This window comes from Rhizobium leguminosarum bv. viciae (assembly GCF_012276115.1).
GTDB classification, from domain to species: Bacteria; Pseudomonadota; Alphaproteobacteria; order Rhizobiales; family Rhizobiaceae; genus Rhizobium; species Rhizobium leguminosarum_T.
In genome coordinates, this window is sequence record NZ_WIEU01000001.1 from 341123 (window position 1) to 398793 (window position 57671).

The following is a 57671-nucleotide window of genomic DNA, read 5'->3' on the forward strand; positions in this document are numbered from 1 at the left end:
ACTTGCCGCATTCCAGGAAATCCATGAGCGGAAGCATCGCCATCATGATCGCGCGGCCCTTGTCGAAGTTCTTTTCGAGGACGCAGGCTTCGTAGAGGGCGACATGTTCGCGCGGGAGGAAATTGGAGCCGGCGCAGACCCAGCTCTTTGCTCCCCATGCGAAGAATTCGAGCGCCTGGTCGTCCCAGCCGCAGGACAGCGCGATGTGCGGAAATTTCCGGGCGAGCAGGTGAAGATTGCCCATGTCGCCGGAGCTTTCCTTGATGGCGATCACGTTCTTCGACTTGCCGAGGCGGGAGAAATACTCCTCGCCCATCATCACGCCCATGCGGGCCGGATAGTTGTAGAGCATGATCGGCAGGTTCGCCGCGCGGTCGACGGTCAGGGCGTGGACCGCATTCTCGCGTTCGGTCGGCAGTGCGTATGGCGGCGACGACACCAGGATCGCGTCCGCGCCGATTTCCTTCGCCGCCTTTGCGTATTCGACCGAATCTTCGGTCCGCGTGGCGCCGGTTCCGATAATGAGCGGCAGTCGCGTACCGATCACGTCTTTCGCATAGGCCGCGAGCTCGAAACGCTCCTGGCTGCTCTGGGCGTAGTATTCACCCGTCGAGCCGCCGACGATGATGCCGTGGACGCCCGCTTCGATCAGCGACTCGAGCACGGCGGCAAATCCAGCCCGATCGATCTGGCCATTTTGATCGAGCGGCGTCACCGCCGGCGTATAGATCCCCTCAAACTTCACGACGATTTCTCCAATAGTGGCGTGGCGGAGCTGCCGAGGAAGGCGTCCGCCTTGAGGCCTTGCGGGGCGATGAACATTTCCATGTTCTCGCGGGACAATTCCCAGTGTTCGAAGACGAGGTCGACGACGGCATTCTCGTCGTGAGCGCCGAGTGCGGCGATGAAGCCGTCATGATGGCCGGTAGCCACCTGAAGCCGCCGCTTCATGTCCTCGTTCCTCGGCCGGAAGAAGGTGTGGCCGATGCGCGCGTGATCGATGAGCAGCCGACCCAGGCTCGGCTGCAGATAGACGTTGCCCGACATCTCGCCGAAAATTTCGTGAAAGCGGTTGTTCTCGAGAACCATCGCCAGAGGGTCCATGTTCTCGCTGGCGGCGCGGAACCGCTCCTGGGTCTGCGTCAGGTCTGAAAGCTGAGCAGGCTTGAAGTTCTGCACGGCGAGACGGCCGATCGCCGCGTAGATCATCGGCGCAACGAGAAAGAAATTCCGCAGAGTGGAATGGTTCATCGGGATGACCCGCGCGCCCCTGTTCTCACGGATGTCGATATAACCCTCGCCGGCAAGGCGACGAAATATGTCGCGGACCGGAGTTCGGGAGAGGCCGTATTTTTCGCTCAGACTGGCCTCGTCCAGATCGGCGTCCGGATCCAACTCCATCGTCAGAATCTGGCGCTTCAGGTCTTCGTAGAGATTGCTCTTGGGTGTCTTTGCCATCGTCGCTCTCCGCCGCTCGTTGCACTGTGCCGTGAAGATGGCACGCCTTTTCAAAGGAGTCAAATATTGTGTACTTTACGTACACAATTAGTATTCATGAAATACACAACGACCGATGGCATATCGAGCACCTTTTCAAAGCGCTGCCCCGGCGCTCTGCGGCGGCGCCATCGCGGAGTTCCAAGCGGATTATCGTGGCAGGTCGGTGAGGGTTTCTCTGCAGTCGAGGTTGATACAGTGCGCATCGACGTTGACCATCAGGCTTCGCAAGCCCGGCCGCCGGCAAACCAGCGGTGTGCGGCCATCACGGAATATCTCGATATCCAGATAGCGGCGGTTTGTCGGGGAGCGCCGACCTGGCGCCCCCCCAAGTCGATCACGCGGCCAGGACGCCGCTCTTCTTCGCCATCCAGGTTGCGATGTAGTCCATAAGGCCGGGGTTCAGGCAGTCGTAGGGCTCGAGGCCCGATGCCTTCAGCTGCGCTCTGACGGCGTCCATCTTTGCAGGCGCGAACCCGCTTTCGATGATCGACGACACGAAGGCTGCAAAGCCCGGCTTCGCCCAGCCGCTTTCCTGAAAGCGTTCCGGATGGACGAACGACAATCCCTGGAACGGATGTTCGCGCACGACCGGCCCATACATATGAACGCCGCACTCCTTGCAGGCGTGTCGCTGGATCAAGGCTGTGGAATCGACGACGGCGAGCTTGTCGTTATTCTCCAGCACCTCGACGCTTTCGGTCGGAGCGACGGCCACGACCGAAAAGACTGCGCCGTCTGGCTTCCAGCACTTGGTGCAGCCGCAGGCGTGATTGTGGGCGATATCGCTCTTGATCCTGACCTTCACGGGGTTGCTTGCGCATTTGCAGACGAGCGTCCCGCCTGCGAAAGCAGCGTCAGTCGCCCGAAAGCCTGAATCCACTGCCGGATGTATGGCTATGCTGGTCATGGGTTTCTCCTCCCCTTCTGGGCCGTTTGCGATATGCCCGGCCAAGCTCTGCAATCAGTCTCCCAATCTCCGCGCGTGCCAGCGCAGATGGTCTTCCATGAAAGTCGAAATGAAGAAGTAGGAGTGGCCGTAGCCTTCCTGCATGCGAAGCCGCAGGCTGATGCCGGCCGCCTCGCAGGCTTGCCTGAGCTCTTCGGGGCGCAATCCATCCTCCAGGAAGCTATCCGCCGTCCCTTGATCGACGAGGAATTCCGGAAACCGGTGCCCGTCTTCGATCAGCGAGCAGGCATCATATGCCCGCCAGCGCGCTTCATCCGCTCCAAGGTATTTCCGGAATGCCGGCTTTGACCAGCCGGAGACCGAGGGATGGCTGATCGGCGCGAAGGCCGAGCAGCTGCCGAAGCGTCCGGGGTTCTTGAGCGCGATCGTGATCGCACCGTGGCCCCCCATCGAGTGACCGAAGATGCCCTGTCGCGTCATGTCGACCGGAAACTCGGCTTCGATAAGATTCGGCAATTCATCGACGACGTAGCTGTACATCCGATAGTTCTGCGCGAACGGCGGCTCGGTGGCGTCGACATAGAAGCCGGCGCCTTTTCCGAACTGCCAATTATCAGGTTCGTCCGGGACGGCCTCGCCCCGCGGACTGGTGTCGGGGCAGACGACGATCATGCCGAGCTCTGCGGCAAGACGCCGATACTCGCCCTTTTCCATGACGTTGGCATGGGTGCAGGTCAGACCGGAAAGGTACCATAGAACCGGCAGCTTCCGTGCTTTGGCCTGCGGCGGCAGGAATATCGCAAAGGTCATGTCGCAGTCGCAGGCGTCCGAGCGGTGGACGTAAACGCCCTGGGTGCCGCCATGAGAATTTTCGGTCGAGATCGTCTTCATGGCTCAGTACACGACCACGCCGCGGATGCTTTCGCCCTTGTGCATCAGCTCGAAGCCCTTGTTGATGTCTTCGAGCGGCATGGTGTGGGTGATCATCGGATCGATCTGGATCTTGCCCTGCATGTACCAGTCAACAATCTTCGGCACGTCGGTGCGGCCGCGCGCGCCGCCAAACGCCGTGCCCATCCAGTTGCGGCCGGTAACCAGCTGGAACGGACGGGTGGAGATTTCTTGGCCGGCGCCGGCAACGCCGATGATAATGGACTTGCCCCAGCCGCGATGGGAAGATTCCAACGCCTGGCGCATCACCTTGGTGTTGCCGGTGCAGTCGAACGTGTAGTCGGCGCCGCCGATCAGGTCGCCGTGGCGCTTGGTCAAGTTGACGAGATAGGGCACGATATCGTCGCCGACTTCCTTCGGATTGACAAAATGGGTCATGCCGAACTTTTCGCCCCAGGCCTTGCGGTCAGGGTTGATGTCGACGCCGATGATCATGTCGGCACCGGCAAGACGCAGGCCCTGCAGAACGTTGAGACCGATGCCGCCGAGACCGAAGACGATGGCCGTGGCGCCGATCTCGACCTTGGCGGTGTTGATGACGGCGCCGATGCCGGTCGTGACACCGCAGCCGATATAGCAGATCTTGTCGAAGGGCGCGTCGGGATTGACCTTGGCAAGGGCGATCTCCGGCAGCACGGTGAAGTTCGAAAAGGTCGAGCAACCCATATAGTGATGGATCTTGTCCTTGCCGATCGAGAAGCGCGAGGTGCCGTCCGGCATCACGCCCTGGCCCTGGGTCGCGCGGATCGAGGTGCAGAGATTGGTCTTGCGCGAGGTGCAGGAATAGCATTCGCGGCATTCCGGGGTGTAGAGCGGAATGACGTGGTCGCCCTTCTTCACCGAAGTGACGCCGGGGCCGACATCAACGACGATGCCGGCGCCCTCATGGCCGAGGATCGCCGGGAAGAGGCCTTCCGGGTCGGCGCCCGACAAAGTGAAATCATCGGTGTGGCAGATGCCCGTCGCCTTGACCTCCACCAGCACTTCGCCGGCCCGCGGCCCCTCCAGCTGCACGGTCATCACTTCGAGCGGTTTTCCTGCCTGAACGGCAACGGCGGCGCGAACGTCCATTTTGATATCCTTCCTCTTAAACTGAATTCTGATGCTGCATATTCCGATCGACCGGCTCTCGCCGATCTGCTTCGCTGCGTTCCCGCCGAGACTTCAAGCTCTCGCCTTCGGGCTTTTGTTCATCTCGGGCCCATTGTCGCCAAGGACCCCATCACGTCTCCCGCTCAACCTGGCACCAGACCGCAAGCAGCGGCCGGGCTGTGCATCTTATCGCGAAGGATTGCCCGGCGTCGTTTGCAAAGACCGTCCCGATACCGGCAGAGAACCACTCGGAATCGCCGAGGCGGATTTCGCCCGGCGAAAGCAGAATGAAGGCGCGGGGCTGCGTCTGAACATGATCGGGGAATCTTGTGTAGCGATCCATGTAGATCACGCCGACCCTGAGATCGGCGCGTTCCTCCATGCCGCCGGGACCGACCAAGACCGCGTGGGAGTGCGTATTGCCAAAATTCAGGCTTGCGAACGGACCGGAGCGGCCGCGTCTCCAGAGCAGCTTATCGGCGAGACTCTGGAACTGGCCGGCAATCGCTTCGTATTTCCGTCCCGATTTTGCAAGATGGCCGATGGCTTCATCCAGCCCTTCGGGCGCGCCGGGAAGAGGCCCGCCCTCCGGACGCACCTTGCCGGTCTTGAGCAGCCTCTGGAGAACCTTGCCCGCGACGAAGCTGGCGACGGCAGGAGCCTCCGCCGACAGCATCAGCCCGCCGACATCGTTGAGGAATTCCTGCAGCGGCCGAGAGCGCCTCTCCCTGCCGATGTCGTGCAGCCGTATGTATGCCGGCTTCTCGTCATCGTTGAGGAGAAGGTCGGCACCAGGTTTGATTGGACGTCCCACGACGCGCGCCACGTTCGGTCTCCCCCGCTAGAGCGCCTTTTGCAATTCCGGCAGGGCGTCGAAGAGATCGGCAACCAATCCGTAGTCGGCGACCTGGAAGATCGGCGCCTCCTCGTCCTTGTTGATGGCAACGATGACCTTCGAATCCTTCATGCCGGCCAGATGCTGGATGGCGCCTGATATGCCGCAGGCAATGTAGAGCTGCGGCGCCACCACCTTGCCGGTCTGGCCGACCTGCCAGTCGTTCGGCGCATAACCGGCGTCGACGGCGGCACGGGATGCACCGACGGCAGCGCCGAGCTTGTCGGCAAGCGGCAGGATGACTTCCCTGAATTTTTCCGCAGAGCCGAGTGCCCGGCCGCCGGAGATGATGATCTTCGCCGATGTCAGCTCCGGACGATCGGAGGCCGACAGCGCGTCCCTGACGAAGGTCGAAAGCCCCGGATCGGAAACCGCCGGGATTGCCTCGATCGTTGCCGAACCACCCTCCGGTGCAGAGGCAAAGGATGCGGTGCGCACGGTGATGACCTTCTTGGCATCGCTCGCCTGCACCGTCTGGATGGCATTGCCGGCATAGATCGGCCGCTTGAAGGTGTCGGACGAGATCACCTCGATGATCTCCGAGACCTGGGCGACATCGAGAAGGGCTGCGACCCGCGGCAGCACGTTCTTGCCGACCGAGGTGGCGGCAGACAGGATCGTGTCGTAGCTGCCTGCCAGCGAGACAATCAGGTCGGCCAGCGGCTCGGCCAGATTGTTGGCGAGTTCGTCGCTTTCGGCCAGCAGCACCTTGGAGACGCCGGCAAGTTTGGCCGCTTGTTCGGCAGCGGGCTTGGCAGCCTTGCCGGCAACCAGCACATGCACGTCGCTTGCCTGTTCCTTGGCGATCTTGGCTGCCGCCGTCAGCGCCTTGGCGGTCTGATCGGACAGGCTGGCATTGTCGTGGTCAGCCAGAAGAAGAATGGTCATGATGATGGCTCCTGTTCCAACTGATTACAGCACGCCGGCTTCGTTTTTGAGCTTGTCGATCAGTTCGGCGACCGACTTGACTTTGACGCCGGCCTTGCGGCCGGACGGCTCCTCGGTCTTCAAGACCTTGAGGCGTGGCGTCGTGTCAACGCCAAAGTCGCCGGGCGTTTTCTTGTCGAGCGGCTTCTTCTTCGCCTTCATGATGTTCGGCAACGAGGCATAACGCGGTTCGTTCAAGCGCAGATCCGTGGTGACAACAGCCGGCAGCTTGATCTCGATCGTCTGCAGGCCGCCATCGACTTCGCGGGTGACGGTCGCTTTGCCATCACCGATCTCGATCTTCGAGGCGAAGGTCGCCTGGGCAACTCCCATCAATGCCGCCAGCATCTGGCCGGTCTGGTTGCTGTCGTCATCAATCGCCTGCTTGCCAACGATGATCAGCCCCGGCTGTTCGGCATCAGCGACAGCCTTCAAGATCTTGGCGACGGTCAGCGGCTCGATCTGATCGTCGGTCTCGACCAGGATTGCCCGATCGGCGCCCATCGCAAGGGCGGTCCGCAGCGTCTCCTCGGCCTTGGCAGGACCGATCGAAACGACCACCACTTCCTCGGCCTTGCCGGCCTCCTTCAGCCGCAGCGCCTCTTCCACCGAGATCTCGTCGAACGGGTTCATCGACATCTTCACATTGGCAAGCTCGACACCCGAACCATCCGGCTTCACCCGGATCTTCACGTTGTAGTCGACAACCCGTTTGACTGGGACGAGAATTTTCATGGGCAACCCCCCTTTATATTTTTAAACTGCTGGCCGTTCGGCAAGCAATGCCCAGAAGGCGAAGAGCGGCGTGTCGAGCGACCTCATGGCATGTCTGATGCCAGGGACATTGTAGAACGATCCACCGATACCTGGCGAAAACCAGTCCCCTTCCCCCTGCTGGAACTCTCCCTCGGACATTACGAGGTAGACCTCCTCTGGCGCATGAACGTGGTCGGGATAGCGCACCTGAGGCGCCATCAACGTCACGCCGATCCACAGGTCGCTCCGCTCCTCCAATCCTCCCGGGCCGATGATCATCGCATTGGCATGCCCATCGACAAAATTGTCGCTGGCCGTGTGGTCATACTTGGTGCGCCGACGCCATTCAAGCATTGGCTCGATGCCTTTGAACCCGTCGATCAATCGCGTCAGCGAAGGATAGGACGTATCGATCGAGAGCGCTACATCAAGCTGAGCGCACACGGGCAATCGGCTTCCCTCTCCCGCACGCGCGGCTCCCGGGCACTCCAGCGCGGCAAAAATCTGACGGATCGAGCGGCGGGCTTCCGGGGCCTTGGCGAACTGGTCGAAAGCCACGAAAGCCGCATCCACGAAAATCTGCAGGCTTTCATTGCGTAAACTCATGTCATCACCTCCGGAGACGATCGGCCGGCAAGCGGCCGCTCTTGCGATCAGATATCTTTCGCGATGCGCAGCCCATCATAGACGGCGGCATGCGTGTTGCGCGCGGCGACCGCATCCCCGATCCGGAACAGCTGAAACTTGCCGTCGGGATTGCGAATGACGGACTGGGGTTCTCCGGAAAGAAGCTGGTCATGCGACATCTCGCCGAGATTGCTCGAGCTGGGCTTCAGCTCGAAATAGAGCTCATCGAGCGGAATGGTCCCATGATTGACGACGATCTGGTCGAAGCTGTGCTGCCTGGCAATCCCGCCGTAATCGCTGCCGACATGGGCGACGAGCTGGTTGCCGCTCTTCTCGACGGCTTCGAGACGATAGGTGACGGTGAAGGTCACGTCATGCTTCTGCAGAGACCGCATGTAAGGCACCAGGTTCATGGCCATGACCTCCGGCGCGAAGGACCGGTCCGGCGTCATGATCTCGACCTTGGCGCCTGCCTGGGCGAGAAACTCGGCTGCCTGAAGACCGGCATGGTCGCCGGCATCGTCGAAGATCAGCACGTTGGTTCCAGGCTTCACGTCGCCGGAGATGATGTCCCATGACGAGACCACCAGCTCGTTGCCGCTCGCGAGAACCTCGGTATGCGGCAACCCGCCGGTCGCGATGATGACGACATCGGGGTTCTCGGCCGCGATGGTATCGGCTTCCGCCCAAGTGTTGAAATGGAAGGTGACGTCGTATTTTTCGCACTGGCTCATGCGCCAGTCGATGATGCTGATCATTTCCCTGCGGCGCTCGCTCTGGGCGGTGAGCCGGATCTGACCGCCGGGATTGTTCGCCGCTTCGAAAACGACGACCTGGTGGCCGCGTTCTCCGGCGACGCGCGCCGCTTCCAGACCGGCCGGGCCGGCGCCGACGATGACGACCTTTTTCTTGGCCTCAGCCTTCGCCACGATATGCGGCATGGTCAGTTCGCGGCCGGTGGCGGCATTGTGGATACAGAAGGCGGCCCCGCCCTGGTAGATGCGATCGAGACAGTAATTGGCGCCGACGCAGGGACGAATATCGTCTTCCCGCTTTTCGATGATCTTGCGGACGATGTGCGGGTCGGTCATGTGGGCGCGTGTCATGCCGACCATGTCGACCTTGCCGGAGGCGATCGCGTGGCGCGCGGTGGCAACGTCAGGGATTTTCGCCGCATGGAAGGTCGGGAAATTGGTAGCGGCGCGAATTTCGCCGGCGAAATCGAGATGCGGCGAATTCGCCATGCCCTGGATCGGGATCACGTCGGTCAGACCCGCATCGGTATCGATGTGACCGCGGATCACGTTCAGGTAATCGATCAGGCCGCTTGCCTTCAGACGCTTGGAGATTTCGATGCCGTCGCCCTTACCGGTGCCGCCGGGAAGACATTCGTCTGCGGTATAGCGCACGCCCAGAATGAAGTCGTTCCCCACCCTTTGCCGGATCGCTTTGAAGACATCGAAGCAGAAGCGCAAACGGTTGTCGAGCGAGCCGCCATAGGGACCGTCGAGCTCGTTGGTGAGCGGAGACGTGAACTGATCGATCAGGTGACCGTAGGCTTCCAGCTCGACGCCGTCCATGCCACCTGCCTTCATGCGCTCGGCAGCGTCGGCGAAATCCTTGATGATGCGCTCGATGTCCCAATCTTCCATCTTCTTCGGGAAGGACCGGTGGGAAGCCTCGCGATGATGCGACGGCGCCACGACCGGCAGCCAGTCGCCCTTGTCCCAGCGCGTGCGCCGGCCGAGATGCGTGAGCTGGATCATGATCGCCGCACCCTCTTCATGCACGGCGTCGGTCATTTCCCTGATCCAGGGTACGATCTCGTCCTTATAGGCGAGCAGGTTGTTGAAGACCGGCGGGCTGTCTCTGGAAACCGCGGCCGAGCCCGCCGTCATCGTCAAGGCCACGCCGCCCTTTGCCCGCTCCACCGTATAGGCACGGTACCTCTCCTTCGGCATGCCGTCTTCCGGATAGGCCGGCTCGTGGGAAGTCACGATGATACGGTTGCGCAGCGTCAGATGCTTGAGCTGGTAGGGCTGAAGAAGGGGATCGTTCGACATGGGCCGTGGTTCCGGATTAAAAACGTCAGAGGAGACGCTAAGCACAATGTACATATGTGTCAACATTGAAAACAACTGGGTCGTTGATTTCGACACTGATGTACATTTTTCTTGTGCGCAGCTTGATAATTTGATAGGAGATAGCCCATGGATCAGGCTTTGAACGACACTGGTTGGCGCGGATCACAGGAGGGATGGCTGGAAGCAGCTTACCACTCCCTGCTGGATTCCGGCGTGGATTCGGTGAAAATTCTGCCGCTGGCAAAGAAGCTCAACCTCTCTCGCACGAGCTTTTACTGGTTCTTCAAGGACCGGGAGGAACTGCTGGCCGGGCTCGTGGCGCGCTGGCGCGATAAAAACACCGGCAACATCATCAAGCAGTCCGAAGCCTACGCGGAATCGCTTGCCGAGGCGATGCTCAACGTCTTCGACTGCTGGCTCAACAATGATCTGTTCGACGCCAGGTTCGAATTCGCCGTGCGCAGCTGGGCGCTGCAGTCCGACGAGATTCTCGCCGAGGTCCGGCAAGCCGATCAGCTCCGGCTTGATGCGCTCAAGCGGATGTTTATCCGGTTCGGGCTACCAGAAGCGACATCAGATGTCCGAGCGCGAACAACTTACCTCGTGCAGATCGGATATATCTCCATGCAAGCCAAGGAGGAACTCGCCGTCCGCATGAAACGGATTCCCGAATATATCGCGATCTACACCGGCGAAGTGCCGCAGCAGAGGGAGCTCGATCGCTTCTTCTCGCGGCATGGCTACAGGCCGGGTTAGGGAAGGCCGGGATGAGCGTTTCCTTGAGGATCGGCATCATTGGCGGCGGCGGTTGGCTGGGCGGAGCAATTGCCTGCTCGATCCTTGATGCCGGCCTGGTCGAACCTCGAAATCTCTCCCTCTCCTATCGCAGCGAGCAGCCGCGCCGTTTCCCGAATTCTTTTTTGACCACCGACAATCAGGCGCTTGCAAACCGCTCGGACGTGATCCTTCTCTCCGTCCGTCCCGATGACTGGCATGCTCTTGATGTCGATGCCGGCGGCAAGCTGGTCATCTCGGTCATGGCGGGCATCCGTCTGGACGCACTTTCCGAGCGCCACAACACCGGCCGCGTTGTCCGCGCTTTGCCCAATGCCGCTGCCGAAGTGGCCAAGTCCTATACGCCGTGGATCGGCGCGAGCAATTTGACCGAAGACGACCGGGCGCTTGTCCGCGCGATTTTTCAGGCATGCGGATCTGAGGACGAGGTCGCAAGGGAAAGCGACATCGATTACCTCACGGGTCTTTCCGGGTCCGGACCGGCATTCCCGGCGCTGCTCGCCGCCGCCATGATGAGCGACGCCGTCGCAAATGGCCTGCCGGCGGAGATTGCGAGCCGCGCCGTCAACACGGTGATCACAGGCGCCGGCCGCCTGCTGGAGCGCCGCGACGAATGTCCCGATGAGGTTGTTCAAACCTTTGTCGGCTATCGCGGCACCACTGCGGCAGCCATCGAAGGCATGCGCGCGGCCGGGTTCGACGCTTCGGTTGCGGAGGGGCTGTCGGCGGCATTCAAGAAATCGGTGAGTATGGGAGACGCTTCCTGACAACCGTTGGAGCGGGTCCTGCGGCGCCCCGCTCGGCAAAATCGGCCGCTAAACAGAGGGAACGAGAATGAAAAAACTATTCGCATCGACATGTCTGACGTTCGGCCTGATCGGCGGGGCGTCTTTCGCCAGCGCCGCCGAATGCGGCACTGTCACCATCGCCAGCATGAACTGGCAGAGTGCAGAGGTTCTCTCCAACCTCGACAAGTTCATCCTGAACGAAGGTTATGGCTGTGAAGCCGAAATCACCGTCGGCGACACCGTCCCGACGATCACCTCGATGGCCGAAAAGGGCCAGCCGGATATCGCGCCGGAAGCCTGGATCGACCTGCTTCCCGATGTCGTCAAGAAGGGAACGGAAGAAGGCCGGATCGTCCAGGTCGGCTCTCCCCTGCCCGATGGCGGCGTGCAGGGCTGGTGGATTCCCAAATATCTGGCCGATGCCCATCCCGATATCAAGACCATCGGCGACGTGCTGAAACATCCGGAACTCTTCCCCGCTCCCGAGGATCCGAAGAAGGGCGCGATCTACAACGGACCGCAGGGCTGGGGCGGCACCGTCGTGACCACGCAGCTCTACAAGGCCTTCGAAGCCGACAAGGCCGGCTTCACCCTCGTCGATACCGGCTCGGCTGCCGGCCTCGATGGTTCGATCTCCAAGGCCTACGAACGCAAGGAAGGCTGGGCCGGCTACTACTGGGCGCCGACCGCTCTGCTCGGCAAGTATGAGATGGTCAAGCTGGAAGCCGGCGTGCCGAACGACGCCGCCGAATGGAAGCGCTGCAATACCGTTGCCGATTGCCCTGATCCGAAGCCGAATGCATGGCCGGTCGACAAGATCGTCACCCTCGTTGCAAAGCCTTTCTCGGAAAAGGTCGGTCCTGAAGTCATGGACTACCTGACGAAGCGCTCCTGGAGCAACGAAACGGTCAACAAGCTCATGGCCTGGATGACCGACAACCAGGCGACCGGCGAGGACGGTGCCAAGCACTTCCTCAAAGAAAACAAGGACCTCTGGACGAAGTGGGTCTCGCCTGAGGCAGCTACGAAGATCGAAGCTGCTCTTTAACACTGACTGCTGCGGTGCGCGTAAAAGCGCACCGCCTCTCGCTGCCGATGAAATCAAAAAGACTGCCGCGGCTCTGTGAAGAAAAAGGGGAACCGAATGGAATGGTTTTATAAATTCCCGCATATGGATGACGACGCCCTTCGCAATCTGAAGAAGGCGATCGATGACGGTTTTCGTACATTTACCCGCAGCTATGGCGACGCGATCGAAAACCTCTTCTCCCCGCTGCAGCATTTCCTGATCGCCGCCGACCGCTTCATGACGCAGACCCCGTGGCCGATCATTACGGCAATCATCCTTGTCATCGCATGGTTTGCGAGCCGCAGCCTGAAGATCGTCTTCGGCTGTCTCGTCACACTGCTGCTGATCGGCTATTTCGACATGTGGGACGATACGATGCGGACGGTCTCGATGATCTTCGTCTGTACCGTGCTCTCCATTGCCATCGGCATTCCGATGGGGATATTGATGGCGCGTTCCGACCGGCTGCAGCGCGTTATCAATCCGATCCTCGACGTCATGCAGACCATGCCGAGCTTCGTCTATCTGATCCCGGTCGTCATGCTTCTCGGCATCGGCAAGGTACCGGGATTGATCGCCGTCGTCATCTACGCCATCCCGCCGATGATAAGGCTGACCGATCTCGGCATCCGCCTGGTCGACAAGGACGTGCTCGAGGCAGCCGATGCGTTCGGAACGTCGAGCTCGCAGAAGCTGTTCAAGGTTCAGCTGCCGCTGGCGCTTCCCACCATCATGGCCGGTATCAACCAGACCATCATGATGGCGCTCGCCATGGTAGTCGTCGCTTCGATGATCGGCGTCCAGGGTCTTGGCCAGCCGGTTCTGAAAGCCATCGCCAACCAGTACTTCACCCTGGGCATTTTCAACGGCCTTGCCATCGTCGGCATCGCCATCATCTTCGACCGGGTCAGCCAGGCGTATGGCAAGCGGCTCCAGAAGCATCGGGAGATCGTCCATGGCTGATCAACGTTTCGGCGGCATCAAGATCCGCCACCTCTACAAGATCTTCGGTCCCAATCCTGCCGCTCATGTCGATGCCGTCCAGAAGGGACTGTCGAAGACCGAGCTCAACGAAAAGCACGGCCACGTGCTCGGCCTGAAAGATATCAATGTCGAGATACCCTCGGGCCGCATCCAGGTCATCATGGGCCTTTCGGGTTCGGGCAAGTCGACGCTCATCCGCCACATCAACCGTCTGATCGATCCGACATCAGGGGAAGTGCTTGTCGACGGCGTCGATGTGGTGAAAATGAACGAGACCGAATTGCGGACGTTTCGCCGGCACCAGACGGCAATGGTGTTTCAGAAGTTCGCGCTTCTGCCGCACCGGAATGTTCTCGACAATACTATCTTCGGCCGCGAAGTGCAGGGCATGGAGCGCTCGAAAGCCGTCGACGTCGCCATGGGCTGGCTGGAGCGGGTAGGCCTGAAGGGCTTCGAGAGCAAATATCCCAACCAGCTCTCGGGCGGCATGCAGCAGCGCGTCGGGCTGGCACGCGCCCTCTCGAACGATGCGCCGGTTCTGCTGATGGATGAGGCCTATTCGGCGCTCGACCCTTTGATCCGCACGGATATGCAGACGGTCCTTCTCGACATTCAGAAGGAGATTAAGAAGACCATCGTCTTCATCACCCACGATCTCGATGAAGCGCTTCGGCTGGGCGACCAGATTGCGATCCTGCGCGATGGCGAAGTCATCCAGCAGGGCACCAGCCAGGACATCGTTCTGCGTCCGGCCGACGCCTACATCGCCAACTTCGTCAAGGAGGTCAATCGAGGCCGGGTCATCCAGGTCGACGCCGTGATGACACCCCTGCATTCCGGTGCGGCGCCAGGCGGATTGACAATTGCATCAGGCACGACCGTCGAAGACGCCGTCCGGATCCTGGCATCGGCGGCGCACGATGATGCCAGGGTGGTTTCACCATCCGGGGAAGCATTGGGGCTTGTCACCTTCCGCCAGCTCGCGGGCGCAATGGTGAACTCGCAGGAGGTGGCCCCCCGGCGCGACAGCGCCCTCTCGGTCGCACTTTGAAGCTGCACGTGCGTCCGTTTTCGAAGCGATCCGTCGCTTGTGCCTTCAGTGAGAAATCACTGCTCAGCTCAAAGAACCGAACGCATCGCGCGCGGCGGCATCATGCCGGCGTCCGATCGTTCGTGCCCAATGAGAAACTAAAGATCTCTATCCACTTCGCGCAGTTCATTGCGCGCAACAGGCGGCTTCGGCGACGCTGGTCGATATACATTTTGCGCAAGGTCAGTCCAGACTGCGTCACGAAAAGCCGGTTGGCCGACAATATCGGGACCCGACAATTGCTCCATAGCTAAGGAACAGTAAGATGAAACCCGACCAAGACCATGATGGTTTGCGGTCCCAAAGCCAAGCCCGTCCATCCCATCACCCCCAACAGGATGGAAGGGATCGTACATACGCACTCCATCCCGTGCGTATGCCTGCACGCCTATCGCCTGCCGAGGGCCCTCTTTAAGCGGTCCACTAAGAACCTTCGGCAGGCGACTGCGCGGCTCTCGAATGGGGCGTTCCCTATAAACTTCAGATGATGCGCGTCTCAGCAGATCGCCGCGGCTGAACCTGTGGCGTGGCGGATACAGCTGTAAAATCAATCCCTTAGCGTAGTCGTTTGATCAGCGGGGTTATCACCATAACCGGCAGCGTGACGTCTTGCCTATTCCGGCGGGTTCTGTCAGCTCATGTCGTCTGGGCGACAAATTTGCGCTGGATGGGAACGATCGATAATGCATTCAACGGGTTGATCTTTTCGACGCCCGCCACGCCCGAATTCGGCCTGCATCGGCTGCCGAAAGCCGCTGATATCGATGCCGATGCCGATGCCAAGCGGAAATCCACGTGCTCGGCGGCAAGCCGCTTCACTATAAATTATAATCATCTAATATACAGGCAAGCTCCGCTCATCCAGACCATCTGCTGGCCTTGATGAAGCCCTGCGGCGGAGGATGCATGACGACTGACAAGACTGGCAGAGTGCACCAATCCGGCACCCGCGCGGATCGCCATCAGGCTGGCATCTCAGAGCGGCCAAGAAGGGCATGTCGAAACAGCCACATCGAACAATGGGAGCAGCATGACTGAAAATAGCCCTGCGCCATTTTCATTTCGATTTAGTGGTTCGTCCTTCGACAACATGGTCGAAACGCTGGGCGGCGCTTTTGGCGCATTTGATGCCGAGCCCGTCGGCCGCGCCCAGGACTTCCATTGGGGATTGGATTTCTCCGTCTGTGACAAGGCCGTCCTGCTCACGGGTTATCACGAGGCGGAGTTTCAGTTCAATATCGAGCCGACCGTCGATACGTCGGAGTATCTGTCGATCGTCGTGCCGCGCAGCGGCGGCATGGGGGTCACCTATGGGTCGCGCATCGCCGAGGCCGGGCAAGGAAAATTGCTTCTCTATAACAATTTCGAGCCTGACAGCGTCATCATGCATGGGCAATCGAACGTCATCGACGAATTGCTGATCAACTGGCCTGTCATCCTCCAGACGATCGGCCAGACTTTCGAGATGCCGTTCAGCGGCTCTCTCGACCTGCTGCCGGAACTGGATCTGTCCAAGCCGGAAGGTCGGCTGATCGGCAACCTCACGGAAACGATCATCTTGGGCATGCGCAACGATGGGCCCTTGCTGCAGTCGCCGATCGCCATGGCGCATATGACGCAGGCGCTGGCCGATCTGGTCGTGCGCCTGGTGCCGCACCGGCTGTCGCATTTCCTGGAGAATGGCCCCGCCCTGATCGCCCCCCGGCACGTCCGCAGGGCGATCGAATTCATGCATGCCAATATCGATCAGCCGATCACCATGTTGAAGGTGGCCGAAGCGGCCAGCGTATCCAGCCGGGCGCTCGAAACCGGTTTTCGTGCATTCAGGGGAACCTCTCCCGCCGCCTATCTGCTGACGCTTCGGCTGCGCGCCGCGCGCCAGGATCTGCTCGATCCCGAGAGCAAGGAGACCATGAAGGCCATCTGCCTCAAATGGGGCTTCTTTCATTTCGGCCGGTTTTCCGCAGTCTATAAAACCACATACGGAGAATACCCCTCCGACACCAGGAAGCGCGTAATCCGTCGATAGCGGCCGTGGCTTGCGGCGCGGGGGTGTTTACGTCTCGTCCCTCGGCGGCAATGTGTAATGCACTCTCATCGTCCTCGGATCCCGCTTCACGATCTGCATGAGCCCTTCGCGTTCCGCCAGGACGTTGAGTTCCCTGAGCACGAGAGAATGCGCGATCCCCAGCTTCCGCGCAAAGGCGCGGCTGTCACGCGCAATCCCCAGCTCCGCGGCGACAAGCAGACCGGCCTGTATGGATGTCAGCCCGACATCCTTGCCTTGCGCCGCAGCGACGAGGGCAAGAAAACGATCGGCGTCGGACGCCTCTTCGCTCACGCGGCTTTTCGCCGGCGGAAGGACACCATGATGGATTTCGAGGTCGGCGTATCGCTTTCCCTGCCGGCGCTGCCAAGCGGCACGAGCACGTTCAGTTCGGGGTAGTAGCCCGCTATGCTTCCTCGCGGAATATCATAGGGCACAAAGCGGAAATTCTCAGCGATACGCTGGATACCGTCCTCATGCTCGCCGACCACGTCGACCCGGTCACCGGCCTTAGCATTCATCGCCTCCAGGTCGGCTGGATGAATGAAGATGACCTGCCGTTCCCCATAGACGCCACGGTATCGGTCATCGAGACCGTAAACCGTCGTATTATATTGATCGTGCGACCGGAACGTTTGCAGGGCGAAACGCCCCTCGCCCTTTCGCGCCCGCTGATGCACCGTCTCCTCCGGAAGCGCTTCGCAAGAAAATGACGCCTTGCCAGCCGGCGTATCCCACTCCCTGTGGGCGGCCGTATTGCGCAGGTGGAAACCGCGCGGTTTGCGCAGGCGCGTATTGTAGTTTTCGAAGCCTGGAATGGTCGCCTCGATATGATCGCGGATGCGGTCGTGGTCGCCGGCAAGCTCTGCCCAATCGACCACGGCGGAGCCGACCGTCGCCTGTGCAATGCCGGCAATGATGGCGACTTCCGAGAGGAGATGCGGCGAAGCCGGGCGATTGATGCCGGCGGAACCATGCACCATGCTCATCGAATCCTCGACGCTCACGAGCTGGGACTTGCCCGCCGCGTTCAGATCCATCTCGGTGCGTCCGAGGCACGGCAGGATGAAGGCCGTCTCGCCGGGCATGAGATGCGAATGATTGGGTTTGGTGGCGATATGCACCGTCAGTTTCAGCCGCCGAAGCGCCTTTTCAACGAGTGCGCTGTCGGGCGTGGCGCGGGCGAAATTGCCGCCAAGCCCGATGAAGGCCTCAGCCGAGCCGTCGAGCATTGCTCCGATCGCGGCAAGGACATTGTGGCCGTGTTCGCGGGGAACGGTGAAGCGGAAATGCTTCTCCAGCGCATCGAGGAAATTGTCTGCCGGCTTTTCGTTGATGCCGACGGTGCGGTCACCCTGCACGTTGGAATGGCCGCGAACCGGGCAAAGGCCGGCGCCCGGCCGGCCGATATTGCCGCGCAGGAACATGAAGTTGGCAATCTCGCGGATCGTCGCCACCGAATGCAGATGCTGGGTCACGCCCATCGCCCAGGTGCAGATGACCCGCTCGGCATTGATATAGACATCGGCCGCCCGTTCGATCTCCTGCCGGCTCAGTCCCGACTGGTCCTCGATGTCAGCCCAGTTCGTCGCCTCGACCGCTGCCCGGTATTCTGCAAAACCCGCGCAATGTTCGGCGAGAAATGCATGGTCGAGAACGGCGGGCAGACCGGCGGCGACCGCTGCTTCTTCCGCGGCCAGCACGGCCTTCGCCATCCCGCGCACCGCGGCCATGTCGCCGCCGAGTTGTGGCTGCAGATAGAGGCTCGCGATATCGGTCGAACCACCGCGCAGCATCTCGACCTTGTCCTGGGGGTCGGAGAAGCGCTCCAGGCCGCGTTCGCGGATGGGATTGAAAACGATGACGCGCGCGCCGCGGATCGCCGCCCGGCGCAAGTCGCCAAGCATCCTCGGATGGTTGGTGCCGGGGTTCTGTCCGATCACGAAGATCGCGTCGGCCTCTTCGAAATCCTCCAGCAGCACGGTACCCTTGCCGACACCGATCGCCTGACGCATGGCGATGCCGCTCGCCTCGTGGCACATGTTGGAGCAGTCGGGAAAATTATTGGTGCCGTAGACGCGCACGAACAGCTGGTACAGGAAGGCGGCCTCGTTGCTCGCCCGGCCCGACGTGTAGAATTCCGCCCGGTTGGGATTATCGAGGCCTGTCAGAATGCTGCCGATCTCGGCAAAGGCATCCTCCCACGCGACCGGCAGGTAACGGTCGCTCGCCGCATCGTAGCGCATCGGGTGGGTGAGGCGGCCATTGAGTTCCAGTTCATAGTCCGTCAGCCGGCGAAGCTGCGATACAGTCTTTTCCGCGAAGAAGGCGGGCGTGGCCCGCTTCTCCGTTGCCTCCCAGGCAACAGCTTTCACGCCGTTCTCGCAGAACTCGAACGACGATCCGTGCTCCGGGTCGCCCCAGGCGCAGCCCGGGCAATCGAACCCATCAGGCTGGTTCGCCTTCAGCATCGTCCGCGCCCCTGAAATGGGCATGCCGCTTTGAAGCAACCGCTTCCCACAACTCTTCAAAGCGCCCCAGCCGCCGGCTGCCGCCGATTTTTTACCAATGAATTTTGTGTCCATGCGCCCTTATTGTCGAAGCGGGGAAAACATCAAGGGCGCACGAGCGATGGCTCGATAGGAAAAACCTATCAAGGATCTATCCAACGTCCTTCATGGCATGGCGTTCCTCAGGCGAATGCGCCAGGATGCGATTGCGGCCTTGCGTCTTGGCGTCGTAGAGCGCGGCATCGGCCTCGGTCAGCAGGCGGCTCGGGTTGATCCTCAGGGTGGCTCCCGTTGCGCAGGATATGCCGATGCTGGCCGTCACCCGTCCGAATTCGCTGCCGGAGTGAACGATATTTTCCTGGCTGAGGAGACGTGCGAATTGCTCGGCAACGATCATCGCCCCTTTCGCACTGGTTGCGGGCAGCAGAACGACGAATTCTTCTCCGCCGTAGCGTGCGACGATATCTGCCGGGCGGCTTACGGACTGGCGCAGACACCTGCTGACGACACGCAGGCATTGGTCTCCGGCGGGATGACCATAGGTGTCGTTATAGGCCTTGAAGCGGTCGATATCGACCATCAGAAGGCTGAACGGCGTGTTTTTCCTGGCGCTTCCTGCGGTCTCACGTGCGAAAGCTTCGTCGAAGGCCCGGCGATTGACCATGCCGGTGAGCCCATCTGTCTCGGCGAGGTTCTTCAGCTGTTCCGCCGAAAGCCTGAGCGCGATTTCCGCCTGCTTCGTCGCTGTGATGTCTGAGACAACGGCCATCGCCGTGCCGTCTTCCGCTAGCCTTGTCCGGATGCTGCGCCAATCGCCATTGTGAAGCTGAACCTCTTCGTCCTTGTTGCTATGCAACGTAGCGGCGGTGGCCTTGATCCACTCTTCACGGTCATTTTGCGGGATACCGGTGCGCTCGCCCGTTTCGGCGACGCGGCGAAGGATGTCGCTGATATGCGCACCAACCACGCGGGCGTCCCCGGATAACGGAAAGGCGGTGCGATACTGGTCGTTGCAAAAAACGAGAAAACCCTTGCTGTCATACATGGCGATGCCATCGGACATGCCGGCCATCGCATGCGACAGCAGGTTCTTGCTCTTGCGCAATTCCCGCTCCAGAGCAGTCCGCTCCGTCACGTCACGCGTGACGCCGGCAAGGCCGATCACCCGCCCCTGCCTATCCTTCAGCGGCACCTTGGAGGCGAGCAGGTATCTGTCTTCGATACGCTCGACGGAGTCGATCAGGGGCACCCCGGTGTCCATGACCTGCTGTTCGAGATAATAAAATTCTTCGGCGCGCGGCCGCGATATAAGATTGAAATCCGACAATCCGGTCATCTCCGCCGTGGTTCTGAAACGAAAAAGGCGGATCATATTTTCATTGACGGTGATGAACCGGCTGTTTCTGTCCTTCACATAGAGATAGTCGGGCGACTGCGAAAACGCGGTCACCAAGATGCTCCGCTCCAGCTCCCATTGCTGCGTCTTCAACAGAACGAAACCACACAGCGCCGTCGCCAGGCAATTCAATACCGTCATCGGCAGACCGATGATGGCCAATACGCGGGCGTGCACCAGGGTGGGAAGCACCGCCATCAATACGATAAGTGCGGCGCCGAGCGCGAGGCTCAGCAGCGCAACGTCCATAAGCTCGGGAGATCTCTTCCGGATCCAGACATTGGCAGCCAGGCCGATCCCGGTCGCGACGGCAATTGCGATCAGACCATCGATCATGGCCGTGCCGCCGACAGCAAAGCGGAAGGCCATTGCCAGCGACGCCGCAAAGGCCGCAGCGATCGGTCCGCCAAACATGCCCGCCAAAGCAAGCGGCGAAAAGCGCATGTCGATATAGATGCCGGGATTGACTTCGACGGCCAGCAATATGGACCCGACAGAGGCACCGCCGGCTATGAGTCCGAAGGCGATTTTTTCCTGTATGACCGAACGACTCTGAAATTGGATCGAGAAATGCGCCCAGAGCGAAATCGCCAGGCACACGAATGACAGGTTGCCACCGAATTGCGTCCAGATGCCATTCACTGCGTTGGATCCACCTTCCAATACGTCATCCGAACCAATCATAGGGCAATACTGGTTTGGGCTTCGTTAAACTAAAGACCCACCAGGGCATATTCTTTCGCAGATGCGTCGCCAGGCCGACCGGCAGCAATGCGACGACAGGAAAGCGGCGTCCGCCACAAGGACGAGGTCGGGGGCGTATGTAACAACGGCATCCTCTGTGTCAGGACGCACAGCCCAATGACGCAATATAGCGTTATCGGAATAAGTCTGCGCAATCGGGTCACTCGTTGCGAGCAGCCATCCCATGCCGTCAGCAGCCGGCTGCCGACGGCATCGTCCGCCACTTCTCTTCTATTTGCAGATCGCCGCCGCCAAGAAGCCGCGCATCGCCTCGCCATAAGGCGGCCGCATCATGTATTCCGCTTCCACCATCCTGCTCTGGTGATAGACGGCGCGCGGGTGCGAGAAGGCGAGGAAGCCGAACTTGCCGTGATAGGCGCCCATGCCCGAATGGCCGACGCCGCCGAAGGGCAGGCCTTCCGCCGTGACGTGGCTCATGCAGTCGTTGACCGTCACCCCGCCGGAGGTCGTATTGTCGAGGACGAGGGCCTCCTCCTGCTGATCCTGGCTGAAATAATAGAGTGCGAGCGGGCGCGGCCTGGCATTGATGCGATCGATGACGTCGGCAATATCGCGATAGGGAAGGACCGGCAGCACGGGTCCGAAGATTTCCTCCTGCAACACGCGCATGTCTTCCGTGGGATCGAGGATCAGGGTCGGAGGCATGCGGTGGGCCGATTGCTGGGAGAAATTCTCTGCCGCCGGGTTGATCTCGACGACACGGGCACCCTTGGCCCTGGCATCGTCGATCAAGCCCTGGATGCGGGCGAGATGGCGGGCATTGACGATCGAGGTGTAGTCAGGATTTTCCTTCAGCGCCGGATACATAGCGCCGACCGCCGCGACCGCGTGTCCGGCGAAGGCCTCGACGCTTTCCTCGGGCACATAGACATGGTCCGGCGCCAGGCAGATCTGGCCGGCGTTCAGCGTCTTGACGGTCATGACGCGGCGCGCCGCGTCTGCGAGGTCGGCCGAGCGGCCGACGATGACGGGCGACTTGCCGCCGAGCTCAAGCGTCAGCGGCGTCAGGTTTTCCGCCGCCGCGCGCATGACGTGATGGGCGATTGCGGTTCCGCCGGTGAAGATCAGATGGTCGAAGGCAAGTGATGTAAAGGCCGTGCCCGTGGCCGGTCCGCCCTGAACGACGGCGATTTCCGTTTCGTCGAAAGCGCCGGCAATGAGTTTCGCCATCAAGGCGGCCGAGGCTGGCGTCACCTCCGACGGCTTGATCATGGCGCGGTTGCCGGCGGCGAGAATGCCGGCAAGCGGCGCAAGGGCGAGCTGATAAGGGAAATTCCACGGGCTCAGGATTCCGACAATCCCCTTCGGCTGATAGACCACTTCGGCCACCGCGTCCGGGAACAATGCCTCGTGCTGCTCGGGCTTCAGCCATTCGGCAAGATGGGCCTTGGCATATTTGAGCGAACCGACGCAGGTAAAGACGTCGAGAAGCAGGCTCGCCTCGACGCTGCGGCTGCCGAAATCCTCCGACAGGGCAGCGGCAATCGCATCCTTATGGTCGACGAGAAGGGCGATGACGCGGTCGATGCGATCGATGCGGGTGTCGATGCTCGGCGGCCCTTCCCTGAGGAAAGACGCCCTTTGCCGGCCAAGCAGCGCCTTCATGACATCAGGGCTGGTATCGGTGGCGATTGGGGTGACGGTGTTCATTGTTTCCTCCCTTGAACGGTGTCAGACGGCCGGCTGACGCACGACCGGTTTCAGCACGATGCCCTTCTCGGAATCCTCCACCGCCTGGTTGATGTCGGCGAAATCATAGAAGGTGATGAGCCTGTCGAAGGGGAAGCGGCCCTGCCGATGGAGATCGATGAGCAACGGGATCAGCACGTCGGGATTGGAATCGCCCTCGACGATGCCGCGGATCCGACGCCCGCCGGACAGGATATGGGTGAGGTCGAGCGTCAGCGTCGCGCCATGGGGAGAGGCCCCGACGATGCCGCAGGTGCCGCGCGGCGCCAGCACGCGCACGCACTGGTCGATGACGGCGGGCACGCCGGAGGCATCTATCGAATAATCGACGCCGGCGCCAGTCAGCGCCATGATCGCGGCAACCGCGTCGCTTGCCTTGCCGTTGACGATGTCGGTCGCGCCGAGTTCCGCCGCAAGCGCCAGCCGCGTCTCGTTGACATCGACGGCGATGATCCGTGAAGCACCGACGATCCGCGCCGCCATCACGGCAGCAAGACCGACGGAGCCCATGCCGAAAACCGCGAGCACTTTTCCCGGTTCGACCTTCAGCGCGTTCATGACCGCGCCGGCGCCGGTCTGGATGCCGCAGGCAAGCGGCCCGAGCAGCGCCAGATCCGCATCCTCAGGCACTTTCACGATATTGCGCTCATGGCACAGCGCGTGGCTGGCGAAGGAGGATTGGCCGAAAATATTGCCGTGAACCCGCTCTCCCTCGCATGAGAGCCCGCTCGAACCATCGGCGCGCGCACCGAAGAAATTGCGCGGGAAGAATTCGTGGCAATAGGTCTCCTCGTGGTCGTTGCAGCTCGGGCAATGACCGCAGGAATTGAAGGTCATGACCACTTGATCGCCGGGCCTGACCTTGGCAACGCCCGGTCCGACACGCTCGACGATGCCGGCACCTTCATGACCGAGCACGACCGGCTGCGGCACCGGCAAGTGCTGGTCACGCATGACGATGTCGGTGTGGCAAACCCCTGTTGCCACGACGCGAACAAGGATTTCACCCTCGCGCGGCTCCTCCAGATCGAGCCTTTCCAGCGAAAACGGCATATGCGGCGCACGCGCCACCGCGGCATGGATCTTCATTGCTTTCCTCCTCCCGATGATCGGCTCGCGACGGCCCGGCGAGACGGGCCCGTCCTCAGCGGCCGCGCTTGTAGGCGCCGAGCCCCGGCTGATAGGTCTTGTCGTCGAGGAATTGCTTCAGCCCCTCGTCGCGCCCCTTGGTCTTGTCGAGAAACAGCATCTGTTCCAGCTTGGCGTAGATGTAATCGTCGGCGAGATCCCAGGGCAGGTCGCGCACGCGCTTGTAGGTGTCCTTGGCTGCCTTCAGCGTCACCGGGTTCTTTTCGAGCAGGCTGGCGCAGATCTTGCGCACCCGGCTTTCCAGCTCCGCCAGCGGCACGGCCTCGTTGACGAGACCCATTTCCGCAGCCTTGCGCCCGCCGAACAGTTCGCCGGTCATGATGTAATAGAGAGCGTCGCGATGGCGCATCACTTCGGCGACTGCGCGGGTGACATTGCCGCCCGGCAGAATGCCCCAGTTGATCTCGGAGAGTCCGAAATTCGCCTCCTCGGCGGCGATGGCGAGATCGCAGGAAACGAGCGGCGTGAAGGCGCCGCCGAAACACCAGCCGTTGACCATGGCGATCGTCGGCTTTTCGAAATACATCAGCCGGCTCCACCAGCCGCCGGACTGCCGCCGCGCCTTCAGCGTGGCATTGCGCGGCTTGTCGTCATTGTCGCGGAAATATTCCTTCAGATCCATGCCGGCCGACCAGGATTCGCCGGCGCCGCGCAGGACGAGGACGCCGCAACGCTCGTCTCCCTCGAGCTCGTCGAGCACTTCGAGCATCCTGATATTCAGGGCCGGGTTCATCGCATTGCGCTTTTCCGGGCGGTTGAGGGTCACGAAGGCGATGCCGTTGTCGAATTCGACCAGAACCGGCGATTGCATATCGGTCATGAGGTTACTCCATGGGTTTCGGCGTGAATGCCGGGGGCCGCGTTACAGGGCCTGTCGTTGAAGGGTTTCGTCGGAATGGAACCGGCGCAGGACATGTTTCTGGACCTTGCCGGAGGCGGTGCGGGGAATGGCCTCGACAAAGAGGATGCGCGCCGGGCGCTTGAAGGCGGCGAGCCTTGCCGCGCAATGGCCGGCGATCTCATCGCCCGTTGCCGCAGCACCCTGCCGCAGCACGACATAGGCGAGGCCACATTCGCCCCACCTTATATCGGGAACGCCGACGACCGCGGCGTCGAGAATGTCGGGATGACTTGCGAGTGCTGCTTCGACCTCGGCGGGATAAACATTCTCGCCGCCGCTGATATACATGTCCTTCAGCCTGTCGACGATGCGATAGAAGCCGTTCGCTTCGCGCCGGCCGAGATCTCCGGTGCGGTACCAGCCTTCGGTGAAGGCGGCAGCGGTTTCCTGAGGCTTGTTCCAGTAGCCAGGCGTCACCGCCGGACCGCGCAGCCAGAGTTCACCGATCTCGCCTTCATCAACCTCGCGGCCATCCTCATCGACGATACGAATGTCGAGCAATGGCGCGGGCAGACCGACGCTGCCGGGATTGTCCTGCACGGCGCGCCGATCGATCGGCACGTGCAGCACCGTTCCGGCCTCGCTCATGCCGTAGCCGTTGACCAGTGCCACGCCGTCATCGAGATAGCTTTCGATCAGCGCCTGCGTCAGCGGCGCGCCGCCGACGAAAAGCGCATGCAGGCCGGCGAGCGCCGCGGCGCTATAGGCGGGATCGTTGCGCAAGGCGAGCGCGATCTGCGGCACGGCGAAATAATGGGTGATGACACGCTGCCGGTCGGCAAGGGCTGCGAGTGTGCGCGCGGGCGTGAAGCGGTCGGAGACGACAAGCGTGCCGCCCAGCATCAGCGTGGTGCGCGCCACCGCGATCAGCCCGATCGTGTGGAAGAACGGCAGATCGCACAGGGCGACGGATCTCGGCCCGATCTCGCCGACGACGGAAAAATTGATGGCGGCAAAGAAGGCGTTGCGGCGGGTGATGATAACGCCCTTCGGCTGTCCCGTCGTGCCCGAGGTGTAGAGAAGGACGCAAGGCGCGTCGGCATCGACGGACATCGGAGCGGCCGGGAGGCTCGCTTCGATCCGCGCGGCGAGCCCGGCCGAGCCGTCGGCCGTCGATATCACCGCCATCTCAGGGTCGGCGCCCGCAAGGCTGGTGACGGTTGCCGCGAACTCTTCGTCGTGAACGAGCAGAGCCGGCGCACAATCGGCAAGGATCGGCCGCAGCTCGGCGGCGTTGAGGCGCCAGTTGAGCGGCACGTAAACGGCGCCGGCACGCTGGCAGGCAAAGGCAAGCACGATCGAATCCATGGAATTGCGCGCCAGCATGGCGACACGCGCGCCGTCGCGACGTGCTCCGAGCACATCGCTCAGGAAACCGGTGCAGCGGGCGATCCGCGCATCGAGCTCGGCATAGCTGAGCTGCCGGCCGGTGGCGATCTCGAACAGAGCCGGACGGCCTGGTGCGACGCGGGCGCGGTAAAGGATCGGATCATCCGTCACCAGTCCGCAATCCACCGACGAAGCCATCCCGGAAAAGGAATGCGCCATGTTCTCCTCCCATGCCCACCGCTCCCCGCAGCGGGCATCAAATTTGTATGCAACACATACTAATATCTTTTTCCTGTGATGCAAGAGGCTGTTTAAGGCAAATCCGATCGCTCCAATAGCACGGGAAAATCCGCACTATGGATATTGACTAACCTGCTGATTTTGATGGTTATGACCCTGGATGAGGCGAGAACGAACGATGAGCACAAAACCAACGCAGGACGATTTCGAGGGCGAAGATGCTCCCGCGACGCCGGGCCTCGACGTCGGCCGGCTTGGCGATCTGCTGGGATTTCATCTGCGCATGGCGCATGTCGCAGTCTATCGCGACTTCGCCGAAACCATGGCGGCGCTGGCGCTGACGCAGAAGCAGCTGGCGGTGATGGAACTCGTCGCCGGCAATCCGGGCGCATCGCAGATCGACCTTGCCAATACGCTCGGCACCGACCGGGCGACGATGATGGCCCTCGTCAACCGGCTGGCCGCCCGCGACCTGATCGAGCGCCGCCCCTCCGCGGCCGACCGCCGCCGCCAGGAACTTCATCTGACGGAGGCGGGGAGCGCAATGCTCGCCCGGGCGCGTGAGCTGATCGATAGGCATGAACAGCGTTTCATCGAGCTGTTTTCGCGCGACGAAATGGATGCGCTGCTGACGGCGCTGAAGCGGATATACAAGGGGAAGTGAAACCCGCCTTCGCTCAGGAAGCGAGCAGCATCCAAGCCTTTAGATTTCTATTGGGAAACTCCCGTGTTATGATCCCTGTCCTGGCGTCGTCCGCCGTGGGTTCTGCGCACGGAGACTTGTCTGATGAGCGAAGTGGACGTCCTTTTTGCCTCCCTGCGACAGGCGGCTGACCCGCGGACGGTCGAGTGCATCGAGAACGTCGTCATGCATGGCTCGGATCGCGAGCTCAATCGCATCAATGCGCTCGCTTTCGCCGATAAGCACCATCTCGATGAAGAGAAAACCATCGCCGCATTTCTCCATGCAGCCCGCATAGGCGCATTCGAGATGACCTGGAATGTCCTTTGCCCGGGATGCGGCGGCGTCCTCGACAGCGGCGCAACCCTCAAAACCGTCGTCCATGAGACGTACCATTGCGCGCTCTGCGCGGCCGGCTACGAGCCGACCCTCGACGAGATGGTCGAGGTCACGTTTACGGTCAGTCCGCGCGTGCGCAGGATTGCCGCCCACGATCCCGATCGGTTGTCGCCGCTCGAGTACTACCGCCAGATCTTCTTCAGCTCCGGGGTCGACCTGCCTGACGATCTCGAAGCGAGGTTGGCGCGCATCCAACTGGAGATGATCGAGCTGGATCCGGGCGAGAAGGCCTTCGTCTCCCTGCAACTGCCGGCGCAATTCGTCATCATCTTCGATGCGGTCACACACTCGGCGCAGTTCATCGACGTGCAGGGTGAGCCCACAGACGAACGTCAAACCCTCTCGATGATCATCAGCCGGACGCATGCGCTGAACGAAACGCTGACCCTCCGCCCCGGCTTACTGCGGCTCACCCTCGAGAACCACACAGATCGCAGGGTGGTGCCGAACGTCTGCATCGCAGGCGATGACCTGCACGACCTCTTGGGCCGCAGGCAGGCTTTCCTGACCGCCAAGCGCCTGCTGACGAACCAGAGCTTCCGCGACATCTATCGGACCGACACGCTCGACGTCGACCAGCGCCTCAAGATCACCAGCTTGACGTTCCTCTTCACCGACTTGAGGGGCTCGACCGCGCTTTACGAGCGCGTCGGGGATCTTGCCGCTTTCGATCTGGTGCGAGCGCATTTCCGGGTTCTTCACGAGATCGTCGCCACAGAGGCCGGAGCAGTCGTCAAGACCATAGGCGATGCCGTGATGGCGACCTTCCCGAGCCCGGACCGCGCGGTAGCGGCCGCTCTCAAGATGCGGGAGGCGATGCTTCGGCTGAATACCGAACACGGCAGCGACGATCTTCTCCTGAAGATCGGCATCCATGAGGGACCATGCCTCGCCGTCAACCTGAACGACCGGCAGGACTACTTCGGCCAGACCGTCAATATCGCTTCCCGCGTCCAGGGCCTTGCCGATCCCAATGTGATCATGACGACCGAGGCGATCGTTGGGGATGCCCAAGTTTCAGAGATCCTCCGCGACAGCGGCATCACCTCCGCCTCCCGAATGGCGGAGCTTCAGGGGATCGGGAGAGAGGTAAGGATTTTTGCGCTGTCGTGAGGGTGGTCTTCGAGGTCAAGCCAACTTGAGTGGTTTCCGCTAACGGCCCTTTTTGGACTTTCATTGGGCAATCAGTGTTCGGCAGCTTCGCGCCTCTTCTCGGTCATAGAGGCAATTGTTGCCGCTCCCCGAAAGCGGCCATAGCATTGGTTTGGCGAGACGACATCTGTGCGCCATGTGTGGACGTCGGCTCTCGTCGGCTTAATCGACTTGGGACGAAGGCGATCAAGAACGAGCACATGGTTCCAGTTCAGCACATGGCTCCAGTTCATCGTCGGGCGAAAGCAGCTTTTTCTTTCTAAGCTGAGGTAGTCCGGACAACGCGGAGCAGCGGTACTGTGCCTTGGCCGTTGGACCACAGCCCCAAGCTGTCATCAACAACACTTGAACGTCTGTCAGAATTGCAAAAAGTGTGCATAATTGACAAATGAGAACAATCAGTTGTTGATACTGATCGCGAAGAGGTTGGGAGGCCTCTTGTTCAACTTAGCAGACTACCAGGAAATGCAAGGAGAATTCGACTACAATCCAGGGAGGAAGAACAATGACCAAAAAGGCAGTATCGCGTCGAGAGTTGCTGGGAGCCTCTACGCTCGTTGGAGTAACCGCAGTTGGGGCTCTTGCCGCCCCGGCCGTGCTGGCCCAGGCACCCACCGTCATTAAAATGCAAACATCCTGGCCCGCGTCGGACATCTGGATGGATTTTGCCCGCCAGTACGTCCAACGGGTCGAACGAATGTCCGGCGGACGCCTGAAGTTCGAACTAATGCCTGCCGGTACGGTCGTCGGCGCGTTTCAGGTGCTCGACGGCGTCAACGATGGCGTGATCGACGCAGCCCACACCGTTCCCGTCTATTGGTACGGAAAGCACAAGGCAGCTTCCCTCTTCGGTACCGGGCCGGTATTTGGCGGCAGCGCAACCACCATGCTCGGATGGTTCCATCAAGGTGGCGGCAAGGATCTCTACCGAGAACTCACCCAGGACATCATGGGGCTGAACCTTTACGGCTTCTATGGCTTCCCGATGCCCGCGCAGCCGTTCGGCTGGTTCAAGAACCAGGTCGCGACCGTGAACGACGTCAACGGCCTCAAATATCGCACGGTCGGGCTCGCCGCCGATCTCATGCAGAATATGGGCATGAGCGTCGCTCAACTTCCGGGCGGCGAGATCGTGCCGGCAATGGAGCGAGGTGTCATCGACGCCTTCGAGTTCAACAATCCCTCCTCTGACCTACGGTTTGGTTCGCAGGATGTCGCCAAGAACTACATGCTGTCGTCCTACCATCAAGCGAGCGAATCTTTCGAGTTCCTCTTCAACAAGGATGTGTTTGACGACCTTCCCGACGATCTGCAGGCGATCCTGGAATATGGCGTGGAGGCAGCAAGCACGGCGAATACAGCGTCCGCGATGGACAACTATTCAAGCGACCTTCAAAAACTCCAGGCCGAACATGGCGTGACCGTGCACCGCACTCCAAAGGAAATTCTGGATGCGCAACTGAAGGCCTGGGATGCGATCATCCCCACGCTTGAAGCGGATGCGTTCATGAAGAAGGTGCTCGACAGTCAGCGGCAGTGGGTGGAGAGGGTCGTGTACTACGAATTGATGAACTCCGCCGATCTCGCACTCGCCTATGAGCACTATTTCCCCGGAAAATTGAACCTCGGAAAATAGATGGTGGAGGCCCGGTATTTCCGGGCCTCGTCCCTCATCGAGGTTAGGGAGGCGCTTGCATGCTCCGTTACATTGCATTCGCCGACGATTTGTCGGCGTGGTTCGGCAAGGTGTTCGCGTGGGGGATACTCATCATGGCCTTCGGCGTCGGCTATGAGGTTGTCGCACGCTACCTCTTTCGCGCGCCGACCCCCTGGGCCTTCGATCTGAGCTACATGCTCTATGGAACGATCTTCATGATGGCGGGAGCGTATACCCTCTCGCGTGATGGCCATGTGCGCGGCGACTTCATCTACCGGCTCTGGAAACCGCGCACGCAGGCCAGGCTGGAACTGGTGTTGTACTTCATCTTTTTCTTTCCCGGTATAACCGCGCTGGTGTTCTCGGGCTGGAAATATGCCGCACGCAGTTGGGGCTACCTGGAGGTCAGTTCCAACAGTCCCGCCGGTGTGCCGATTTTCCAGTTCAAGGCCGTGATCGTCGCCGCCGGCATTCTCCTGTTCCTGCAGGGCGTGGCGCAGGTCTTCCGCTGCATTCTCTGCATAAGGACGGGCGAATGGCCGAAGCAGGCCGAAGATGTCGAAGAACTGGAAAAGGTACTACTGGAAACAAAAAGCCTGGACGTGCTCAAGTCCGAGGACGAGGGTTTCCTTCCGTCGCGGGAACTTGACGCTGGACGTGAACCACGGGATCGGGACGCTCAATGACGGATGCGCATATCGCCGTCGGGATGCTCCTCATCCTGATCCTCACCATCTTCCTCGGCTTCCCGGTGGCGTTCACCTTGATGGCTCTGGGTGTCGGCTTCGGATACTATGCCTATTTCGATGCCGGCCGCATGTGGCGCGGCTATGACCGCGCGCTCGAATCCGGCGGCGATGCCGCTACACTGGCGGAGACCTGGATCGGCGGTTTCTTCAACAACCGGATCTTCGATCTGTTCGTCAACCAGACCTACTCGGTCATCCAGAACGACGTGCTGACGGCTATCCCGCTGTTCCTGTTCATGGGCTACATCGTCGAGCGAGCCAACATCGTCGATCGGCTGTTCTCGACGCTATTCAGCGTCACGCGCCGGGTGCCCGGCTCGATGGCGGTCGCCGCCCTGGCCACCTGCACACTCTTTGCCACGGCAACCGGCATCGTCGGGGCCGTGGTGACGTTGATGGGACTGCTCGCCCTACCAGCGATGCTGAAGGCAAAGTATGACGTGCGCTACGCGACCGGCGTGATCTGCGCGGGCGGCACGCTCGGGATCCTGATCCCGCCTTCCATCCTGCTGATCGTCTATGCGGCCACCTCCGGGATCTCGGTTGTCCGGATGTATGCGGCGGCGCTCCTGCCCGGCCTCGCCCTGGCGGGGTTTTATCTCATCTATGTCGTGGTGCGAGCAATCCTGCAGCCGCAACTGGCGCCGCGGCCAACGAAAGAAGATGTGGGCGAGCACACGCCGGTCCAGCTCGCCTGGATGATGCTTACATCCTTCGCGCCGCTCGCCTTTCTGATTCTTGCGGTGCTGGGTGCCATTCTCTTTGGCCTGGCAACGCCGTCGGAAGCCGCCGCAATCGGCGCATTGGGGGGACTGGCGCTTGCTGCGGCCTATCGGGCCCTGACCTGGCAGCGACTGAAGGAGTCGGTGTATCTGACGGCGCGAACGACCGCGATGGTCTGCTGGTTGTTCGTCGGTTCGGCGACCTTCGCATCGGTATTCGCCTATCTCGGCGGCCAACAGTTCATCAGTGACTTCGTGACCGGCCTGGACATGTCGCCGCTGATGTTCCTGATCCTGGCCCAGATCATCATCTTCATTCTGGGCTGGCCTCTGGAATGGACTGAAATCATCGTCATCTTCATCCCGATCTTCATTCCGCTGCTGCCGCATTTCGGGATCGATCCGCTGTTCTTCGGTATCCTCGTGGCAATCAACCTGCAGACGGCCTTCCTATCACCACCCATGGCGATGTCGGCATACTACTTGAAGGGCGTCTCGCCTCCGCATGTCAAACTGACCGACATCTTCCGCGGCATGATGCCGTATATGTTGATCGTCATTCTCTGCATGGTGGTCATCTATCTGTTCCCGAGCATCGTCTACATGCTGCCGAATCTACTCTATGGAGGACAGAGATGACGCAGTGTCTGGCCCATTCCGAAAGGATAGACCGATGAACAGAAGCCGGTTTTTTGCAATATTTGCATTCGTGACGCTTGTCGCGTTCTGCGCGATCATCCTGGCGTTTGTTCCACGGTTCGATTTGGCCGCTGCACTGCTGATCGGGATTGTCCCTGCGGGGTACGACGTCTGGGATCAGCTCTTTCGGCGACGCCCGTCGAAATCGTCTGGATAGACTGCAATCGTTCAACTGCCGCGCTTTCGTGACGGCAATCCGCTGCAAAAAGCCCGTTCGTCCAGCGACCTACGGGCTCTTGGCTTGGAAATTGATCGCCCATGGCCCCTGCCTGTGAAAGCGAGAGGCACCGTCGTTACGTGAACTTCCGGTTAACTCGCGTCGAGAAGGCGTCGGTGCGCGACGTCCGCGATGAGCGCCAAATCGAGCCGTACGTCATACTCGTGGTCTACGACTGCTCCTGGCGCATGGCAGTCCTACGCGGCTTGCGATTCCGGCAGCATGATTGTGTGACCCAAGATTGGCAAGCCATTGCTTTGACCAATGCCCCAAGCCTAAGGCCAATCCGCATAGCCTGAGGACAGCATACTGTCTTCCGAGCTGGCCGAAGCGCAGCGATTTCGCGGTAGCCGGCGGGAGAAAGGCCGGTCTTGCGCTTGAAGAAATGGCTGAAATAGGTCGGGTCGCGAAAGCCGAGGCTGCCGGAGATTTCCTGGATATTGCGGGCCGATCGATCCCCCTTCCCCCTGACCGCGCTGCTCGCTTCTCTCGCTATCGGAGCCGCCATTCAGCTTGGAAGAAGCCGCTTGCCGCCCGACGTACTACGAGTTTGAGGTGTCCCATCATTCCGGAGCAGCTCGATCCCGACCTGTTCAGAAGCAGAGTCTTATGGATGCAGGCATTCTTGAAGCACGGTTCAGACCCTTCGCATCCAGCGCCACGGCTGATCGGAGACGGGATACAGGGTCACGGCTCGATCTCCGCGACGTGCAGAGAGATTATTGGATGCGATTGAAGCCCCCACGCTGTCGCCTGACACGACAGGCATCACGGCTGCCGTGGCCGTGTCGAAATTTCCGTCTTCGAAGATGGACATCCATTTAGAACGGCGGGTTTTGAATCGTCGCAAAGTTAAAAGTATCCACCATGGTAGCAATGGGGTCTGGGAAATACCGGTAAGTTGCAACGCGCTTTCCATGCACAATGTAGTCTTTTTGCTCGACGTCTCCCATCACAATCAGCGAAACCGTCACCCTGGAAGTTCCAAGCATCTTGAGAGCAACGATTCTTTCCTGTGATGTCGGGCATTGCTCCCCGACATCACACAGCCTGCCAATCAATCTCATTTGAGCGAAAGGCTCGAAACCTTGGAAAGACGAACCGCCTATGAACTTAACCTTGTCGTTGAAGGCCGACCATTCTGTTCCGGCGGTAATCCTCTCAAACATTGCGGCGGCATTTTTGAAGGTGAAGTCCTTGGCAACGAAAGGCGCGACCGAAGAGATCAAAAGCGTGACATGCTTTTCGCCAATCCAGCAGTCAATCCACAGATGGTTGTCGTCAGGCGCGTTGCGCGCGATGTCGCGACCTTTACAGGCGGGGTCGGCAGCCATGCTAGTGTTGGCTGGCCCCCTTATCAGCCACATGGCTGCGGATGATTTCTCAGCGGTGACAGCCCAAAGCGCCGCAAGAAAAATGATTGCAGTAAAAAATCTTGGCATCAATTTTTCCTATTCAGGTCCGTTGCGAATCCACCTGTGGCTCACCGCTGCGGCCCCCAACGTCAATGCCGGGCGTCGAGTGCGGTACATGTAAAACAACCCGAGAGCGATGAGCACGATTACGAAAGAGATAACTATGCGCTCCACCCAACGCATAAACACGGATTTCGATGAATTGCCCGTTAGCCACTCGCTCAGGATGTCTCCGAGGAAGAAAAGCAAACTATCCATTTCTTTGTTTCCCTGTAACGAGGTCCCAATTTACATCGCGGCTCCTCCTCACAGAGTGCTGAAACCCGTCTGCACCCACAGCAACTGCTTACCGTCCTTTGACCACGTCGCATCAACGGACATGCCATATGGTATCGATCTAAAAGCCCGACGAATGACACCCTTAGTCGGAAATTTGGGCCCGTTCTTTCGGATCGAATACCCGCCGGTAACCCGCTGCGTACCGTCCGACTCTATGTAAGGACGAGCGCTGCTAAAGGCATTCGGCACGTCAAAACCTTGGGCTTTGAACCAGTCGGTGGCGTAGGATAGATTCTCGTAGGAGCCCAGCAGTCTGAACACACAGACTTCGGCTTCGTCCTCGTTGTCTATCCGATCCCAGTCCATCTCCTTTAGGCGATCTGTCGACAGGTCATCCGTTTCTGCCTTCTTGAGACAGGAAGCTGGATCAGGAAAATCCATCATGGCGACCTTCTTGGACGCGGTCATTTCTCGTTCGAACCTGACACGAAATGGGGGCGTTCCGGCGTCAGGCTCGGGACCAGAACTGACCCAAAGCAGCTTCCCGCCATAATAGAGATAGCCGGAAAGTTGGTAACCGAGATATGCCAGGACGACATAAGCGGCATAATTCAGCAGTTTGCGGCCAGCATTGGGTTCCCGCATCGGCCAGGCCTGCAGCCAATCACCTGCTGATTTTCCGGCGAGAAGCCAGTAAAGATAGCCAGTTGCAGCAGCTGCAAGCAGCGCGGCTGAAAGCCTTAAGGGATCATTGACGGGGATACCCGTTGCCAGCAGCCCGGCGATGATCCAGATGGTGAGATACCATCTCCAACTCTTCGCCGGTTTCCATTCTGTCACCGCCAGAACGATCAGCAACGGGATCGTGCCATTGAAGAGATAGCCCGGCGCACGGAATACCACTCCCCACACAAGCGCATCGACAACCAGCGAACCTCTCGGATTTGCGACGCCTCCCTGAGGATGATCGGGGAGAGAAAGTTGTGTCGGAACGGCGTTCAAGAATTCAAATAATGCCGCGAAAGAGACGATGCACAGGATTGTGACCAGCGCGATCCTCAGCAACCGAATGAGGATTGTCATCTTAGATATCCACCGAGATCGTTGCGCTTCGAGGGTAGGTGCAAGACTGAGAGCTGTTCCTCGGCAACAGCATAAGCGCAGGATGACTGGTTCCAAAATGAATGGCTCTGCATCTAGGGCAACGGCTCCCCCCGCCGGGTCGATCTTTTACAGTGAAGCCGTATGGCGGCGATGGAGCCAAACATGGCGAGACAATACCAGGCAAACATCAAGCCGAGCACCCACAGATGCTCGCTGTCGCGAAGAGTGAAGATGGCTGCGACCACGGCAACATGAGCAACAAGAAATCCTATCTTAATGAAGAGCAATAAGCACAACCCTTGTTAGTAATTTGATTGTAAGCAAAACAACCGCAGCTTCCAAGATGAGGGTTCGTTCAGATTGAAAGCTGGTAAATGCCCGGTTACAAACGAGCGAGATCAATCCCGGGTGTTTGGGAGGATTGTGAAATCGGTCCTTGTGGGAGCTGTAATGAGTGCAGGAGATGGCACTTTAGGCCCAGCCGCCAGATCGAGACGCGATGAATAATTTGCTTTTGTTTCTTGGAACAGCTTTTGAGCGACGCGTTATCGGGTCACCTATCCAAGTCGAAGTTTATGCGATGGGTAGAGCGCGTTGTGATCACAATATTGGTGACGCTCGTCGCACTCATGTTGTTCGGCATGCACTTGAAGTAACGTCTGCTCCTGTCGCAAAGCTGGTGTGATGCTTCGACCGCTCTCGGCCCAAAGCTGCCATACCGTCGGCGCTATTTTCCGCGCAATGCGAAGTTGAACCAAACGGTAAAGAGATGGGAAAACTCGGCGAACAGCAGAAGTATAAAGCAACCTCCCCACCGCGGTTCTCCAAAAATCACCATGCTTATGAGCGCCACCAGAAAGTAGGCCGCTGCAAAGATTGAAACGTACCTTAATAGCGCCACCTGTGTCCTCCTTCGGTTATTCGCTTATTTAATCATCCCATCTCAAAATACAATCTAAGGCCGCAACTGGTTCCCATGACTGCAATTGGCGCATTGCAGTCCCACGCCGCCTTGGGGATTCCAAGTCGGCATGATTGCAATCCAGGACGGGCAAATTCCAGCTTTGACCAATGCCCCCGAACCTAAGGCCAATCGGCATAGCCTGAGGACAGCATGCTGTTTTCCGAGCCGGCCGAGGCGCGGGCGATCTCACGGTAGCCGGCGGGTGAAAGGCCGGTCTTGCGCTTGAAGAAGTGGCTGAAATAGGTCGGGTCGCGAAAGCCGAGGCTGTCGGAGATTTCCTGGATATTGCGGGCGGATCGCTCCAATCTCAGCTTTGCCTCCTGCACCACGCGCTCGTGCAGGAGCTGGATCGGCGAGCGCCCAAGCGCCCTTTGGCAGGTGGAATGCAGCCTGTCGGCCGTGACGCCGAGTTCTGCGGCATAATCGCTGATCGGCCGGTGCTGGCGGAAACCGGCCTCGACCAGTTGCCGATATCTCTGCAGGATCGATCCCACTTCGCCCTGCCCGCGCTGCTCGCTTCTTTCTCCATCGGAACCGCGCCAAAGCGCCATCAGGATGAGCCTGATATAGGCGGATGCGACCATCCAGGAGGAGCGGGAAGGATCGCCCAGTTCCCGCACGAAGCCTGAGATCAGCGGGCTGATTTCTGTGACAGTCAAGGGATCCAATACCTCGACCAGCTTGCGCTGTTCGGTGAAGATGCGCAGCGAATAGGATTCCACCTTGTCGCCGATCGCATCGACCATGATCTGCGGCGAAGCGCCGACCAGATGAGCCGCGGTTCCGGCCGATATCGACAGGTCGCATCGCGCCTGCGGTGGCAGGAAGGCAAGCAGCGGTCCGTGCAGCGGCCGATGTTCGCCATTGTCGAAATGAAGCTCCCCACTCCCCTCCCCGAGCAGAAGGAAGTGATGGAAATCGGCATACAGTCCTTTCTGAAAACGGATGCGCCGATGCGATAGCGACGGAGCATGCCACTCGCCCCTGGCATAGTGATGAATCCCTCCGTCGGTCGCCAACGCTTCTCCTCCGCTCCCCAGGTCAAACAATGCTGATATCACCGGATAATTACAATATTAACCCAATAAATCGCATTCCATCCGCACCAGATCGGCGTAACCTTTTCTCCATCAGCCTTTGGGAGGAGGCACTTCAAACAGATACAGGAACGGTCAGGCCGCCCTCGTGGCGCCGCGTCCGCTCGTTTTCTCCCATGGCAACAATGCAAACCGGCATCTGGCGCCACGACGTGGCGCCAACACATGGCGAATTGGGTGGAACAGTGTTTTCGGCAAAACTGATGATCAACAACGAGGCGATGGATGCTTCCGAAGGGGCCGTCTTCGAACGCATCGATCCGTTGACCGGCGACGTCGCAACGATCGCTTCGGCGGGGTCCATTGCCGACATGACGCGGGCCGCCAATGCTGCAGCAGCCGCCTTTCCGGAATGGTCGCAGACCGGCCCGGGCGAACGGCGCAGGCTTCTGAATGCCGCAGCCGACATCCTGGAGGCCCGCACCCCCGAACTCGTTGCCGCCATGACCGGCGAAACCGGCGCCACGGCGCAATGGGCGGCGATCAATTGCGGGCTCGGCGCGGATATTCTCCGCGAGGCGGCGGCGATGACCACGCAAATTTCAGGCGAGCTCATTCCTTCCGGCATTCCGGGAAGCCTTGCCATGGCCGTCCGTCAGCCGGCAGGCGTCTGCGTCGGCATTGCCCCCTGGAATGCGCCTATCATCCTCGGCACCCGCGCCGTCGCCATGCCGCTTGCCTGCGGCAACACCGTCGTCCTCAAGGCTTCCGAACTCTGCCCGAAAACCCATGGCCTGATCGGCGACATCCTGCGTGACGCCGGCTTTCCGCGCGGCGTCGTCAACGTCGTTTCCAATGCGCCGAGCGATGCCGCCGCCGTCGTCGATGCGCTGATCGCCCATCCCGCCGTGCGCCGCATCAACTTCACCGGCTCCACCCGTGTCGGCAGGATCATTGCCGAATCCGCGGCAAGGCATCTCAAGCGCTGCCTGCTCGAACTCGGCGGCAAGGCGCCGTTCATCGTCCTTGCCGACGCCGATATCGACGAGGCCGTGCGTGCTGCCGCCTTCGGCGCCTTCATGAACCAGGGCCAGATCTGCATGTCGACCGAACGGATCATCCTGATGGACGAGATTGCCGACGGCTTCGTCGGCAAATTCCGCACGAAAGCCGCAACCCTCGTCGCCGGCAATCCCAGAGACGGCAACACGCCGCTCGGCACGCTGATCAACACTGAGGCCGTCCGGCGCGTCCGGTCGCTCGTCGATGATGCCCTGCAGAAGGGCGCAGTGCTCGTCTGCGGCGGCCAGGCCAACGGCACGCTGATGGACGCGACCGTCATCGATCACGTGACGCCTGCCATGCGCATCTACCGCGAGGAGAGCTTCGGGCCGGTCGCGGCGATCATCCGGGTCGGCAGCGTCGACGAGGCCGTGACGATTGCCAACGACAACGAATACGGGCTGTCGGCCGCCGTCTTCAGCGCCGACGTCAATGCAGCACTTGCCGTCGCCATGCGGCTCGAATCCGGCATCTGCCACATTAATGAAGCGACGGTTTCCGACGAGCCGCAAATGCCCTTCGGCGGCGTCAAATCAAGCGGCTACGGCCGCTTTGGCGGCAAGGCGGCGATCGATGAATTCACCGAGCTCAGATGGATCACCATGGCCTCGGGAAAACGGCACTACCCGATCTGAATTTGATCGGCCGAAATGAACACTGGGAACGGGCTGGGAGGCCCGATCAAGAGGGAGGAATGATTTCATGAACGGCATATTCCGCAGCGGAAAATTCAACGCGGCATCGCTGAGCCGCCGCTCTTTCATCGCATCGACAGTCGCGGGCGGTGCAGCGCTGGCGCTTTCCGGCCGCACGGCCTTCGCTCAAAGCGGCAATACGTTGAAGGTCGGCTTCATCAGCCCGCGCACCGGCCCTCTCGGCGGCTTCGGCGAGACGGACGGCTATGTGCTGGAACTGGCCCGCAAGGCGCTGGCGAACGGCCTGCAGGCGGGCGGCAAGACCTGGAAGGTTGATATTCTCGACCAGGACACCCAGTCCGATCCCTCGCGCGCCGGCCAGTTGGCGAAGGATCTGATCAACAACCAGGCGATCGACCTGATGCTTGCCGTCTCGACGCCCGAAACCATCAATCCGGTGGCCGACGCCTGCGAAGCAGCCGGCATTCCCTGCCTCTCGACGGTCATGCCGTGGGAAGCCTGGTATTTCGGCCGCGGCGCCAAGCCGGGCGCACCCTCGCCGTTCAAGTGGACCTATCATTTCGGCTTCGGCGTCGAAGAGTTCCACAAGGCCTATGTTTCGCAGTGGAACCTGATCGAGACCAACAAGAAGGTCGGCGTCATGTATCCGAACGACGCCGACGGCAATGCGATCCGCACCCATCTGGCGCCGGCGCTCGCCAAGGCCGGCTTCACCATCGTCGATCCCGGAGCCTATGAAACCGGAACCACCGACTTTACCGCGCAGATCGCTCTCTTCAGGCAGGAGGGCGTGGAGATCTTCAACTCGTTCCCGATACCGCCCGACTTCGCCGCCTTCTGGCGCCAGGCCGCGCAGCAGGGCCTCACCCAGCAGATCAAGATCTGCCAGATCGCCAAAACGGGCCTGTTTCCCTCCGACATCGAGGCCCTCGGCGACCTCGGCCTGAACATCGGCAGCGCCGCCTATTGGCACAAGGCGTTCCCCTACAAATCCACGTTGACGGGCGTCTCCGGCACCGAACTTGCCGACGGCTATGAAACGGCAAGCGGCAAGCAGTGGACGCAGCAGCTCGGCGCCAGCCTTGCGCTTCTGGACGCCGGCTTCGATGCACTGAAGGCCAGCACCGACGTCAAGAGCAAGGAGGCCGTCGCCAAGGCGATCAGCACGCTGAAGACCACCACCATCGCCGGCAAGGTCGATTTCACCAGCGGCCCCGTCGCCAACGTCTCTCCCGGACCGATCATCGGCACGCAATGGGTGAAAGCGCCGGAGGGTTCGAAATTCTCGCTCGACTACGTCGTCACCGAAAACGCCACCGACCCGAATGTCCCGGTCGGCGCCAAGCTCACCGCCTATAACGGATAACGAACAGTGCTGCAGCGGGAAGCTCAAAGACGGCCGGGGGGAGCCTTTCTCTCGGCCAAAGGAATCCACAAGCGGTTCGGCGCGCTGGTGGTGCTGGAGAATCTGGATTTTTCCATGGGCGATGGCGAAGCGATCGGCATTGTCGGGCCGAACGGCGCCGGCAAGACGACCCTGCTCAGCGTGCTCGCCGGCGCTTTCCCGCCGAATGCGGGAAGCATCACCTTCGACGGCGTCGACGCTACGCGCCGGACGGCGGCGGAACGCTGCCGGTCCGGGCTCGTCCGGACCCATCAGATTCCCAAGCCCTTCGGCGGCATGACGGCCTTCGAAAATGTCTTCGTCGCCGCATCGCACGGCAATGCCGCAAGCCGCGACGAGGCCTATGAGCGGGTGGTGGATTCGCTTTCGCTCTGCGGCATGCTTGGAGTCGCCAACCGCCCCGCCGACACGCTCGGCCTGCTGGACCGCAAACGCCTGGAGCTTGCCCGTGCGCTTGCCACGCAGCCGAGACTGCTGCTGCTCGACGAGATCGGCGGCGGCCTGACCGATGGCGAGGCGAGCGAACTCGTCGAAACCATTCTCGAACTGCGCCGCCGCGGCATCGGCATCGTCTGGATCGAGCATATCGTGCATATCCTCCTGCAGGTGGCGGAGCGGCTGATCTGCATGGACGCCGGCAGGATCATCGCCGATGGCGATCCGAAAACGGTGATGAGCGATGCGGAAGTGGTCAGGGCCTATCTCGGAGGGACACCCGCATGAGTCTCCTCTCCATCCGCGACCTCGACGTCCGCCACGGCCTGCTCCAAGCGGTGCGCGGCGTCAGTTTCGATCTTGCCAAGGGCGAGGTGCTGGCGCTGGTCGGCGCAAATGGCGCCGGCAAGACGACGCTGCTCAGATCGATCGCCGGCGCCCATCTGCCATCCTCCGGGCGCGTCCTTCTCAACGACGAAGATCTGGCCGCCGTCCCCTCCCACAAGCGGATCGCCAAGGGCATCGCCCTGGTGCCGGAAGGCCGGCGCCTGTTTTCGCAGATGACGGTGGAAGAAAACCTGCTTCTCGGAAAGAGCTCCGGCCGCAAGGGCGAGTGGAGCATCGACCGCGTCCTCGACGCCTTTCCGAACCTGAAACCCCGCCGTCGCGCCAAGACAGGACACCTCTCGGGCGGGGAACAGCAGGCGACCGCCATCGGCCGGGCGCTGATGAGCAATCCCGATATTCTTCTCCTGGATGAGGTCTCGCTCGGGCTTTCGCCTCTGGTCGTCGATCGCGTCTACGCGCAGTTGCAGGCGCTGCTCACCTCGGGAACGACCATCGTGCTCGTCGAGCAGGATCTCGCCCGCGCCATGAGCGTCGCAAGCCGTGTCATCTGCATGCTGGAAGGACGCATCGTCCTCGACCGGCCGGCCGCCGCCGTCACGCGCGAACATGTCACCCAGGCCTATTTCGGATTGCACCGGGCGGCCGGCGAAAGGAGCGCATCGTGATCAACACCCTGCTCCAGGGCATTCTGCTGGGCGGTTACTACGCCGTTATCGCCTGCGGACTGTCCTTCATGTTCTCGGTCATGCGGATCATCAATCTCGCGCATGGCAGCCTGGCGGTCGCAGCCGCTTACGGCCTGTGGGTGCTGGCCGCCAAAGCCGGCATTCCGCCCTTCGCCGGCCTGCTGATCGTGCTGCCGGTCATGGCGGCGGTCGGTTGGCTGTTGCAGCGCTTCATTCTGGAGCGCAGCGCCCGCGGCGGCACGCTGCTGCCGATCCTGACGACCTTCGGCCTGTCGATCGTCGTCGACAACCTGTTGTTCGAGCAGTTCGGCGCCGACACCCGCTCGCTCGCGCCATTTATCGGCAACCTGTCCTATGCATCCTGGCAACTGCCGGACCACATCTACGTCGGCAAGCTTGCCGTCATGATGATGGTGACGGCAGTCCTTATTCTCGGCGGGCTGCAGTTCTTCCTGAGCCGCTTTGCGCTCGGTCGCGCGATCCGCGCCACGGCTGAAGATCCCGATACGGCAGGGCTGGTCGGCATCGACGCCCGCAGGGTCAACGCCGTCGCCACGGCGATCACCATGGTCACGGTCGGCATCGCCGGCGCCTTTCTCGGGATGCGGGCAACCTTCAGCGCCTATTCCGGCGGCCCGCAGCTTCTCTTCGCCTTCGAGGCGGCCGTCATCGGCGGAGCGGGATCGCTATGGGGCACACTTGCCGGCGGCATCGTTCTCGGCCTTGCCCAATCGCTCGGCGCGCAATTGCATCCGCAAGGTTTCCTGATCGGCGGCCATGCCGTGTTCCTGCTGGTGCTTTTCGTCAGGCTGTCCCGGTTCGGCATGCCGGCTTTCGACAAGCTTGCCGCCGCTCTCAAATTGCGCACCCGTCTCCGGAGCCCGACATGAGCCCCAACGCGACCCTTGCCTCCAACGGCATATCGATAGAACGCTGGACCAAATCGTCGCGGATGGCGCTCGGCTGCATGGCCGCCGTGCTTGCCCTGCTGATGTTTGCCCCCGCGGTGCTCGGCGCCGGCGCGATCGACCGGATGACGGCCCTGTTCATCTACGTGATCCTTGCCGCCATGTGGAATGCGCTTGCCGGTTTCGGCGGGCTGGTCTCGGTCGGCCAGCAGGTGTTCTTCGGCCTCGGCGCTTACTTCACCATCCGCCTGGCGGATGCGGGGCTCAATCCCTTCGTCGCGCTCTTTGCCGCCGCGATCGTGACCGGCGCGCTGTCGGTCCCGCTTTCGCTGTTCATGCTACGCCTGAAGGGCGGCGAGTTCGCGATCGGCATGTGGGTGATAGCAGAACTCGCCCATCTGCTGGTCAATCTCGACCGGCTGATCCAAGGGGAAACGGGAACCTCGCTGATCTCGCTCAACGTCTATGACGGCGGCACGCGGCGGGCGACGATCTACTGGCTCGCCTTGATAGCCATGGCCGCCCTGCTCGGCGCGCTCTTCATGCTGATGCGCAGCCGCGCCGGTGCGGCCATGCAGGCGATCCGCGACAATGAGGAGGCGGCAACCTCGCTCGGCGTGCGGGTGATCGCAACCAAGAGGCTGCTCTTCGTGCTCGCAGCCTTCGGCATCGCGGTTGCCGGAGGCCTGTGGCTGGCGACCGCCACCACCTTCCAGCCGAAGACTTATTTCAGCGTTCAATGGACGGCCTACATGATCTTCATGGTGCTGGTCGGCGGGATCGGCAAGTTCGAAGGCGCGATCCTCGGCGCCATCCTGTTCTTCGCGATTGAGACCGTCTTTGGCGCAGCTGGCGTCTGGTACCTGATCGGCCTCGGCGCCACCGCCGTCATTTTCTCGCTCTACCTGCCGCGCGGCCTTTGGGGCGAAGTCGAGCGCCGCTTCGACTTTCAACTTCTGCCAGTCGGCTACCGGCTGAAATTGCCCGGTCCGAATAAAATCAAATGGGAAGAATGAGCCGGCTTGCGTCCGGATTCTCTCGCGAAAGGTCACGTTCATGCTTTTTGGTAAAACAATCCTGGTGACCGGTGTCGCTTCCGGCATCGGCGCCCGCACGGCGGAACTGGCCGGTCAGATGGGCGCCGAGGTCATCGGCGTCGATGTGCGCGAGCCTGCCAGTGGAAGTGCCGCCTTCATCAAGGGTGATCTGTCCACGGCATCAGGCGTTGCCGAGATCGTCGCGCAGCTTCCGGCGCGCCTCGACGCGCTCGCCAATGTCGCCGGCCTCTCCGGCAACACCGGTGTCGTCTCGACGCTCGCCGTCAATTTCTACGGGCTTCGCGCCCTGTCGGAAGCCGTCGCGCCCCGCCTGCGTGAAGGTGGGGCCATCGTCAACGTCGCCTCGATCGCCGGCTATGGCTGGCGCGCCAATCTCAAGCGGGCAAAGTCGCTGGTCGGAATCGAAGGCTTTCCCGAAGTGGCGGCAGTTGTCGCTGAGCACGATCTCAAGAACGAGGAAGGCTACCCGCTCTCCAAGGAGTTGCTGCTGCTTTGGACGATGCGGGCAGCCCACCAGCCGCAGTTCAAAAACCGCGGCATCCGGGTGAATGCGGTCAGCCCCGGGCCGGTGGAAACGCCGATCCTCAAGCAGTTCCGCGCCGTACTCGGCGACGCCAGGGTCGACAGCGACATTACCCGCGTCGGCCGCGCCGGCACCTCCGCCGACATCGCACCCGCCGTGCTCTTCCTCTGCTCGGATGGCGCACGCTGGATCAACGGCGCCAATCTTGCCGTCGACGGCGGCCTCGAAGCTTCCATCAACGCCGAAGTCCTCGGCTTCTAGTTCTTGTCCCAAGGAGACCTCCGATGAATATTTCCCTCCTCATCAACGGCGCAGACCGTGCGGCCTCCGGCGGCCGGACCTATGACCGCATCGATCCCTTTACCGAAAAGCTCGCGAGCCGCGCCGCCGCCGCAGGCCTGGACGATGTTGCCGCGGCCGTCGATGCAGCCAGCGCCGCCTTCGGCGCCTGGTCGAAGACCGGCCCCGGCCAGCGCCGCGCCATCCTGATGAAGGCCGCCGATATCATGGATTCCAAAGTCGGCGAGTTTACCCGGCTGATGATCGAGGAGACGGGCTCAACCGCGCCCTGGGCCGGCTTCAATGTCATGCTCGCCGCCAACATCCTGCGCGAGGCCGGCGCCATGACGACGCAGATATCAGGCGAAATCATCCCTTCCGACAAACCCGGCACGCTCGCCATGGGCGTTCGCCAGGCTGCCGGCGTCTGCCTGGCGATCGCTCCCTGGAACGCGCCCGTCATCCTCGCCACCCGCGCCATCGCCATGCCGATCGCCTGCGGCAACACCGTCGTCCTCAAGGCATCCGAACAATGCCCGGGCACGCACCGGCTGATCGCCACCGCGCTGACCGAAGCCGGCCTGCCGGCCGGCGTCATCAATGTCATCACCAACGCGCCGGAGGATGCGCCTGAGATCGTCACCGCGCTGATTGCCCATCCGGCCGTCAAGCGCGTGAACTTCACCGGGTCGACCAAGGTCGGCAAGATCATCGCCGAGACCTGCGGCAAATATCTCAAGCCTGCCCTTCTTGAACTCGGCGGCAAGGCGCCGCTGGTTGTCCTGGACGACGCCGATATCGACGGTGCCGTCAATGCCGCCACTTTCGGCGCCTTCATGCATCAGGGCCAGATCTGCATGTCGACGGAGCGGATCATCGTCGACGAGACGATCGCCGATCAGTTCGTCGCCAAACTGGCCGCCCGCGCCAGCCAGCTGCCGGCCGGCGACCCGCGCGGCCACGTCGTTCTCGGCTCGCTGATCAGCCTCGACGCAGCGATGAAAATGGAGGAGCTGATTGCCGATGCGACGGCCAAGGGGGCAAAGCTCGTGGCCGGCGGCAAGCGCTCGGGCACCGTGGTCGAGGCGACGCTGCTCGACCACGTCACGTCCGAGATGCGCGTCTATGCGGAAGAATCTTTCGGCCCGGTGAAGCCGATCATTCGCGTCTCCGGTGAAGAAGAAGCCATCCGCATCGCCAACGACACCGAATACGGCCTGTCCTCCGCCGTCTTCAGCCGGAATGTCCAACGGGCAATGGCGGTTGCGGCACGGATCGAATCCGGCATCTGCCACATCAATGGCCCGACGGTGCACGACGAGGCGCAAATGCCCTTCGGCGGCGTCAAGGGCAGCGGCTATGGCCGCTTCGGCGGCAAGGCGGCGATCGCCGAATTCACCGACCTGCGCTGGATCACGGTAGAGGATTCCGCCCAGCACTATCCCTTCTGAGCCGACAGCGGCGAAGGGCAGATCGCGCCAATTCACGCGATAGAGCGTCCTGTCGGACACGCGGCGCTCTATCGCAGTGGGTGATCGATTTTAGCGCGGTCATTGCGGCCGTCACCCGGCCTGGATCAACATCCTCTTACTCATCCCGCTTCAGATCTTTGGGAACGGCATATTTCGATCCGTCGTAACGCAGCCTGTGTTTGCCAATCGTCGTTTTGTCTTCGCTCTGGCAGTCACCATTCGTCGAGGAGCTGAAACGCCAGATCCAGCAAGCAGACACGACGCCTCTCTACGCTGCGACAGACGTGGACCACAATCACGCTATCCTACTTCAGCGTTTCCTCGGCAAAGACTGACGTGTCGGTGACCGACGCCGATGACAAGCTGTTTCTCTGGGTCCGAAATCTCCGGGAACCTTTTCGTCCGAGCAGCATCCAATGCTCGCTTCCGAAGGCAAATCAGTGTTGCCGCGGGAAGGCATTCAGTCACGACACAAGGGAGCTTGCAAAGGTCTGACCGGGCGCCTCAAGTGCGTGCCTGTCGTGGACGTCATCGGCGCATCGCCGCCGCTTGATGACATTGATCAGCCGCGACGATCCCAGCCACTGCCAACAGAACAGAATCAAAAGTGCCTCGTCGCCAATGAGCTTCTAACACATTTGCACACCAGAAGAAAAAGGCGATCACGAACTCGTGTTCTCGGCGGACCGTAACATCAGTGGTTTCCAAACGAATACAGAAATACCGCAGCCGATCACCGGCCTCGGATGTCAAAGAGGAGATCATCCATGAACCGTTCCACGCTCACGCTCGCCCTCGCCGGCTCGCTCGCCAGTGCAATCGCATCCGCGTCCTTCGCCGCACCGCTCGCCCCGGAAAAGATGGTCGGCAATGAGAAGTGCTATGGCATCGCAATGAAGGGTCAGAACGATTGCGCAGCCGGCCCCGGCACCACTTGCGCCGGCACCTCGACCATGGACTACCAGGGCAATGCCTGGAAGGCCGTCCCCGCCGGCACCTGCACCTCGATGAATGTCAACGGCCATAAAGGCATGCTGGAGCCCATGAAGGGTTGAACCCGACCCGGAGGCCCGGTTTGGCCGGGCCTCCGCCTCATCTGTCGATACCGGGAGAACAGCAATGACCGTTTCAGCAGACCGTGCCACCGTCCTGCCGCCACGCGCCGGCCTCGGCCTCAAGCCGGAACATTACGAAACCATTCTCGCCATCAGGCCGGATGTCGGCTTTTTCGAGGTCCATGCCGAAAACTACATGGGTGCTGGCGGGCCGCCGCACCGCTATCTTGAGGCCGTCGCCGACCTCTATCCTCTGTCGCTCCATGGCGTAGGCCTGTCGATCGGTGCAGCGCGGGACCTCGACAGAGAACATCTGAGGCGGCTTCGCAGTCTCATAGACCGTTACCGGCCGCAGAGCTTTTCGGAACATCTGGCCTGGTCGACCCACGACACCGGCTTTCTCAATGACCTTCTGCCGCTGCCCTATACGGCCGAAACGTTGGCGCGGGTCGTCGACCATGTCGATGAGACGCAGCAATGGCTCGGCCGGCAAATGTTGCTCGAAAATCCGTCGACCTATCTATTGTTCTCCGAGAGCACGATCGACGAAGTGGATTTCCTGACGGAGATCGCCGACCGCACCGGCTGCAGGCTGCTACTCGACGTCAACAATGTCATGGTTTCGGCTGTAAACCATCGCCTCGATCCGGTCGCCTATATCGACCGTTTCCCGATTGAACTGGTTGGTGAAATCCACCTGGCCGGCTATGATGAAACCGTCGACAGCGTGGGTGACCGGCTGCTGATCGACGCCCATGGCAGCACCGTCAGAACCGATGTGGTGGAGCTTTACCGACACACGCTGTTCCGGAGCGGCCCCCTGCCGACATTGATCGAGTGGGACAACGACGAGCCGGATTTTGCCACCCTTCACGCCGAAGCAGTTCGCGCCGATGCCATGCTGGCAGCCGCGGCCCTGGATCGCGGCGCAACCCGGGCGGCATGACCATGGGTCTCACCGAAAGCCAGGATGCCTTCGCGGCCGCCCTGCTGCACCCGGACGGACCGCTTCCCCAAGGCATCACCACCGCCCGCGGCGCGGCCGATTCATCGCGCTTCGCCGTCTATCGCAACAATGTCTATGTCGGGCTGACCACGGCATTGGGCCAGCGCTTCCCCGTGACGAAGCGGCTCGTCGGCTCCGACTTCTTCGCCGGCATGGCCCGCGCCTACGCCGCAGATCACAAGCCGGCCTCGCCACTGATCATGCACTATGGCGATGAATTCCCCGATTTTATCGCAGCGTTTCTCCCCGCGGCTTCTCTCCCCTATCTGCCCGATGTCGCCCGGATCGAGGTTGCCTGGACCCGGGCCTATCATGCGGCGGACAGATTGCCGCTCGATGTCGCCCAACTCGCCGCCGTGCCCTCGGAGAGGCTTGGCGACATGACGCTCGTCCCACATCCCTCGGCTCGGCTCGTCCGGTCGGACTTTCCCGTGGGCTCGATCTGGAGCGCCCATCAGGGCGAGACCGTGGCAACGGTAGCCGACTGGCAGGCCGAGACCGTGCTGGTGGTGCGAGCGGCAATGCACGTCGAGGTACATGTCCTACCTCCGCGGGACGCGGCGTTCGCCGGCTCCCTCCTTGAGGGCGTTACCCTCGGCGAGGCGGCGCAGACCGCATTCGCCGTCGCGCCCGATTTCGACTTCGGATCGGCGCTGATCGGTCTCATAGGCCTTGGCGCATTCAGCGTTTTTGAACCTGTTGAAGGAGAACTTCCATGACCGTCGAACGTGCTTCCTCCCGCGGTCTCGGCATAGCACTTGTCTCGCTTCATCATCGCGCCGAACACCTGCTCTCATTAATTCCACAGTCGCTGCCGCTGCTGGCGCTGCGCATCGGCCTGGCAATCCCGTTCTTTAAATCGGGGCTGACGAAGTGGGACGGATTCCTGACCCTTTCGACCGGCGCCAGATTTCTTTTCGAACAGGAATTCAAGCTGCATATATTCGGCAGCCAATTTTCCTACCCGATGCCGTTGACCATGGCGGCCGCGGCCGGGATTGCCGAACTCGCCCTGCCCGTCCTGCTGGTCCTAGGCCTTTTCACCCGCTATGCGGCTCTTGGCCTGCTCGCGATGACGGCAGTGATCCAACTCACTATTCCAGACGGCTGGGCCAACTTCCATCTTCCATGGGCCGCCATGGCGCTGACCCTTATGGTGTATGGCGGCGGCAGGATCGCACTTGATCCCCTTGTCAAATTGCGCCGAGATTGACCCAGATCCACCCCTTTTCGACGGTCCAATAGGTTTGCGTGATCGTCGGGGATTAAGGTGTGGCGTCGAAGGGCGGTGCCTTTACGTTCGATGGGCTTGGTCGAATGTTTGGCAAGCCGACAATGTCTTGGGCAATCGCCAGACGCAACGGCACGCCACCGATGTTCTCCCCCAAGGTCGCGGCCGCCAGCATGCATGTCGGATCGGTCCCGCAAAGCGCATAGGCGCAGGTTTGCGACATACGGCATTGACCCGAAGCTTGTCCGATGCATAGTCTCGGGCGAAGGCGGCAACCGCTGGGTTTTGTCGAGGCGTGGGCGATGGGGTTCGACGCAGGGATGTCGCGTTAGGCCCGTTGCGGGCTGCGGAGTAGTCAAATGAAAGTCGACAGTATCGGATTCGTCGGAACCGGCGCGATCACCGAAGCGATGGTTCGCGGGCTTCTCACTGAGCCGGCCTATGCGTCCGAGATTCACGTGTCTCCACGAAGCGCTCACATCGCCGCGACGCTGGCAGACGAATTCGCCGCCGTCAGAATTGCCAAGGACAATCAGGACGTCGTCGAGCGCAGCGACATGGTGTTCCTGGCGATACGGCCGCAGGTCGCCGAGGAGGTCGTGCGCGCGCTATCGTTCAGGAATGGCCAAATGGTCGTCAGCCTCGTTGCGGCGACGGAGCGCCAGGCCCTCTCAGAATGGATCGCCGCCGACGTGCACCTCGTGCAGGCGATTCCCTTGCCCTTCGTCGCCGACCGGCAAGGCGTCACTGCCATTTATCCGGCCGATACCGCCGTCGCAGCGCTTTTCGATGCGCTCGGAACGGCTGTTCAATGCCAGTCGAGGAAGGAATACGATCTTCTCGCGGCAGCGAGCGCAATGATGTCGACCTATTTCGGCATCATGGAGCAGGTTGCCGTCTGGCTGGAAAGAAGCGGCCTCGAAAAGGCGAAGGGACAGGCCTACATCGCCCCGCTCTTTGCAAGCCTCGCGCAGAAAGCGAACAGTCCCGGCAACGAACCGTTCAGCGCGCTGAGCCGCGAATTCGCGACCAAGGGCGGACTGAACGAGCAGGTTTTCTCCGACTTCGAGAAGAAGGGCGGCGTTGCCGCGCTGACCGCTGCACTCGACGGCGTGCTTGCCCGCATCGAGGGCAGGAACTAGAAGGTCGGCGGCGTGCAGGCGCTGATGACCTCGCAGAGCACCGGTCCGACGCAGCGGAAGCGGTGCGGGCGCCTGCTTTCGAAATAGTAGGCGTCACCCGCGCCAAGGATACGCCGCTCGTCATCGACCGTCACCTCGAGCCTTCCCGAGAGCACGATCCCGCCCTCCTCCCCCTCGTGAACAAGCGGAACCTTTCCGGTGTCCGCGCCCGGCTGGTAGCATTCCTTGAGGATCTGCAGGCTGCGGCCGAACAGGTTTTCTCCAACCTGCCTGTAGGAAATGGCGCCCTTGCCGATCTCCACCAGCTCCTCGGCCGCATAGAAGGCCTTTCTTGGACGCTCGGGCTCGAAAGCGAAGAACTCCGCCAGACCGATGGGGATGCCGTCCAGGATTCGCTTCAAGGCTCCGACCGACGGGTTGGAGGCGTTCGATTCAATCAGCGAGATCGTCGAATTGGGCACGCCCGTGCGCTTGGCGAGCTCGCGCTGGGAAAGCTTATGGGCGATGCGGAGATGGCGAAGGCGGCTGCCGATGTCGACTGACATGATACGGTTCGTTTGTGTTGTCCAGAATATCCAAAAATATACCTTTTCAGTTGTTGAATTTCAACAACTTGCACCGATAAAGAAAAGGACTTGTTTGAAAAGGAGAAATTGCCATTCTCGGCGCCATTCCCAAAGGAGGCCAGGATGGACCAGCTCAGCAATACGAACGCGCCCGTACTCGAAAATTTCTGGATGCCGTTCACCGCGAACCGGCAATTCAAGGCCACGCCGCGCCTTCTGGCAGCCGCGGAGGGTATGTACTACACCGACGTCGATGGAAATCGAGTGCTTGACGGCACGGCCGGGCTCTGGTGCTGCAACGCCGGCCATGGCCGCAAAAAGATCGCCCACGCCGTCGAGCGACAGCTTGCAACGCTGGACTATGCACCGACCTTTCAGATGGGGCATCCGATCGCCTTCGACTTCGCCGCGAAATTGGCTGCGAACGCGCCGGGTGGTCCGCAAGCCAAGCTCGACAGGATCTTCTTCACCGGCTCGGGCTCGGAATCGGTCGATACGGCGCTGAAGATCGCAATCGCCTATCAGCGGGCGATCGGCCAAGGCACCCGCACACGGATCATCGGACGCGAGAAGGGATATCACGGCGTCGGCTTCGGCGGCATTTCCGTCGGCGGTCTCGTCAACAACAGGCGGGTCTTCCCGCAAATACCGGCCGACCACATGCGCCACACGCTCGACGTCGAGCGTAACGCGTTTTCAAAGGGCCTCCCCGCCCACGGCGTGGAACTGGCGGACGATCTCGAGCGCCTGGTCCAGTTGCACGGCGCCGAAACCATCGCAGCTGTTATCGTCGAGCCGATGTCGGGATCGGCGGGCGTGGTCCTGCCTGCGAAGGGCTATCTGGAAAGGCTGCGCGCGACCGCCGACAAGCACGGCATCCTGCTGATCTTCGACGAGGTCATCACCGGCTTCGGCCGTCTCGGCACTCCTTTTGCGACCGACTACTTCGGCGTCGTGCCCGACCTGGTCACGACGGCAAAGGGCCTCACCAACGGCGCGATCCCCATGGGCGCGGTCTTTGCCAACCGCAAGGTCTATGACGGCCTGATGGTCGGACCGGAAAACGCGATCGAACTCTTCCACGGCTATACCTATTCCGGCCATCCGGTCGCCTGCGCAGCCGGGCTCGCTACGCTGGAGATCTACGAGGAGGAAGGCCTGCTCACCCGCGCGTCAGGGCTGGCCGAGTACTGGCAGGAGGCTCTCCATTCCCTGAAAGGCCTGCCTCATGTGGTCGACATCCGCAATCTCGGACTGGTCGGCGCAGTCGAACTGGCTCCTCGTAACGGGGCGCCGGGAACCCGCGCCTACGACATCTTCGTCGACTGCTTCGAAAAGGGCCTGCTGATCCGGGTGACCGGCGACATCATCGCGCTTTCTCCGCCGCTCATTATCGAGAAGACCCAGATCGACACGATTGTTTCGATACTCAGCGATGCCCTGATGCGCGCGGCATAAATCCGCGTGCAGCTTCCGTCGGCGATCGGATGTCTGGTCCGTCGCTAGACGGAGCCATCGGGCACGCCGAGACGGAGTTCAGCGCTTCAAGGTCTGTGACGGCAATTGGCCGAAACGCTTCCTGTATTCGGCAGCAAACCGCCCCAGATGCGTAAACCCCCATCGCAGCGCGATGTCGGCGATGGCCTGCTTCTCGTCCGACTCGAGCAGATCGCGATGGGCGGCGGCCATTCGAAGGTCCTGCAGGTAGGACATCGGCGTCGTATCCCTGAACTGCCGGAAACCCTGTTGCAAAGTCCGAACGCTTACCTTGGCCGCCAACGCGATATCGTTGAGCGAAATCGGCTCGCCGATGTGTTCCTGCATGAAGTCGATGGCCCATTTCACATGGCGTGGAGCCGGTGCCGGAGCAGGGAGCGCAAGCTCGTTCGAAAAGCGATTGGGGCAGGTTTCCAGAAGCAGATAGATCGCCGCGTCGCAGAGCGAGCTGACGGCCAGCGGCGACCGTTGCAGCGGTCCGTCCCCGCTGAGGCCGCGATGGAGGCTCGAGACAATTTGCTGCAACACGAGCCCCGGGCCGCTCGTCAGATCGATGTGAGGATGAAAATCGATGTCGCCGCTGATCGTTCTCTCGAACATATGCGTGAGGTGACTGATGATCTTCGCCTGATCGACGAACAAGCCGAAATGACGGCGCGGCCCAAACAGGCGGGCACCCGCGGCGCGACCTGCCTCCAGAATCGTGCCACGGGCTGGAATCGAATAGATTTGCTCCCGCATGCCTTCGAAAGATGCGTTTCCTTCCATCGGCAGAAAAACGATCATCCTGTCGCTGGGCGCCTCCCGCCTGGTCAGGATTGTGCCTTCGTAGGTGCAGTCGGCGACGGTTACCTCTTCTCCCACGGAGACGAAATTGCAGCGGTATGCAATCGGCGTATTGCCTTCGGTCGCAACCTTGATCGGGGAGTTCGGCGTCGACAATATTTCCGAAAGCTCGTCCGGGTCTGTTCCGCTGTGTGCCGTCTCCCGAAACGACATGCCCTGCTCCGCCAGCTGTCGAGTGAGGCCGCCGTTGTTCCGGATATGAGAATTGACCGACATTCGAGACCTCTGAATTCGATGTACACAACGATAGTGGATTTGCGCAATCATGCTCATCTTGTTTGCGTAACCAGAGCGGCTTCAGCCGTAGCGGCTGATTGCGAGATCCTTCGCGTCGATCTCCGGCTGGCCGCCGCTGACGAGATTGCCGATGAGCCGCGCCGAACCGGTGCTCATGGTCCAGCCGAGTGTGCCGTGACCGGTATTGAGAAAGAGGCCGGCAACTTTCGTCCCGCCGATGACCGGCGTGCCATCAGGCGTCATTGGACGCAGGCCGGACCAGAAGGAGGCCTTGGAAATATCGCCGCCGGGGAAGAGATCGGTGACCGAATGTTCCAGCGTGCTGCGGCGAGCCAGGCCGAGATCGTTGGTATAGCCTGATATTTCGGCCATGCCCCCAACCCGGATGCGGTCGCCGAGCCGGGTGATCGCGATCTTGTAGGTCTCGTCCATGACGGTCGATTCCGGCGCGCGTGACGCATCGGTGATTGGGATGGTGAGCGAATAGCCCTTGACGGGATAGACCGGCAGCCTGATGCCGAGCGGCTTGAGCAGCAGCGGCGAATAGCTGCCGAGCGCCACCACCACCGCCTCCGCGCTCATCCGCTCACGATCGGTGATGACCCCGCGCACCCGGCCGGCCTCGACATCCAGTGCCTTGATCGTCGTCCCGTAAGCGAAGCGGACGCCGAGCGCCTCGGCCTTGGCGGCCAGCGCGTTGGTGAACTTGAAGCAGTCACCGGTTTCGTCCTTCGGCGTCAGCAGACCGCCGACAATCTTGTCGCGCACATGCTTCAGCGCTGGTTCGAAGCGGATGCAGCCGTCCCGGTCCAGCACCTCATAGGGAATGCCGTCGGCAGCCAGCGCCTTGACATCCTTTGCCGAGGCATCGAGCTGCTGCTCAGTGCGGAACAGCTGCAGGGTTCCCTGCATGCGTTCGTCATAGGCGATGCCGGTCTCGGCGCGAAGATCGGCCAGCGCAATGCGGCTGTAATCGGCAAGGCGCAACATGCGGCTCTTGTTGATCGCGTAACGCTCGGAGGTGCAGTTCAACAGCATCCTCACCATCCAGGAGAGCATGGCCATGTCGAGTTTCGGGCGCAGGATGAGCGGCGCATGCTTCATGAACAGCCACTTCATGGCCTTCATGGGAATGCCGGGCGCTGCCCATGGCGAGCAATAGCCGAAGGAGACTTCGCCGGCATTGGCAAAGCTCGTCTCCAGCGCCGGACCCGGCTGCCGGTCGACGACCGTGACCTCATGGCCGGCCTTGGCGAGCTGATAAGCGGATGTGACGCCGACGATGCCGGCTCCTAGAACGATGACCTTCATAATGTTCCCAATGATGGAGCCGCCGGCTCTTAGCGATATTGCCTATCGTAACGATCGCCCAGGCCGGTTAGGATTTCGTAAGAAATCGTGCCGGCGTCGCGCGCGATGTCTTCGAGCGTCTGATGGCGGCCAAGCACTTCGACGAGACTGCCGAAGGTCAGTGTGCCCTCGGGCAGTGCTGACACGTCGACGGTCGCGCTGTCCATCGACACGCGGCCGACGATCGGCAGGCGGATGCCGTTGAAATAGACGGCGCCGCGGTCGCTCACGCAACGCGGCAGGCCATCGGCATAGCCGGCGGCAATGGTGGCGAGACGTGTTTCCCGTTGCGTGACATGCGCGCCGCCATAACCGATCTTCGCCCCCGCCGGCACGGTGCGCGTCTGCACGACGGCGACATCAAGGCTGACGACCGGCTCCATCGGGTTCCTCTCGCCGGCATTCGGAGCGCCGCCATAGAGCGCGATGCCCGGCCGGGCGAGCACGCCGTGATAGGCGTCGCCCAGGAAAACGCCGCCGGAGTTAGCGAAGGAAATATCGAAGCCGGGAAACTCGTCGGCGATGCGGGACATCTCGGTAAACTGCTCGCCGTTCTGCTCGCTGTCCATGTCATCGGCCGAAGCCAGATGGCTCATGATGAACAGGATTTCGACATTGCTGCCGTCGCGAAGAGCCGCCGCCAGCCCTGCGCGCTCTTCCCTGGGAAAACCGAGCCGCGACATGCCGGTGTCGAATTGCAGGACGGCGGGCAGGCAGCGCTTCAGAATGCGCGCCGCCGCCGACCATTGCCGCCACTGCGCCAGCGAATTGAGAACCGGGACAATGCCCATCTCGGCGCAGGCGATCTCGTTACCCGGCTGCAAGCCGTTCAGCACAAAAATCTGGGCGTCGTGCGCAAGTGCCGGCCGGAGCCTCAAGGCCTCGACAAATTGGGCGACGAAGAAATGCCTGCAACCTTCGCCATAGAGCGTTCTTCCGACCCGGTCAGCGCCAAGGCCATAGGCGTCGGCCTTGACGACGGCGCCGGCGCCGACCGGTGCCAGCATCGATACGAGCTTACGATAGTTACGTCCAAGGGCAGCAAGATCGATCGTCAGATAGCCCGTGGCTCCCTGCATCGTAGTGGCAGTGCGTGTGCGGGAAACCAAAATATCGCTATCCATGTCCACCCCTTTTCGACCTCAGGGAGTTTATGAAATAATGAGCGAAATTGCCTATCATTTAGTAGTTGATAATTGCTTGAATCGCTTATTAGCCGCATAATCAACGAAAATTTGGAACGATCTCTCATGCCCGCTCTCGACGCCATCGATCGCAATATCCTGAGACTGCTGCGCCTCGATGCCCGCATGAGCAATGCCAAGCTCGCCGCCGAGATCGGTCTCTCGCCATCAGCCTGCCTCAGGCGCATCAAGATCATGGAAAAATCAGGCGTGATCCGCGGCTATACGGCGCTGGTGGACACCGGCAATGCGGATGAAATGATCGCCGTGATCATCAACATCACTCTCGAACGACAAACGGAGGACTATCTCGACCGGCTCGAGGCGGCGGTTCGCCGGCATCCCGAGATCCGGGAATGTTTTCTGATGACGGGCGGTTCGGACTACCTGCTGCGTGTGGAGGTCGCCAATGCCGGCGAGTTCGAGCGGATCCACAAAGAGATCCTGTCGACCTTGCCCGGTGTCCTCAGGATTCATTCCAGCTTCTCGATCCGCAATGTTCTGGCGACCCGCACGAGGGGCAGGCGCTGAACGGCGATCACCAGACGGCGGCCTAACGGCCTGCCAATAAGAGCCGATCTTCTACTGCGCCGACGGGCCGGTCCCCGTGCCGCGCCCTAAAAAGTCAGCTGTACCTTGCAGGCGGCCGCACGGTCGCCGGCGAGCGTGAAGGCTGCGGTGGCTTCTTCGAGCGGCAGGCTGTGACTGATGATCGGCCGCACATCGATCTTGCGGTTGGAGATTAACTCGACGGCAGTGGCGAATTCTTCGTGGAAGCGCTGCGTTCCGTGGAGTTGAAGCTCCTTGCCGACAATGGCGTTGAGAGGGATCGGCACGTCTCCCGTGACGCCGACCTGCACGATCGTTCCACGCGGCCTGATGGCGGCAATCGCGCCGCGGATTGCCGGAGCGGCGGCCGAGCATTCGAAGACGAGATCGAAATAGCCCTTTCCCACCTCGTATTCCGCAAGCGCCTGGGCATCCTTGGAAACATTGATCGTGCGGCTGGCGCCCATCGCTTTGGCCCGGTCCAGCGCCGCATCCGCGAGATCGGTGACCACGATCTCGCTTGCGCCATGATAGGAGGCGACGGCAACCATCAGGGCGCCGATCGGGCCGGCTCCGGTGACCAGCACGCGTTTGCCTATGATCTCTTCC

At 61.1% G+C, this 57671-nt stretch carries 51 protein-coding genes and 1 pseudogene (2 of these 52 running past the window's edge); 26 read left to right on the forward strand and 26 right to left on the reverse strand.

The genetic code is table 11. From position 1 onward, the window contains the following. The 10 genes from GFM02_RS01585 to GFM02_RS01630 form a co-directional block, all read right to left on the reverse strand. On the reverse strand, nt 1-745 hold the 5' portion of the coding sequence (locus GFM02_RS01585; protein WP_168320553.1) for a dihydrodipicolinate synthase family protein. Its footprint begins 167 nt before the window's first position; the window shows 745 of its 912 coding nt (coding positions 1-745); the start codon lies at nt 743-745; its stop codon lies off the left edge, out of view. Then, the gene (locus GFM02_RS01590; protein WP_168320554.1) at nt 742-1458 is read right to left on the reverse strand and encodes a GntR family transcriptional regulator; all 717 of its coding nucleotides are present in this window, start codon (nt 1456-1458) and stop codon (nt 742-744) included. Before GFM02_RS01590 ends, GFM02_RS01585 begins: the two co-directional genes overlap by 4 nt. A 376-nt stretch (nt 1459-1834) precedes the next feature. After that, entirely contained in the window at nt 1835-2407 is a 573-nt protein-coding gene (gene gfa / locus GFM02_RS01595; RefSeq protein WP_168320555.1) for an S-(hydroxymethyl)glutathione synthase, read from the reverse strand. A gap of 54 nt (nt 2408-2461) precedes the next feature. Next, nucleotides 2462-3298 (reverse strand): S-formylglutathione hydrolase, encoded by an 837-nt coding sequence (gene fghA / locus GFM02_RS01600; RefSeq protein WP_168320556.1) that lies wholly within the window; start codon nt 3296-3298, stop codon nt 2462-2464. A 3-nt stretch (nt 3299-3301) separates the two neighbouring features. Next, nucleotides 3302-4429, reverse strand: coding sequence for an S-(hydroxymethyl)glutathione dehydrogenase/class III alcohol dehydrogenase (locus GFM02_RS01605; protein WP_131662609.1), 1128 nt, complete (start codon nt 4427-4429; stop codon nt 3302-3304). 151 nt (nt 4430-4580) lie between these two features. Continuing rightward, on the reverse strand, nt 4581-5276 hold the full coding sequence (locus tag GFM02_RS01610; RefSeq protein WP_168320557.1) for a dimethylsulfonioproprionate lyase family protein: 696 nt from the start codon (nt 5274-5276) through the stop codon (nt 4581-4583). Between the two features lie 15 nt (nt 5277-5291). Next, nucleotides 5292-6233, reverse strand: coding sequence for an electron transfer flavoprotein subunit alpha/FixB family protein (locus GFM02_RS01615; protein ID WP_168320558.1), 942 nt, complete (start codon nt 6231-6233; stop codon nt 5292-5294). A gap of 24 nt (nt 6234-6257) precedes the next feature. After that, on the reverse strand, nt 6258-7007 hold the full coding sequence (locus GFM02_RS01620; RefSeq protein ID WP_168320559.1) for an electron transfer flavoprotein subunit beta/FixA family protein: 750 nt from the start codon (nt 7005-7007) through the stop codon (nt 6258-6260). A gap of 21 nt (nt 7008-7028) precedes the next feature. Continuing rightward, complete coding sequence (locus tag GFM02_RS01625; RefSeq protein ID WP_168320560.1) at nt 7029-7634, reverse strand: dimethylsulfoniopropionate lyase; 606 nt, start codon at nt 7632-7634, stop codon at nt 7029-7031. Between the two features lie 47 nt (nt 7635-7681). Further along, the gene (locus GFM02_RS01630; protein WP_168320561.1) at nt 7682-9718 is read right to left on the reverse strand and encodes an NADH:flavin oxidoreductase; all 2037 of its coding nucleotides are present in this window, start codon (nt 9716-9718) and stop codon (nt 7682-7684) included. Between the two features lie 147 nt (nt 9719-9865). Here GFM02_RS01630 and GFM02_RS01635 point away from each other — a divergent pair, with 147 nt between their 5' ends. The 6 genes from GFM02_RS01635 (at nt 9866) to GFM02_RS01660 (ending at nt 16494) form a co-directional block, all read left to right on the forward strand. Next, nucleotides 9866-10495 (forward strand): TetR/AcrR family transcriptional regulator, encoded by a 630-nt coding sequence (locus GFM02_RS01635; RefSeq protein WP_168320562.1) that lies wholly within the window; start codon nt 9866-9868, stop codon nt 10493-10495. Nucleotides 10496-10506: 11 nt separating this feature from the next. Beyond that, a complete protein-coding gene (locus tag GFM02_RS01640; protein ID WP_168320563.1) occupies nt 10507-11301 on the forward strand; it encodes a pyrroline-5-carboxylate reductase family protein in 795 nt (264 codons plus the stop codon). 67 nt (nt 11302-11368) lie between these two features. Then, nucleotides 11369-12370 (forward strand): ABC transporter substrate-binding protein, encoded by a 1002-nt coding sequence (locus tag GFM02_RS01645; protein ID WP_020047352.1) that lies wholly within the window; start codon nt 11369-11371, stop codon nt 12368-12370. Between the two features lie 96 nt (nt 12371-12466). Then, nucleotides 12467-13354 (forward strand): ABC transporter permease, encoded by an 888-nt coding sequence (locus tag GFM02_RS01650; protein WP_168302712.1) that lies wholly within the window; start codon nt 12467-12469, stop codon nt 13352-13354. Next, complete coding sequence (locus GFM02_RS01655; protein ID WP_168320564.1) at nt 13347-14426, forward strand: quaternary amine ABC transporter ATP-binding protein; 1080 nt, start codon at nt 13347-13349, stop codon at nt 14424-14426. The genes GFM02_RS01650 and GFM02_RS01655 overlap by 8 nt, the downstream gene beginning before the upstream one ends. A gap of 1069 nt (nt 14427-15495) precedes the next feature. Continuing rightward, the gene (locus GFM02_RS01660) at nt 15496-16494 is read left to right on the forward strand and encodes an AraC family transcriptional regulator (protein WP_168320565.1); all 999 of its coding nucleotides are present in this window, start codon (nt 15496-15498) and stop codon (nt 16492-16494) included. Nucleotides 16495-16521: 27 nt separating this feature from the next. Here the strand turns inward: GFM02_RS01660 and GFM02_RS01665 are convergent, their stop codons facing one another. From GFM02_RS01665 to GFM02_RS01695, 7 genes are all read right to left on the reverse strand, one after another. Continuing rightward, the gene (locus tag GFM02_RS01665; RefSeq protein ID WP_168320566.1) at nt 16522-16806 is read right to left on the reverse strand and encodes a hypothetical protein; all 285 of its coding nucleotides are present in this window, start codon (nt 16804-16806) and stop codon (nt 16522-16524) included. Beyond that, on the reverse strand, nt 16803-19097 hold the full coding sequence (locus GFM02_RS01670) for an FdhF/YdeP family oxidoreductase (protein WP_168320567.1): 2295 nt from the start codon (nt 19095-19097) through the stop codon (nt 16803-16805). The genes GFM02_RS01665 and GFM02_RS01670 overlap by 4 nt, the downstream gene beginning before the upstream one ends. A gap of 76 nt (nt 19098-19173) precedes the next feature. Further along, nucleotides 19174-21102: a diguanylate cyclase gene (locus GFM02_RS01675; RefSeq protein ID WP_168320568.1), complete on the reverse strand. Its 1929-nt coding sequence runs from the start codon at nt 21100-21102 to the stop codon at nt 19174-19176. A 291-nt stretch (nt 21103-21393) separates the two neighbouring features. Continuing rightward, on the reverse strand, nt 21394-22833 hold the full coding sequence (locus GFM02_RS01680; RefSeq protein WP_168320569.1) for a coniferyl aldehyde dehydrogenase: 1440 nt from the start codon (nt 22831-22833) through the stop codon (nt 21394-21396). Nucleotides 22834-22854: 21 nt separating this feature from the next. Further along, nucleotides 22855-23961 (reverse strand): NAD(P)-dependent alcohol dehydrogenase, encoded by a 1107-nt coding sequence (locus GFM02_RS01685; RefSeq protein ID WP_168320570.1) that lies wholly within the window; start codon nt 23959-23961, stop codon nt 22855-22857. Nucleotides 23962-24016: 55 nt separating this feature from the next. After that, nucleotides 24017-24841: a p-hydroxycinnamoyl CoA hydratase/lyase gene (locus tag GFM02_RS01690; RefSeq protein WP_168320571.1), complete on the reverse strand. Its 825-nt coding sequence runs from the start codon at nt 24839-24841 to the stop codon at nt 24017-24019. Nucleotides 24842-24883: 42 nt separating this feature from the next. Further along, the gene (locus GFM02_RS01695) at nt 24884-26470 is read right to left on the reverse strand and encodes an AMP-binding protein (protein ID WP_168320572.1); all 1587 of its coding nucleotides are present in this window, start codon (nt 26468-26470) and stop codon (nt 24884-24886) included. A 199-nt stretch (nt 26471-26669) separates the two neighbouring features. On the opposite strand from GFM02_RS01695, the gene GFM02_RS01700 reads away from it, so the two are divergent. The 5 genes from GFM02_RS01700 (at nt 26670) to GFM02_RS01720 (ending at nt 32491) form a co-directional block, all read left to right on the forward strand. Then, a complete protein-coding gene (locus tag GFM02_RS01700; protein ID WP_168320573.1) occupies nt 26670-27155 on the forward strand; it encodes a MarR family winged helix-turn-helix transcriptional regulator in 486 nt (161 codons plus the stop codon). A 123-nt stretch (nt 27156-27278) separates the two neighbouring features. Continuing rightward, entirely contained in the window at nt 27279-28685 is a 1407-nt protein-coding gene (locus GFM02_RS01705; protein ID WP_168320574.1) for an adenylate/guanylate cyclase domain-containing protein, read from the forward strand. A gap of 544 nt (nt 28686-29229) precedes the next feature. Next, a complete protein-coding gene (locus tag GFM02_RS01710; protein WP_003550987.1) occupies nt 29230-30360 on the forward strand; it encodes a TRAP transporter substrate-binding protein in 1131 nt (376 codons plus the stop codon). Nucleotides 30361-30419: 59 nt separating this feature from the next. Beyond that, nucleotides 30420-31067 carry a TRAP transporter small permease subunit gene (locus GFM02_RS01715; RefSeq protein ID WP_011649261.1) on the forward strand — a complete coding sequence of 216 codons (648 nt, stop codon included), beginning with the start codon at nt 30420-30422 and terminating at the stop codon, nt 31065-31067. Beyond that, nucleotides 31064-32491 carry a TRAP transporter large permease gene (locus GFM02_RS01720; RefSeq protein ID WP_168320575.1) on the forward strand — a complete coding sequence of 476 codons (1428 nt, stop codon included), beginning with the start codon at nt 31064-31066 and terminating at the stop codon, nt 32489-32491. The genes GFM02_RS01715 and GFM02_RS01720 overlap by 4 nt, the downstream gene beginning before the upstream one ends. A gap of 552 nt (nt 32492-33043) precedes the next feature. Here the strand turns inward: GFM02_RS01720 and GFM02_RS01725 are convergent. The 4 genes and pseudogenes from GFM02_RS01725 to GFM02_RS01740 all read right to left on the reverse strand — a co-directional run. After that, nucleotides 33044-33225, reverse strand: a pseudogene (locus GFM02_RS01725) (helix-turn-helix domain-containing protein); the annotation flags it as partial. Between the two features lie 364 nt (nt 33226-33589). Further along, complete coding sequence (locus GFM02_RS01730; RefSeq protein WP_168320576.1) at nt 33590-34210, reverse strand: hypothetical protein; 621 nt, start codon at nt 34208-34210, stop codon at nt 33590-33592. Between the two features lie 279 nt (nt 34211-34489). Continuing rightward, nucleotides 34490-35545: a hypothetical protein gene (locus GFM02_RS01735; protein ID WP_168320577.1), complete on the reverse strand. Its 1056-nt coding sequence runs from the start codon at nt 35543-35545 to the stop codon at nt 34490-34492. 1104 nt (nt 35546-36649) lie between these two features. After that, complete coding sequence (locus GFM02_RS01740) at nt 36650-37549, reverse strand: helix-turn-helix transcriptional regulator (protein WP_168320578.1); 900 nt, start codon at nt 37547-37549, stop codon at nt 36650-36652. A gap of 203 nt (nt 37550-37752) precedes the next feature. Between GFM02_RS01740 and GFM02_RS01745 the strand changes: the two genes are divergently transcribed. From GFM02_RS01745 to GFM02_RS01805, 13 genes are all read left to right on the forward strand, one after another. Then, nucleotides 37753-39264 (forward strand): aldehyde dehydrogenase, encoded by a 1512-nt coding sequence (locus GFM02_RS01745; protein WP_246792047.1) that lies wholly within the window; start codon nt 37753-37755, stop codon nt 39262-39264. A 67-nt stretch (nt 39265-39331) separates the two neighbouring features. Next, nucleotides 39332-40651 (forward strand): ABC transporter substrate-binding protein, encoded by a 1320-nt coding sequence (locus GFM02_RS01750; RefSeq protein ID WP_168320579.1) that lies wholly within the window; start codon nt 39332-39334, stop codon nt 40649-40651. 6 nt (nt 40652-40657) lie between these two features. Continuing rightward, complete coding sequence (locus GFM02_RS01755) at nt 40658-41413, forward strand: ABC transporter ATP-binding protein (RefSeq protein WP_348643945.1); 756 nt, start codon at nt 40658-40660, stop codon at nt 41411-41413. Further along, a complete protein-coding gene (locus tag GFM02_RS01760) occupies nt 41410-42138 on the forward strand; it encodes an ABC transporter ATP-binding protein (RefSeq protein WP_168320580.1) in 729 nt (242 codons plus the stop codon). The genes GFM02_RS01755 and GFM02_RS01760 overlap by 4 nt, the downstream gene beginning before the upstream one ends. Then, the gene (locus GFM02_RS01765) at nt 42135-43049 is read left to right on the forward strand and encodes an ABC transporter permease subunit (RefSeq protein ID WP_168320581.1); all 915 of its coding nucleotides are present in this window, start codon (nt 42135-42137) and stop codon (nt 43047-43049) included. Before GFM02_RS01760 ends, GFM02_RS01765 begins: the two co-directional genes overlap by 4 nt. Continuing rightward, nucleotides 43046-44083, forward strand: coding sequence for a branched-chain amino acid ABC transporter permease (locus GFM02_RS01770; RefSeq protein WP_168320582.1), 1038 nt, complete (start codon nt 43046-43048; stop codon nt 44081-44083). Before GFM02_RS01765 ends, GFM02_RS01770 begins: the two co-directional genes overlap by 4 nt. Before the next feature lie 40 nt (nt 44084-44123). Continuing rightward, the gene (locus tag GFM02_RS01775; RefSeq protein ID WP_168320583.1) at nt 44124-44909 is read left to right on the forward strand and encodes a coniferyl-alcohol dehydrogenase; all 786 of its coding nucleotides are present in this window, start codon (nt 44124-44126) and stop codon (nt 44907-44909) included. Nucleotides 44910-44932: 23 nt separating this feature from the next. After that, nucleotides 44933-46378: an aldehyde dehydrogenase gene (locus GFM02_RS01780; RefSeq protein ID WP_168320584.1), complete on the forward strand. Its 1446-nt coding sequence runs from the start codon at nt 44933-44935 to the stop codon at nt 46376-46378. A 788-nt stretch (nt 46379-47166) separates the two neighbouring features. Continuing rightward, nucleotides 47167-47454 carry a BufA1 family periplasmic bufferin-type metallophore gene (locus GFM02_RS01785; RefSeq protein ID WP_168272065.1) on the forward strand — a complete coding sequence of 96 codons (288 nt, stop codon included), beginning with the start codon at nt 47167-47169 and terminating at the stop codon, nt 47452-47454. 64 nt (nt 47455-47518) lie between these two features. Then, on the forward strand, nt 47519-48400 hold the full coding sequence (gene bufB / locus GFM02_RS01790; RefSeq protein WP_168320585.1) for an MNIO family bufferin maturase: 882 nt from the start codon (nt 47519-47521) through the stop codon (nt 48398-48400). Then, complete coding sequence (locus GFM02_RS01795) at nt 48397-49179, forward strand: HvfC/BufC N-terminal domain-containing protein (RefSeq protein ID WP_168272067.1); 783 nt, start codon at nt 48397-48399, stop codon at nt 49177-49179. Before bufB ends, GFM02_RS01795 begins: the two co-directional genes overlap by 4 nt. Further along, nucleotides 49176-49673, forward strand: coding sequence for a DoxX family protein (locus GFM02_RS01800; RefSeq protein WP_020047393.1), 498 nt, complete (start codon nt 49176-49178; stop codon nt 49671-49673). Before GFM02_RS01795 ends, GFM02_RS01800 begins: the two co-directional genes overlap by 4 nt. 377 nt (nt 49674-50050) lie before the next feature. Further along, complete coding sequence (locus GFM02_RS01805; RefSeq protein ID WP_168320586.1) at nt 50051-50833, forward strand: pyrroline-5-carboxylate reductase; 783 nt, start codon at nt 50051-50053, stop codon at nt 50831-50833. On the opposite strand, the gene GFM02_RS01810 is transcribed toward GFM02_RS01805, so the two are convergent. Beyond that, a complete protein-coding gene (locus tag GFM02_RS01810; RefSeq protein WP_168320587.1) occupies nt 50830-51378 on the reverse strand; it encodes a cupin domain-containing protein in 549 nt (182 codons plus the stop codon). The two genes, GFM02_RS01805 and GFM02_RS01810, sit on opposite strands and share 4 nt — an antisense overlap. Before the next feature lie 144 nt (nt 51379-51522). Between GFM02_RS01810 and GFM02_RS01815 the strand changes: the two genes are divergently transcribed. After that, complete coding sequence (locus tag GFM02_RS01815; protein ID WP_168320588.1) at nt 51523-52857, forward strand: aspartate aminotransferase family protein; 1335 nt, start codon at nt 51523-51525, stop codon at nt 52855-52857. Between the two features lie 78 nt (nt 52858-52935). Here the strand turns inward: GFM02_RS01815 and GFM02_RS01820 are convergent, their stop codons facing one another. The 3 genes from GFM02_RS01820 to alr form a co-directional block, all read right to left on the reverse strand. Further along, the gene (locus tag GFM02_RS01820; protein WP_168320791.1) at nt 52936-53958 is read right to left on the reverse strand and encodes a helix-turn-helix transcriptional regulator; all 1023 of its coding nucleotides are present in this window, start codon (nt 53956-53958) and stop codon (nt 52936-52938) included. A gap of 81 nt (nt 53959-54039) precedes the next feature. Beyond that, complete coding sequence (locus tag GFM02_RS01825; RefSeq protein WP_168320589.1) at nt 54040-55290, reverse strand: D-amino acid dehydrogenase; 1251 nt, start codon at nt 55288-55290, stop codon at nt 54040-54042. Nucleotides 55291-55319: 29 nt separating this feature from the next. After that, entirely contained in the window at nt 55320-56453 is a 1134-nt protein-coding gene (gene alr, locus GFM02_RS01830; RefSeq protein WP_168320590.1) for an alanine racemase, read from the reverse strand. A 126-nt stretch (nt 56454-56579) separates the two neighbouring features. Between alr and GFM02_RS01835 the strand changes: the two genes are divergently transcribed. After that, nucleotides 56580-57044 carry an Lrp/AsnC family transcriptional regulator gene (locus GFM02_RS01835; RefSeq protein ID WP_020047400.1) on the forward strand — a complete coding sequence of 155 codons (465 nt, stop codon included), beginning with the start codon at nt 56580-56582 and terminating at the stop codon, nt 57042-57044. Between the two features lie 86 nt (nt 57045-57130). On the opposite strand, the gene GFM02_RS01840 is transcribed toward GFM02_RS01835, so the two are convergent. Next, nucleotides 57131-57671, reverse strand: the 3' portion of a protein-coding gene (locus GFM02_RS01840; RefSeq protein ID WP_168320591.1) for an L-idonate 5-dehydrogenase. The gene runs 494 nt beyond the window's last position; 541 of the gene's 1035 nt are visible here — the last part of the coding sequence; the start codon falls outside the window, past its right edge; its stop codon occupies nt 57131-57133.

What these genes read in the sequence shown, in the direction of transcription:
- GFM02_RS01820 (WP_168320791.1), bottom strand. Translation starts at nt 53,958, where the DNA reads ATGTCGGTCAATTCTCATATCCGGAACAACGGCGGCCTCACTCGACAG.
- GFM02_RS01620 (WP_168320559.1), bottom strand. Translation starts at nt 7,007, where the DNA reads ATGAAAATTCTCGTCCCAGTCAAACGGGTTGTCGACTACAACGTGAAG.
- fghA (WP_168320556.1), bottom strand. Translation starts at nt 3,298, where the DNA reads ATGAAGACGATCTCGACCGAAAATTCTCATGGCGGCACCCAGGGCGTT.
- GFM02_RS01680 (WP_168320569.1), bottom strand. Translation starts at nt 22,833, where the DNA reads ATGAACACCGTCACCCCAATCGCCACCGATACCAGCCCTGATGTCATG.
- gfa (WP_168320555.1), bottom strand. Translation starts at nt 2,407, where the DNA reads ATGACCAGCATAGCCATACATCCGGCAGTGGATTCAGGCTTTCGGGCG.
- bufB (WP_168320585.1), top strand. Translation starts at nt 47,519, where the DNA reads ATGACCGTTTCAGCAGACCGTGCCACCGTCCTGCCGCCACGCGCCGGC.
- GFM02_RS01685 (WP_168320570.1), bottom strand. Translation starts at nt 23,961, where the DNA reads ATGAAGATCCATGCCGCGGTGGCGCGTGCGCCGCATATGCCGTTTTCG.
- GFM02_RS01750 (WP_168320579.1), top strand. Translation starts at nt 39,332, where the DNA reads ATGAACGGCATATTCCGCAGCGGAAAATTCAACGCGGCATCGCTGAGC.
- GFM02_RS01745 (WP_246792047.1), top strand. Translation starts at nt 37,753, where the DNA reads ATGCAAACCGGCATCTGGCGCCACGACGTGGCGCCAACACATGGCGAA.
- GFM02_RS01635 (WP_168320562.1), top strand. Translation starts at nt 9,866, where the DNA reads ATGGATCAGGCTTTGAACGACACTGGTTGGCGCGGATCACAGGAGGGA.
- GFM02_RS01675 (WP_168320568.1), bottom strand. Translation starts at nt 21,102, where the DNA reads ATGATTGGTTCGGATGACGTATTGGAAGGTGGATCCAACGCAGTGAAT.
- GFM02_RS01715 (WP_011649261.1), top strand. Translation starts at nt 30,420, where the DNA reads ATGCTCCGTTACATTGCATTCGCCGACGATTTGTCGGCGTGGTTCGGC.
- GFM02_RS01625 (WP_168320560.1), bottom strand. Translation starts at nt 7,634, where the DNA reads ATGAGTTTACGCAATGAAAGCCTGCAGATTTTCGTGGATGCGGCTTTC.
- GFM02_RS01800 (WP_020047393.1), top strand. Translation starts at nt 49,176, where the DNA reads ATGACCGTCGAACGTGCTTCCTCCCGCGGTCTCGGCATAGCACTTGTC.
- GFM02_RS01690 (WP_168320571.1), bottom strand. Translation starts at nt 24,841, where the DNA reads ATGACCGATATGCAATCGCCGGTTCTGGTCGAATTCGACAACGGCATC.
- GFM02_RS01720 (WP_168320575.1), top strand. Translation starts at nt 31,064, where the DNA reads ATGACGGATGCGCATATCGCCGTCGGGATGCTCCTCATCCTGATCCTC.
- GFM02_RS01670 (WP_168320567.1), bottom strand. Translation starts at nt 19,097, where the DNA reads ATGGACACAAAATTCATTGGTAAAAAATCGGCGGCAGCCGGCGGCTGG.
- GFM02_RS01710 (WP_003550987.1), top strand. Translation starts at nt 29,230, where the DNA reads ATGACCAAAAAGGCAGTATCGCGTCGAGAGTTGCTGGGAGCCTCTACG.
- GFM02_RS01835 (WP_020047400.1), top strand. Translation starts at nt 56,580, where the DNA reads ATGCCCGCTCTCGACGCCATCGATCGCAATATCCTGAGACTGCTGCGC.
- GFM02_RS01805 (WP_168320586.1), top strand. Translation starts at nt 50,051, where the DNA reads ATGAAAGTCGACAGTATCGGATTCGTCGGAACCGGCGCGATCACCGAA.
- GFM02_RS01730 (WP_168320576.1), bottom strand. Translation starts at nt 34,210, where the DNA reads ATGCCAAGATTTTTTACTGCAATCATTTTTCTTGCGGCGCTTTGGGCT.
- GFM02_RS01650 (WP_168302712.1), top strand. Translation starts at nt 12,467, where the DNA reads ATGGAATGGTTTTATAAATTCCCGCATATGGATGACGACGCCCTTCGC.
- GFM02_RS01705 (WP_168320574.1), top strand. Translation starts at nt 27,279, where the DNA reads ATGAGCGAAGTGGACGTCCTTTTTGCCTCCCTGCGACAGGCGGCTGAC.
- GFM02_RS01640 (WP_168320563.1), top strand. Translation starts at nt 10,507, where the DNA reads ATGAGCGTTTCCTTGAGGATCGGCATCATTGGCGGCGGCGGTTGGCTG.
- GFM02_RS01700 (WP_168320573.1), top strand. Translation starts at nt 26,670, where the DNA reads ATGAGCACAAAACCAACGCAGGACGATTTCGAGGGCGAAGATGCTCCC.
- GFM02_RS01605 (WP_131662609.1), bottom strand. Translation starts at nt 4,429, where the DNA reads ATGGACGTTCGCGCCGCCGTTGCCGTTCAGGCAGGAAAACCGCTCGAA.
- GFM02_RS01825 (WP_168320589.1), bottom strand. Translation starts at nt 55,290, where the DNA reads ATGAAGGTCATCGTTCTAGGAGCCGGCATCGTCGGCGTCACATCCGCT.
- GFM02_RS01780 (WP_168320584.1), top strand. Translation starts at nt 44,933, where the DNA reads ATGAATATTTCCCTCCTCATCAACGGCGCAGACCGTGCGGCCTCCGGC.
- GFM02_RS01655 (WP_168320564.1), top strand. Translation starts at nt 13,347, where the DNA reads ATGGCTGATCAACGTTTCGGCGGCATCAAGATCCGCCACCTCTACAAG.
- GFM02_RS01775 (WP_168320583.1), top strand. Translation starts at nt 44,124, where the DNA reads ATGCTTTTTGGTAAAACAATCCTGGTGACCGGTGTCGCTTCCGGCATC.
- GFM02_RS01590 (WP_168320554.1), bottom strand. Translation starts at nt 1,458, where the DNA reads ATGGCAAAGACACCCAAGAGCAATCTCTACGAAGACCTGAAGCGCCAG.
- GFM02_RS01645 (WP_020047352.1), top strand. Translation starts at nt 11,369, where the DNA reads ATGAAAAAACTATTCGCATCGACATGTCTGACGTTCGGCCTGATCGGC.
- GFM02_RS01695 (WP_168320572.1), bottom strand. Translation starts at nt 26,470, where the DNA reads ATGGCGCATTCCTTTTCCGGGATGGCTTCGTCGGTGGATTGCGGACTG.
- GFM02_RS01810 (WP_168320587.1), bottom strand. Translation starts at nt 51,378, where the DNA reads ATGTCAGTCGACATCGGCAGCCGCCTTCGCCATCTCCGCATCGCCCAT.
- alr (WP_168320590.1), bottom strand. Translation starts at nt 56,453, where the DNA reads ATGGATAGCGATATTTTGGTTTCCCGCACACGCACTGCCACTACGATG.
- GFM02_RS01760 (WP_168320580.1), top strand. Translation starts at nt 41,410, where the DNA reads ATGAGTCTCCTCTCCATCCGCGACCTCGACGTCCGCCACGGCCTGCTC.
- GFM02_RS01795 (WP_168272067.1), top strand. Translation starts at nt 48,397, where the DNA reads ATGACCATGGGTCTCACCGAAAGCCAGGATGCCTTCGCGGCCGCCCTG.
- GFM02_RS01630 (WP_168320561.1), bottom strand. Translation starts at nt 9,718, where the DNA reads ATGTCGAACGATCCCCTTCTTCAGCCCTACCAGCTCAAGCATCTGACG.
- GFM02_RS01785 (WP_168272065.1), top strand. Translation starts at nt 47,167, where the DNA reads ATGAACCGTTCCACGCTCACGCTCGCCCTCGCCGGCTCGCTCGCCAGT.
- GFM02_RS01735 (WP_168320577.1), bottom strand. Translation starts at nt 35,545, where the DNA reads ATGACAATCCTCATTCGGTTGCTGAGGATCGCGCTGGTCACAATCCTG.
- GFM02_RS01815 (WP_168320588.1), top strand. Translation starts at nt 51,523, where the DNA reads ATGGACCAGCTCAGCAATACGAACGCGCCCGTACTCGAAAATTTCTGG.
- GFM02_RS01615 (WP_168320558.1), bottom strand. Translation starts at nt 6,233, where the DNA reads ATGACCATTCTTCTTCTGGCTGACCACGACAATGCCAGCCTGTCCGAT.
- GFM02_RS01660 (WP_168320565.1), top strand. Translation starts at nt 15,496, where the DNA reads ATGACTGAAAATAGCCCTGCGCCATTTTCATTTCGATTTAGTGGTTCG.
- GFM02_RS01770 (WP_168320582.1), top strand. Translation starts at nt 43,046, where the DNA reads ATGAGCCCCAACGCGACCCTTGCCTCCAACGGCATATCGATAGAACGC.